The organism is Gluconobacter cerinus (genome assembly GCF_002723935.1).
Classification (GTDB): Bacteria; Pseudomonadota; Alphaproteobacteria; order Acetobacterales; family Acetobacteraceae; genus Gluconobacter; species Gluconobacter cerinus.
The window spans coordinates 633738-690280 of record NZ_BEWM01000001.1; the positions used below are offsets into that span (position 1 = coordinate 633738).

Consider the following 56543-nt stretch of genomic DNA (forward strand, 5'->3'; position numbering starts at 1 on the left):
GCAGCTCTGGATCCGAAAACGGGTGCAAAGCACGTCTATCCGCTTGCCAACGTCAATGACGCTTCCATTAGCCCGGACGGTAAATGGCTGTATGCCGTGCGGTTCGGGGTCGCGGTAACAGGCGATCATATGCGGGCCTATCGTGGAGGAGCACTCTCGCAACTCTGGCGGTTTGATCTTCAGTCCGGAGCCGAGGCCGAACGTATTGGCACACGCACAGCCAACCTGCTTCGCCCCATGCCGTGGCGGGATCGTCTGATCGTTATTTCCGACGAAAACGGACGTTACAACCTCTGGAGCATCGCAGCAGACGGAACAGATGCCCGACAGCTGACCCATTTTACAGATTACAGCATTCTGGAAGCGTCACTCTCAGGCGATCATGTTGTGTTCCGCAAAGGGGCAGACCTCTTTTCGCTGGATTTGACCTCTGGCGAGAGCCACCAGATCCCTGTCAATTTGGTCTCGGACAATGCACCTCGTGCACCGTACTGGCTGGATCGACCAACCCGCTTCACCACGTCGGAGACCATTTCTCCCAAAGGCGATGCTGCTATCTTCACGATGCGCGGCCACACGGTCGTGGCAGCAGCTTCCCCACGGCGTCTGATCGTCCTGCCCACCCCAGACAATGTCCGCCTGCGCCTCGCCCGCGTGACGCCGGATGGCAAATCCGTCATTGCGTTCAGTGATGCTGGCGGAGAATCTGCGCTGTGGCGTTTTGCGGCAGATGGCAGCGGCAAGGGAGAAGCACTCAGCCAGCCATCCTCAACCGAGCCTGTTGCTCTCGAAATTTCACCAGACGGAAAATACGCCGCGCATACGGATTTGCTGGGGCGCCTATGGTTGCTCAACCTTTCGAGCAAAGCTGAGAAGCTCGTTGATGATGCCACTCAGGACGGCACGAACGTTTTCGATTCCCTTTCATGGGCGGCAGACGGAAAGGCCCTAGCCTTCGTACGCACGCGCGGCTCCAATCTGCGACGTCAGATTGCCCTGTATTCTCCGGAAACAGGACGGACGGAGTGGGTGACGAGCGACCGTTACGAATCCTATAGCCCAACCTTCTCCCCAGATGGGAAATGGCTGTGGTTCCTGTCTGATCGTACATTCTCGCTGGCTAACGGCTCTCCCTGGGGAGACCGCAATCTGGGACCGGCGTTTCCACATCGTACAGGCATCTATGCCCTCGCACTCCAGGCCGGAGAACGCTTTCCTTTCCAGGCCCCAACCGAGCTGGATCATGATGACAGCAAGGAAAAGAGCGACAAGAAAGATGAGAAGAAGGACACTCCCAAGAAGCCTCTTCCCGCGTTTGAATGGAACGGATTGGCAGATCGTCTCTATCAGGTTCCCGTCCCTGCTGCGGATTATCACGGGCTGGCAGCCGCCAGCGATTATCTGTTCACCGTGGATGGTACGGACGATGACGCCAACCCTCTGAAATCCATCCATATCGACAATAACGAGCACAAGATCGAAACCTTCTCGCCCAAGGTTGAAGATTTCAGCCTCTCGGCAGACGGCAAAACGATCATGACCGTAGCCCCTCGCGCGAAGCAGGCACCCGAAGTTCTTCTGCTACCAGTCGGGGCCAAGAAGCCTGATGATGTTGCAGGGAAAGCGGTCAGCTTTGACGGACTACGACTGCGCATCGACCCTGCTCAGGAATGGTCAGACGAATTTGTCGATGCCTGGCGCCTTCACCGTGATCATTATTATGACCGCGATCTGCATGGCGTAGACTGGAAAGCCGTCAGAGCCCATTTCGCGCCATTTGTGGATCGACTTGGAGACCGTGCGGATCTGGATGATCTGCTTGGCCAGATGGTTGCTGAAATTGGCGCCATGCACTCCCAGCTCCGGCCGGCACAAAGCCTCGAAGACCCGGCTGCAAACCTGATTGCCGGACTGGGTGCACAGATTACCCGCGAAGCAAAAGGCTTCCGCATCACACATATCTATAGAGGAGACCGCGATCTACCGGATCAGCAGTCTCCATTGGCTGCTCCGGGCGTTGATGCGCAGGACGGAGATCTGATTGTTGCCGTGAACGGACAATCCGCAGCCGACGAGCCCGACCTCTCTACGCTTCTGGCCAATCAGGCTGGAAAACAGGTTCTTCTGACTCTTCTGCGCAATGGCAAAGAACACAAAACAGTCGTGACAGCCGTAAGCTGGCGCAAGCAGAAGTCCTTGCGCGCACGGGACTGGGAAGTCAGCCGTGCTGATCTTGTGGATCGTGCCAGCCATGGACGCATTGGTTATCTGCATCTGCAAGCCATGGTCGGCGATGACATGGAGGCGTTCGCCCGCGAGTTCTATGCCAATATCGACAAGGATGGACTCATTGTTGACGTCCGCGGCAATAATGGCGGCAACATTGACAGCTGGGTTCTGACGCAGCTCATGCGCCGGTCCTGGATGTTCTGGAGCCGCTATGGCAACGCTCCGGCCATTGACATGCAACAGGCGTTCCAGGGCCATCTCATCGTGATTTCAGATGAAATGACCTACTCGGACGGTGAGACCTTCTCTCAAGGTATCAAGTCTCTCCACATCGCCCCGCTCCTTGGGGAACGCACAGCAGGCGCCGGTGTCTGGCTTTCGGACGGTGACCGTCTGATTGACAACGGCAATGCTCGGACAGCCGAGAATCCCTATTTCGATATGAACGGCCACTGGCTGGTCGAGAACAAGGGTGTCTCACCGGATATCGAGATCGAGAACATGCCGGTCGCCACCTTCAAGGGGCAGGATCAACAGCTTGATGCGGCGGTTTCGTATCTGAAGACGCAGATGGCGGATCATCCGCGCCCTGCGCTCAAAGCTGAACCTTTCCCGATTCAGCAGCCTGCTTCACCGCAATAAGGCAAAATAGTCCAAGGCCTCTGCACATATCTGCAGAGGCCTTTTTTATTCAGAGCATCATATCCATGACTTGATCCCGCCGGGCAAAACGGTGCATCAGCGCCGCCACACAATGCCCGGCAATCAGAACCCCCAAAATCCAGGCAGAAAACTGATGCATGACACCCAGGATCGGCGCGAACAGCGCAGTTTTCTGAATGAGCGCCGGCAGGTGCACCGTCCATAGCACCTGGACTGGCGCCCCATGAGCAGAGGCCATCAGCCATCCCGTGAGAGGCGTGGTCAACATCAGAAGATAAAGACATCCCTGAAGCACGCGCGCCGCAATGCGCTGCTCTTCCAGAATAGTGTCAGGTAACGCTGGCGGCCGATGCGTTGCGCGCCAGGCCATTCTGAGAACAACCAAGATCACAACTGTCGATGCGATCTCCTTATGAATGGAAAGCAGTTCCCCCTTCAAAGGAGAAGCCCCACGCGGTAGCAGGCGCCCCGCATAGAATCCAATCATCCAGACCGGGATAATGATAGCCGCCATGCCCCAATGAAACAGGCGGGCCAGAAGAGAGTAACGTTGGGGCACGGGGCATCCATTTTCAGAAAAGGAAGAGCTTTGTGCTTCCTTTACCCTGTTTTCCGAAGCAATGAATTTTCATTCAGTGACAGAGAAGGATAGGAAGACCGGATATTCCTCCACAGGACCAGACCGTGATCCATTCCCTCTATCGTCGCATCACCGACCTTGCCGCCTCACCCAAAGCCGTATGGTGGCTTATCATTATCGCCATGGCAGAAGCGTCGGTCTTCCCGATCCCAGTTGACCTGATGCTCGTTCCCATGATCCTGACGCGACAGGACAGAGCCTGGTTTCTCGCAACAGTCTGCACTGTCTCCAGCGTGATAGGTGGCGTGATCGGATGGCTGCTCGGCGCTTTCCTAATGAAGCATATCGGTATGCCCATCGCCCATTTCTATCATGCAGATGGGCGCATTCTGGCATTGGAAGACCTGTTCCGCCGATATGGCATATGGATCATTCTGGGCAAGGGACTCACGCCTCTCCCCTACAAATTCGTCACACTGGCAGCCGGCGCGGCACACTTCCCGCTGCTGCCGTTCATCGCAGCCAGCATCACAACGCGCGGCGCACGCTTCTTCCTGGAAGCCGCACTCCTCAAGGCCTTTGGCGAACCTGTGCGCGAGTTCATCGAAAAGCGCCTGACGGTGATCCTGCTGATTCTTCTTGTGGTGATCGTTGCGGGCGTCGCGCTTGTTGAGCTCTTCTAGAGAAATAGTCACATCAGATGATGCGTTTATGGCATAAAAAATAACATAAATACTATTTAAATATAACAGAATCATGTTATCGTCCGCGAGATCGTACTCACACGGTTATCGGTGACGGCTTTCCAGCAGGCCTGCCTGCTCCGTTCTCCTCACGTCAGAATGTCCTGCGCGGATGACATGAGGAGAAAGGAACTGCCGGCCTCCGAACGACAACCCGAACGCATATTCCCGCTGTCAAAGGAGCTCGCCATGTTTAGAAAACAGCCTATCTTTATCGCTAAACGTTTTAATATCCTGCCTCCGGCATCACGCTCGGCAGGTGTGTTCAGTGGTATCGAAGCACAGTTTCTTGGACTGGCCTCCCCCGGGATCGTCACACTGCTTGGCCCTCTGGAAAGCACCGATCTGTCATCGTTGCCGTGTGAAGACACTCCATCCTCCCTTTCCTTCAGGAAGGCATGACATTCATGAGTGCCACAGAGCTTTCTCCACCCTATCGATCAGCCGTCACCAAATCCCGCATCCTCTGGGGCATGCCGGTGATGTTGCTGTGGGGTTATATCGCTGTTGCCCTGTACATGACGGGCGACGGCATCGAAGTTGCGTTTCTTGCAAAATACGTCACGCAGATTGGCTTTACGCCCAAACAGGCAGGAATGCTCTTCACCATTTACGGTGCAACAGCCGCCATTTCGAGCTGGCTGTCTGGCGTGCTGGCCGAAGTTTATGGCGCACGCCGCATCATGGCGATCGGCACCATCTGGTGGGCACTGTGCCACGTCGCGTTCCTCGGGCTCGGCCTCGGACAGCACTCCTTCCCGATGATGATGCTGTTCTATGGTCTGCGCGGCTTTGCATACCCGCTGTTCTTTTATGCGTTCTTCTTCTGGATCGTCCAGAAAACCCCGGATCATCGTCTGGCCTCTGCCATCGGCTGGGTCTGGTCGATGTTCACGCTGGGTTACGGCATCATCGCGTCCTTCCTGCCAAGCTGGACCATCCCCGCTTTCGGCTTCATGCCGACCCTGTGGATGTCTTTAGCCTGGGTTCTGGCTGGCGGCGCACTGGCTTGCCTGACCATCCGCGAAGACCCTTCTGAGGCCAAGCCACTGGCAGCCAAGGTGTCCGTCAAGGAACAGCTGATCGAGATCAGTCGCAGCCTGACGCTGATTGTTGAGAACCGTGATATTGCATTGGCACTCATCACGCGCGTCATCTGCAATCTGTCTCTCTTCGGCTTTCCGGTCATCATGCCGCTCTTCTACACGTCTCCGGAAGTTGGCTTCACCATGCCGCAATGGCTGCGGATCTATGGTGCGTTCTTCCTGGTTCAGCCTGTGACCAACGTGGTCTGGGGCCTTATTGGAGACCGGATCGGCTGGCTGCGTCAGATGCGCTGGTTCGGCTTTGTCGGCTGCGCAATGGCAAGCCTTGCCTTCTATTTCATCCCGCACCTGATGCCCGGCAACATGTTCACCGCAATTATCGGTGCCTTGTTCCTGGCTTTAACGCTCAATGCATTTGTGCCCATGGGAGCAATTTTCCCCGCCATTGCGCCCGATCACAAAGGTGCTGCGGTTTCCGTGCAGAACCTTGGCGGTGGCCTGAGCAACTTCTTGGGCCCGGCACTGGCAACACTGTTTGTTACTGGCTACGGCACGCAGGGCGTCGTTTACATCTACGCGGCACTGTATCTGCTTGCCGCAGTCATCACCTGCTTCATCCGCTTGCAACAGCCAAAGGGAGCTTCCGCCATGGAAGTTTACTCTTCCGCCAAAGCGTCTGCGGTTCATGAAGAAATGGAAGATCTGGGCATCCAGACCCAGAAAAGCTAAGCCCCAAAAACAAAAAAGCCCGGCACTCAGGCCGGGCGATTTTCTGAAGAGACCTCGCATCAAAATGCTGATGCGAGGTTTTTTTTATTCTTAGTTCAGCGCCATCTGCTCATGAGCCAGAGCCTGCTCCGCGCCAAACGATGGCCACTCGGAATGCGTCAGCGCTTTCAGAGACGGCGAAGAGAGCCCCATCTTATGCGCATACAGCCACGTATAAGTCAGGGCGCGATGCACATAGTCACGCGTTTCCGTGTTGGGCAGCGTTTCCATAAAGAACAGCGGATCATGCAGATCGGCCGTCTGCGCACTTTCCCAACGGGCAATAGCGCCAGGGCCTGCGTTGTAAGACGCCAGAACCCGTACAAGATCCCCGCCCTCAGGGCGCGCCGACAAAGATGTATGGCTCGACTGGGAAGCCAGATACAGCACGTAAAGCTGACCGATTTCCAGATTGGATGACGGGTTGTGGAGGCGATTTACCATGTCAGGCGGTACCGGAATAACAGCCATCCCATGGGCATCATATGTCTGGTGATGCAGTGTGATGAAGCTCGCCGTGATCGGCCGGATCTGCATCAGCCCATGCGCACCTGCCCCGGATGTAGCGGCAGCATCGAAATTCGATTCAACGCGCGTGAGGGCATAAACCAGAGCCGGGTTCATCCGAAAGCCATGGTTGGGCTTGAGACGAGGCATCGGCAGATCCGCACCAGCCGCTTGTGGGCGGCTCTCCCCGTTCATGATGAGCGACGCGAGCTGTTCGGACAGATCTTCAAATCCGGCAGTCTGGGCAACCAACTGCAAGGACCGGGACCGCGCACTGTCAGGCGCCACGTCCGTCCACATCCGCCGCATCAGCGCCTCGGCGCGTGCACGCTCGCCAATCTGAAGCAGGGCAAACAACTGTCGGCCCTGTGGGAGCGCACTGATGGCCTCGACGTCAATTTCCCCAAGAACCGGAACAGGATCATGAAGCGTGACTTCCGTTACGCTGTCTGGCAGGCGGGCATGACCCTTACGTCCAAGCTCCAGTGTCTGAGCGGCGAGCATCCCATAAAATGTTTCGTGATGGTTCGCGGCACGATGGAGCCAGGACACGTATGCCGCCATTGCGTGACGGCGAATTTCTGCACGCGCAGCCCAGAACGCTGCGGCAGCATGAAGCTCAGGCGATGTAACTGGAGCATTTGCCGCCGATTCAAACAGCTCATATGCCGCATCAAGATGCCCCTGACGCCAGGCGGCCAGACCAGCGACATAAGCGGGAAGACCAACCTGATGGCCCCCTCGCTCGAAGCCGGCGCAACCATGACGCAGCGCGCTCTGAGCATCTCCCTGTGAAAGCAGCCCCAGAGAAATTTCTCCGTAAAGCTGCCCTGCATAGGCAGGGGTCATGCCGGGCGTAATATCCACAAGGTGCAGTGCGCTGGCTGCGCCCTTCACGCCCTGCATCACCCGCTCCTGAACCGTACGATCCAGGAGAGGATTACGCGTGAAGGCATGCGCCAATGGGTCTGCAGGGGAACTATTAGGCAGGTGAACGGTTTCAGGACGATCTTCAGGCGCCAGAGACCTCGCAAAAGTCTGGAGCTGAACGGAGCCTGCCGGAGCAGTCCTTACCAAAAGCCCCTGAATTGCAGGGGCGTCCGGTTGGGTTGAATAGTTTTTCAACCAGTCACGGAGCTGGTCCGCTCCTGGATGAGCACCAGGCGCAAGATAGCGATCTGCCAGAACATCGCCCAGCAGGACGCGATCCGTAAGCAAACGCGTCTGCTCCATGGCTTCTTGCAGGTCACCACGACGCTGCGCCTGCAGGATCAGACGATATCGACTAGCCATAGTGGCCGTCAGAGGGTGTGGCAGCGATACAATGCCGTCCCCACCGAGGCTGGGACGGGCTTCTGCAAACGCTGTTTCATCGCCAGCATGGTCTGGCTGAGGCGGCAGAGTCTGCACACCGTCAGCACGCACCGGGGAGAAAGTTCCACCGGTCAGAATCAGCACACTCACAAGCAACGCTCGCGCCGTGCCACCTGAGATGAAAGGGGTAATCCTTCGCATAGCCGCCGGGTGCTACCCGGTTTCTGGCACGCTGGCAAGTTTTGGTTAACCAGAACAGAGCCTCGGACTAAGCGATGATATCGTCACACACTGGAACAATCCAGTGGCAAACACCTGTTTTCGAGTAGTTTTTTGCGTTTTCGCGAAGTTTTTTACAGGCTTAAATCAGGACTTATTTAGTTCTGTATTTTCCGCACTCAATCGCTCCATCAAAACCAGAAGATCCTGCCACGCATTCCGGCGTGCAGCAGGGCTGGCAGCGAGTTGTAACGGGTGTCGCATAGGCAGCAGAGCAACCGGTGCATCCAGCTCGGGAATCCGAATTTCCGTCCATTTTCCACGCAGCCGATTCAGCATGGCCTGATCCCCCAGAAGCAGCCGCAGAGGCGTCACTCCCATCGTCACCAGAAACGGTGGCCGGCACAGGGCGATCGTTTTCAACAGCAACGGACGACAGGACCGCATCTCCTGATCCGTTACACCGCGCCCTCCCGGCGGCCGCCATGGAACCGCTGGTGCCATTGAGAGCACCGAGCGTTCCAGCCCGGCAGTGGCCAGCATTCGATCCAGAAGCTCACCGGCACGCCCCGCAAAAAGTTCTCCAGAGCGATCTTCATCCGCGTCCGGCGTCTCTCCGATCAGCATGAAGCGAGCAGCCTCGACAAAAACGGGCTTGAGCCGATGCGTTGCCGTCCGCGCCAGAAACAGATCATCAAGCGTTTCGCTCGCCCGAATCAAGGCAGGCAGATCACGTGCCTGTTCCAGCCCCGGCGAGACAGGTGCAGGCGATGGCACTTCCCTGGGTAACGCTGGTAGGCCGTGTAAGGTGTCCACTCGGGCAGGCAGACTCCGAGGCACATCAGAGAGGCGGTCAATCGTCTCTTCCGAAAGAACCTCATCCACACCCCAGTCATATTGCAGCTGTAGCGCGGCAAGCAGTTCTGCTCGGCTCGGAACAGGCTGGGGTGTCATGAAAAATCCGTTCAGGTTGGCGTATGACCACATGCGGTCTAGAATTGACCCATTATGCAGATCACGCGCGGCTGGCCCAGATCAATTCCGGTTTTTTCGCACTCGCTTCGCGCGGGTCTCTCGGCACTTCTGCTGGCGGGAACCCTCATGCCCTCAGCATTTGCTGCCCCTCCTCCGGAAACACTGCCCGCTATTGATCCTGGGAAATCCCTGACCGGATGGCTGCTGGCGTCGAGCGTCATGATGCAACGCGGAGAGATCGACGCTGCCTATAACGCGCTTTCACATGTCCTGACGTTATCTTCCCGCGATCTGAAGCTGCGCGAAGATGCTCTGCGCTACGCTGCCATGACCGGACATGAAGATGAGGCTGTGACGTTCGCCAAAACGCTTCCCGCCAGCGATATTGCCACCCTCGTCCTTGCCCAGAACGCGGTTACTCGGAAATCCTGGACGGAAATGCGCCAGACCCTGAGCCGCAACAATCATCGAGGCCCTCTGGTCTCTGTTGCAACGCCAGTTCTTCTGGCATGGGCGCAGGCAGACGAAGGCCATGTCGAGCAGGCACTCTCCATCCTCAACGCCGCTGCGACCTTCGCCCCTACACGCCGCCTGTACCAGTTCCATGCCGCGCTGATTGCAGAGCGACTGCCTTCTCAACATCAGGCCGAACTTCTCTATCAGAAGACTGGCAACAGCCCCGATGATCCGCTGACGCTCCAGATTCTTTATGCCCAGATTTATGGTGGCTGGCTGGAAAGTCAGGGCCAGCATAAGGCGGCACTGGATGCCGTAGCTGCGCTAGGAGTGAGCTCCCCTCTCGCCTCCATGATCATTGGGCCGCTTCAGCATAACCTGAAAAAACGACCACCCCTTTCTCCATCACAGGGTGCGGCAATTCTGAACCTGCAACTTGCCCTGATGATCACGGACGTTATTCAGCAGGAAGGCATTCCTCACGATCCGGCCATCATCGCATTGCAACAGGCCCTCTACCTTGATCCCACCCTGACGGTTGCACGCATTTTCCTTGCCGACACCTTCCGTGACGGCAATCAGATCTCGAAGGGCCTCGAGACACTCAATTCGGTTTCCAGCACGGACTCTCTGGCAGCGCTGGCTGCCCAGGAGCGCGTCAATCTGGCCAGCCGCTCCCACGATCTTCCACTTCAGGCCGATGCGCTTCATCGCGCGCTGACCCTGCTTCCGGGTAACCCGCAATTTCTGGTTCAACTGGCTGAAGTTCAGGATCAGATGGGCCATCATGCCGAGGCGATCGATCTTTATACGAAAGCTCTCAAGGCCTCTCCTCCTCGAAAGGAGATTGCCTGGCCAATACTTCTCGGACGCGCCATGGCTGCCCAGGAAAACGGAGACTGGGCCATGATGCAGGAAGATATGCACCATGCGCTGGAACTCGCCCCTGACCAGCCAGAAGTTCTCAACTTCGTCGGTTATGCCAGTATCGAACACGATATTGACCAAGACCACGCCTTACAGTTGCTTAAGCGCGCGGTGGAACTCCAGCCTAACGACCCATCTATTCAGGACAGCTACGCCTGGGCCCTTCTTAAGGCCAAAGGCGACCTGAAAACTGCACTACCCATTCTTATTCAAGCTGCGGAGCATGCCTCGAGTGATGCTGAAATCGGCTATCATCTGGGCGTTGCCTATTGGTATCTCGGTCGCCACACGGAAGCCCAGGATCAATGGAACCAGTCTCTGGATGACAATCCGCAGCCTCAGGATCGCACTCTGATTCTGAATGCCCTCCAGCAGGGCGGCCCACATCTCAAATCATTCGAACAGAACAAATGACCCGTCTTCAAGATACCGCCCACGCCAAGATCAATCTCTATCTGCATGTCACGGGGCGGCGGCCTGACGGGTATCATCTGCTCGACAGTCTCGCAGTCTTCGCCGGGGCAGCCGACACGATCAGTGTGGGAGAAAAGTGCGATCGGTTTTCTCTGTCTATACAAGGACGATTTGGCAAAGGCCTTGAAGCCGACGACAGCAATCTCGTCCTCAAGGCAGCTCGAGCGCTTCAGGCAAAAAGCGGCTCTCATGACGCATACCGGCTGACGCTGAAAAAGGATCTACCTGTCGCATCAGGTATTGGCGGCGGCTCAGCGGATGCCGCGTGCACGCTGCGCATCCTGTCAGGCGTCTGGAACGCAACAGAATCCGATCTTTGCGCACTTGCAGAACCTCTTGGGGCCGACGTTCCCGTCTGCGTTCGTCAGCAGGCGACACGCATGGAAGGAATTGGGGAAATTCTGACCCCAGCACCAGAAATGCCGAACGGCGGAATTCTGCTGATTAATCCAGGTGTTGGTGTGTCAACGCCCGATATCTTCCGCAGCTTTGCCGCAATGGGGGGTATCGTCCAGCGTACAAAACCGGTGCTCCCCAGCCAATGGTCGTCAATGCGGGACCTTGTGGATCTATTACGGCAAACGGCGAATGACCTTCAGGCGCCTGCGATTGCTCATGCCCCGATTATTTCTGACGTTCTCACTGCGATTCAAAGCCAGTCGGATTGCCTTCTGTCGCGTATGAGCGGATCAGGCGCTACCTGCTTTGGCCTCTTCCCGACCCCACAAAAAGCGCACGAAGCCGAAGAAGCTCTTACCCAAACTGCTACACGCTTGGGTTGGTGGACATGGAGTGGTCCATTCCATCAGAATTCTCCCGTTGGAACCCCCTGAAAAGAGGCGCTCGAGATGACTAACAACCCGCGCATGCAGGTAACCCGCTCAGAAGACGGGCAAAAGATCATTCTCTCCTTTTTGGATGGAAGCGGTCTGACCGGTGACATTTCTCTGGACGAAGCCCAGTTGAACCAGCTGATTACCAGCTTGGGGATGGCACGCACCGCGCTACTGGAAAAGCGCCCGCCAGCGCCGATTGAAGGAGCGCGCTTTGCTCCCGTGTATAAAACAAACTGGGCTTTGCAGATTGATGCGCTGACCGAGGGGTCATTGCTGGCCTTTCAGCACCCTGCATATGGGCCCGTCGGTTTTGTTTTTACGCCTTCAGATGCGGAGCAGCTTCTACGCGGCCTCCAGAAGCATCGGACAATGGTTCACTCCCAACCTGGCGACGCTAGTCAGCCAAGCTGAGGGACACTTAGAATAGTTCTACATCCGCGGCAGCGAACGGAGCGACAGGGTGCCCTTTAAGCATCCCTCGAAGATGCTCCAAGGTCACTTGTTCAATTTCGTGACTAGCAATTGTCACACGCTGTACATCAGACTGCCTCGAAAGACGCAGGCAGAGCGCACTCATTTGCTCAAGCTCCTGCATCAGGACGTCCAGTCCCTGCAGAGAGCCAACCGCGTTTTGGCCGCAACCATCCAGCATGACGGTCTCAACATCTCTGCAGAAAGATGATGCCTGAGCCCACTGCTGTGCCATTCCTTGAAACAAAACAGCGAGTTTGATCTGATCCACGGAGTTACGCTCCACAGATGGGACCGAATACTGCCTCGATCCGTGATTTTAGCGAGCTTGTGGTAAAAGGCTTAGCCAGAAAATTGTTTACTCCGGCTGAAATAGCCTGCTGTACCAGCTCCTTATTGGCCTGCCCCGTCAACATAATGAAACCCGTTTTTCCGATCGTAGACGACGCGCGCACAGCCTTTAACAGCTCCAGACCATCCATATCTGGCATATTGAAATCTGATATGATCAGGTGCGTCGGATTTGCATTCAGATGTTCAAGAGCTTCCAGCCCGTTACGGACGCCAGAAACTTTCACAAAGCCTAACTGAACAAGACTGTTTCTCAACAGAGAACGAATGGATGTCTGGTCATCCACAAGCAGAACAGACATGGAGGAAGCAGAAATCATTGATAAGTCTCCATTTTGTGGGGATCGGCCAGCCGAAGAATAGCAGCGCCTATTTCAGGTAAGGGGAGTTGCGTCTCTACAGCGCCACACTCAAATGCGGCTCTGGGCATGCCATAGATGACTGAAGTCTGTTGATCCTGCCCGATTGTCTTGGCCCCGGCCTCTCGCATGGCCAGTAGCCCTCGCGCACCATCAGCTTCCATCCCGGTTAAAATGACGCCAACAGCTTGGGAGCCAACTGATCTAGCGACAGAGAGAAAAAGCGCATCCACCGAAGGTCTATGGCCATTCACTGTCGGTTGCGGCACCAAATGGCAGACGTAAGAAGCAGTATTTTCATCATAAGCAATTTCCGTGTGCGCTTCGCCTCCAGGCGCAATCAAAATTTGCCCCCGTTCAAGGCGACAAAAATCGGTCACAAGATTAACCTGAGGGCGAGAAATTGAGTTTAAACGCCGAGAAAAATTCTCAGAAAACTGCCGCGGCATGTGCTGCACAATCACAGTGGGTGGGCAATCAACGGGAAAGCTTTGCAAAACCTCGGAAAGAGCCTCTACACCACCTGTAGATGCACCGATTGCCACGATGGCATCGCTTACGTCTTTTTTCACTGAGTGGGTCGCCGTTCGCGATAACGAAGCTTGAACCACAGCTTCTCCAAGCCCCGCAAACGCGTCCTCGCCTTGCAAAGTAGACATTTTAGAAAAGCAGCTTACAGCGCCCATCTGCCGAGCCCGTTCTGTAATTTCCCCATGTGGAGATAAGAGGCTGGAAACCATAACAACCGGCATTGGGCGTAAACGCATGATCTTTTCAAGAAACTGCAGCCCATTCATCCCCGGCATTTCAACATCAAGTGTCAAAACATCTGGCTTCAGTCGGATAATCATATCCCTCGCCTCAAGAGGTGTAGTTGCAGTTCCAACTACCTGAATACGTTTGTCTCGCTTCAATGAAAGCGTTATGAGCGCCCGACTTGTAAGCGAATCATCTACAATCAAAACTGATACAGGTGAATGCCGTAAATAAGGGTCGAAAATTTTATGGTGCACTTGCATCACACAACTTTTTTGTAAGCGTTTATTCCAATAGGGCGGAGACCCAATTCTTCAAAATTAGTTATTCTCTCAGAGTGACCAATATAAATTTCACCCTTGACGTGAAGACGACTAGACAGCCTTCTCCACAAAAGATCAGTAGTTTTTTTATCGAAATAAATTGTGACATTCCTACAAAAAATTGCATGAAATTTCGCTTGAAAAGGCCATTCACCAATAATATTTAGTTTTTTAAATAAAACTAAATCCTTAATATTTCTTGAAAAATAGAATTCCTCCCCAGAAAAATCACAAAATTTATTAAATTTTTCTGAGAAATTTTTTGGAATATTATTTTTGAAATAGATTCCATCTTGAGCTCGCCTTATCATCTCCGGATCAATATCAGTACCTAGAATTTTTATTTTTTTATATGCGAATAATTTACTGCTTCAGCTGCTGTCATTGCAGCAGAATAGGCTTCTTCTCCACTTGAACAGGCGGAAGACCAAATACGAATTCTCTCTTCTCTCATTATTTCCGCATGGAAATCACAGCATAATAATTTATGCAAATAATCAAAGTGATGTTTTTCTCTAAAAAATGACGTAACATTTGTTGTTAAAGCCGATATTATCTTGTCTTTTTCATATTCACCTTCCATAGATTCCATTAATTTAAAATAATCGTTTATATTTTCAGCATTAACCTCCCTGATTCTCCGAGAAATTACTGATTGAATAGTATATTTTTTACTTTGATCAAGATGAATTCCAGATATTTTTTTTGCAATTTTTGCGATAGTTAATAAATCTTTTTTACTTAGAAGTTTATGATTATTAATCATTTATGCATTCTTTTATAAAAAACGACTCATTTATTTTAAATATAGTCCTCTCATCAAAAGAAATAATCCCCTCTAAAATAGAGCAATTTTCATTAAAATTTATTCGTCGCAAGTCCTCCTTATGGTAAGATAATATTTCCAAAACATCATCGACAGAAAAGGAAATTATTTTATTATCTCCCTCTAAAATTATAATAGCTTTTTTTAAAATATTTTCATTACAACTATTAATTTTTTTACCAAAATTTATCAGTGGTATAACTGACCCACGAATATTTATAATACCTTCCACGAACTCTGGAGAATTTGGAATAATGGTTGATTTTATCCAATTTCTTATTTCTTTCACATAAGATATATCTATAGAGTATTCTTGATTATTGGATAAAAAAACCAGACTTTTTGACATCCGTTAAATTCCAATTCCAGATAATTAGTTACAAAAAACTACCGATGCCAGAATCGACATCAATAATTAGCGCTACACTTCCATCGCCAAGAATAGTTGAAGACAAAAATCCGGATAGTTTTTTATAGTTTTTTTCTATTGATTTTATCACAAATTTTGATTGATCTATTAATTCATCCACAACTATAGCATAGTTCGATTTTTTCTCATTTTGCAAAACCAAACATATTGATAGATATTTTTTCTCTTTAATATTTATAGGTATTAATTCATTTCTGTATAAATATTTTAACTCATTTTCTGATATTTTTAATATTTTCTTTTCTTCCAATAAAAAGGCTTCAACAACATAATTTGTTGGAACAATAAATTTTTGATTTCCTGATTTAAATATTAAACCATCAATAATAGAAAGAGTCATGGGCAAGGAAATAGAGAATTTAGTTCCTTTTCCTTCTTCAGAGAAAACCGAAATATTTCCACCTATCTCAGATATAGTCTTCTTTACTACGTCCATCCCCACACCGCGACCAGACAATTCCGAAACAACATCAAGAGTAGAAAAACCTGGGGAAAAAATTAAATTTTGAATTTCTTCTTTTTCAAGATGAATTCCTGGCATGATAATTTTCTTAGAAATTGCCTTTTTATAAATTTTACTACAATTTAATCCGGATCCATCATCTTCTACTTCAATGATAAACCGTCCAGAACGAATAAAAGCTCTTAAGTATAAATTTCCTTCATTGTTTTTTTTACTATTTTTTCTAATATTTGGTTTTTCTAGGCCGTGATCTATGGCATTTCGGATCAAGTGCATTAAGGGCTCAGAAAGTTTTTCCAAGATTGATCGGTCAATCTCTGCTTCCTCACCTTCGATATGAAACACCACATGCTTTCCAGAAAGACGCGCTGCCTCTCTCACAATTCTGTTCATACGCTGAAAAACAGCTTTAATGGGATGCGCACGCATTGCCATTACATTTTCTTGCAACTCTTGGGTAAGCTGATTCAATTCAGAAACTGCGATATCAAGTGACGATCCGGGCAAAACATTACTTGATTGCATCTGAGTCCGTATAGCTCCCTGGTTAATGACCAGCTCGCTTACTAAATCTACGAGTTTATCTACTCTGCATGTATCAATACGAATTGTAGAATGCTCTTTATTTTCGTATTGAGAAACTCTATTCACTAATGCAGGATCGACTAAACCATCATTTGAACTTTCATGCGTCGGAATGGGTAAAGGTTGTAATTCTAAATTATCTTTGGAGAAGGGAGATTCGATAAACTTGCAGCCAAGGTCTCCCCCTGACCACTCAAATATCTCTTCAATATTCTCCCTGGCTTCAGGTGTCCTCAGAATTATTTTCCATTTGAGATAGCATACATCTGCTTCAAAATACGTCAGAGACGGAACTTCAGTAGCATCCAATTCAACCTCAATAATTCCTTTCTTCTGTAAAAATACAAGAAAATTTATTGCATCGTCACCGTTCGAATAAAATGAATATTTCGGATTTATTTCAAAAAAGAACGTATTTTCTTTTTGATCTATGATATCTATTTTGACCGGCTGAAATTTAAATTCATCTATCTCTTCCGGTACCATGGAATTCAATATCAAATTTTGATCTGGATCGATTCCATCATTCAAATAATGGTTGAGATCAGCGTAGGTTTCATTCGAATCAGATAATGAAGTACCAAATCGATAAAATGAAACAATATCAGACAAAAAATCAGTCGCTTTTAAAAAAATTTCGACTGAATTTTGATCAATATCAAGTAGACCTGATCGAAATTTTTCCAGTACCTCCTCAAATAAATGAGCAAGACGTACCAGATTTTCCATTCCGAACGCTGCAGCTCCACCTTTAATAGAGTGAACTGAACGAAATATCGTATTTATTTTCGACAGTTTATCCGGAGACGTCCCGATGCTTCCGAGTTCGTCTTCAAGTACAGATAAGTGTTCCTCGCATTCTTGAAAAAAAACCTGACGAATTTCTTCCAAGCCTTCTTGATCGTTCATGGTAACACTCGCTCAATAGTCTCAAGCAAGCGATCCGCAGTAAATGGCTTTAACAGCCATCCCGTGGCCCCGGATTCACGTCCTTTGTTGCGAACCTCTGAATTTCCTTCGGTCGTCAAAAAAAGAATTGGCACGTATTGCGTCTTAGGTCCGGATCGCAGCTTTTTAACAAGCTCTAAGCCATCCATTCGTGGCATATTCAGATCCGTAATAATAATATTAGGATCAAATAATTTCAGCTTTTCTAGCGCGTCCAATCCATCCTCTGCAGGACAGACATTATATCCAGCTTTCTCCAATATATTTCGCAGAATATTTCGGATCGTTCTAGAATCATCAACAATCATTATATTCATTGATTATTTTCCTTCTCAAGTAGGAAGGTGCCTCCCAACAATTCGAGAGCTTTCTGAAATTCAGCGGACGGATTTTGAATAAAAAAACGGGCTTGGCGCCCATGAGCTGTTTTTTGAGCTGAGAGTAAAATTTCGAAACACCGCCCCCCCAGACGTTTGACAGCGCCACCATCCAAAACAATATCTGTCGCTTGGTCTCTAAGCTGCTGCAAAAAATGCTTTGCAAATGCAGTTCCCATATCTGCCGGGAGACAAAGCACTGTCATCATCGAAACTCCTCCCAGCCGTCATCAGAGGTCTGAAAATCATTCGTTGAAAATAAAGAGGTCACGGGAACGATATTATGATCGACCTGCGCATGAACGGCTCCAAATACGTTCCGATCGCCGACATGAAAATGATGAACAATCTGCACCAATTCTCGCGCTTCTTTGCTGAGGTTATGGCTTGCAGCCGTCGCTTGCTCGACCATCGCTGCATTTTGCTGGGTATTCTGATCCATCTGGTTTACTGCTAGGCTAATTTCAGACAGATCGTTTGCTTGGCTTTGCGCAGCAGTCGCGATTTCTCCAATTAGCACGCTGATCTCACCGACATTTTCAACGATGGTCTTCATGGCAACACCAGTTTCCTGAACAAGGACTGTGCCTTTGCTGACTTGCTGCGTGCTGGACGTAATAAGATTTTTGATATCTTTCGCAGCATTGGCCGATCTCTGAGCGAGAGCTCGCACCTCTGTGGCGACAACAGCAAACCCTCGTCCAGCATCTCCAGCCCGGGCTGCCTCTACGCCAGCGTTTAACGCCAGTAGGTTTGTTTGGAACGTAATATCATCGATAAGCCCCAGAATTTGCCCAATTTGTTTGGATGATTGCTGAATATCAAGCATTGCAGCCATTGCTGCTGCCATGACATCTCGAGAACTCTCAGCGCGCTCACGCGTCTGGGTCACCACAATACTGGCGTGCATTGCCGCGTCTGCGGTTTTCTTGACCGTCTCCGTCACACTTCCAACGGACTGCGTCGTCTCTTCAAGTCGACTGACTTGCTGTTCCGTCCTATGGGCAAGGTCATCGGCGGCAGACGCAATTTCGGCAGATCCAGAAGAAATTGTTCCGACGCTATCATTCAGAGACATCAGGATTCTCTGAAGATCAGTCAGTGTCGCATTGAAATCTTGTCGAAGGCGCTCGTATTTTTCCGGGAAGACCTCCTCCAGTTTCTGGTCAAGGCGACCTGCTTTGAGGTTCTTTAACGCAGCCCCAAGTACGTCTATCATCTCATCGCGCGAGCCAGCTTCGGCCATCGCTTCACTTTGGGAACGATTAGCTTCTTCCTGAGCACTCTTTATGGAAGCCTGCGCTTCGACAGCACGCTTTTGACTTCTCTCCAGATCAGTTTGCAGACCTAGCAAACGTTCATGAACGCCAGCAAGATCAGGAAAAGGGTTACCAGAAGAGAAGACATCCTGAACTGCCAGTTGAGATAAGCCGTACGACAGACGCTTGGCTGGAAGAAACACTTTCCAAAAGATCAGAATGTCGGAGAGAATTATGCCCAGAAAAACTAGAGCATCTGGCGCAAGGCAATTTAAAATTCCGTAGCCAGACATTTCGCGTACGCGCCAGTACGCTGCTCCAAACAGCAGCATCATAGGAAACGCCAGAATTACGCACAGCAGCGGCAATGTGATGCCACTGCTCTCAGGGCGTACAGGCTCGCGCGAAAAGAACATTCCAGATCACCCTGTCAAAACAGAACCTGCCCCAAGTCCGCACGGCGCGAGAGGCATGAAGGGCTGTTCTACAAGTGACTGATTTATACTCCGTTAACAGCGCTGACAGAGCATTCAGGGACTACGGCTGCGAGGCTGTACTCTGGCCCGCGTCTGCAGCAGGAATATCTTTATCATGTTGAGCGTAAAGATAATCATCCCGAGAGATCCAAACCCGGTAATGCTTCAGGAAGTCACTACCCAGAAGAACATCGCTTTCTGAAAGATCATCAACAACATCCAGTCTGATGTTTCTGAAAACAATGTCCCCAATTTCCAGCGTAGAAAAGAAATGTCGGTAGATTTTTATAGGGTCTCGCGTGACCCCATATCCAGGCATGACGGGATCATTATTCAGCATAGCCTGAGTGACCCCTGCCCTTCGTGCTGCACTCATTGTCACCAGAGTTGAGGAAGCACCTGTATCCAGGATCGCCTCGGCTGGTTTGCCATTAATCTTGATCTGGAGCCTCGTTTTCAATCCATCTGTCGAAGAGTGGGTAACGGGAATTTTGTGGACTGTTCCGTCCCACCCTGGTGTCGGAAACGAACAGTCTTCCGTGCGAACCAACTGGACAACATGATCAGGCACATCGACGATGGTATCGTAGTTTGCCAGAAATTCCTGCCCGAACAGCCCAACGACAGGCAGACCATCAGCATGCCCCCCAAACTTCCCACCGGCAATGACCGCAAAATTCTTGGCGCTGGATGGCCCCATTTCCAGGCTCTTGATGCGAACAGCCTGAACGAGTTCGCTGCCGCCTACACCCGTCATGGTACCGACCGGCCCCATGACTTCCAGTCCAAACGGCGAGATATAGGCACTCCCGATTACAGAAGTCGTAGCCCCGGTATCGACTATAAGAGCCGCCGGATGCCCATTTATGCCGGCTCGGACAATCGGCGATCCAGAGTCATTGATGATGGGCATGACGCCACTGATATACAGCTTGCAATTATGAGGCCCGGTAGGCGCGCAAGCCGATAGAACCCCTGAAAGGAGTCCAACGGCTCCCAATCGCTTCAACACCCGCATTACCGCACGTACCCAATCAAACGTTTCAAACAGTTACACTGTCCGCAGGTCACGTTTTTCCTGCAAGTCATTTTTTTTGTTCGAAAAAAGCATTTTTTTAAAAAACGCTCTTGCCACCCCCAGAGCACGCTGCTAAATCACCGCCACCGACCGAGAGGAAGCCAACACGGCCCCGAACGGACGGTCCAAAGATCGCCTAAAGCGATTTGCGGGTGTAGCTCAGTTGGTTAGAGCGCCGGCCTGTCACGCCGGAGGTCGCGGGTTCGAGCCCCGTCACTCGCGCCACTCTCCTTAAAGAGTGGCCACTAAATTCCCCCCCCAAAAAATCTACAGTGAAAACGGGATTTTCCGTCTTTTAGTTTTTCAGTAATTAGCGTTACATTTGGCTACAAAGAGCCTTTAATTTCGTAAGAAATTCTTAACCTCCCAAGCAGAAACTCTAAGCATCCTCTCATCTTCTCAGGATGCACTTATGTCTTCCATTTCTGCTCTTGGTACCGCTTCCAATATGTCGGCGCTCTATGCCACAGCAACCGGCCAGAGCTCGAACGCGTCATCCTTTTCTTCTTCCGCCGAAGAGACAACCACAACGACAAACGCTGATGGCACTGTCACCACCACAGTTACAGATTCGTCCGGCAATATTATTTCTGAAAGCACAACAAGCAGCACGTCTGGAGCCACTGACAAAAGCAGGAGCCTGGATACGATGGCCTGAGCCGACTCACTCAGGCTGTGAGGTAAACCTCCAGAACCTCATCCGGAGGTCCATCCATCCGGATTTTCCCATTTTCCAGCCAGATAACCCGCGTACACCATTTCCGCATAATATCTGGCTGATGGGTTGAAATCACCAAGATGTCCGCGTGCTGAACCATAGCTTCCAACCGTTCCCGTGCCTTGTTCATAAAGGCACCGTCACCGGCCAGGAACCATTCGTCCATGAGCAAGATCTGCGGCGTCATGGCTGTTGCCAAACCGAAAGCCAATCGAACCGTCATTCCTGAGCTATAGGCTTTGACGGGCATATCCATATAACTGCCCAGATCAGCAAATGCCTCGACATCCTGATCCAACTGCGCCGTCTGCTGCTTGGAAAGGCCACCGTGCAGCGCAAACAGGCGGATATTTTCGCGTCCTGTCAGCTCCACGTTCATGCCAAGGCTACTATCCAGCAATGTCCCGATTGAACCTTCCAGGCGAACACGCCCGTGTACTGGCTCGTAAATACCCGCGAGCGAACGAAGAAGCGTCGTTTTGCCGGCACCATTTCGGCCGATCAGACCAAGCCGCTCACCCGGCGCGAGACTGAAGCTGATATCTTGTAAAACGCTAACAATAGTTCTCTCACGGCCATCCTGAACAAGATGTGCTGCCGGAGAACCAGGACGAAGACTGGATAACCTGTCCCCTACATGCCGCTTCAATGAGCGACTTTGGCCATGATACAGTGGAAAATCGATCCGAAGCTGATCAACGACAATACTTGGCATTACATCAGATCCAGTATGGAATACGGGCACGCATACGACAGAACAATGCAGCAGCAGCAGCCCAAAGAAGGATGCCCTGTCCGATAGCGGCATACCAAAGAACAGGTCTGACCTCGTACCCCATGAGTGGGCCACGCATGACTTCAATAATGGGGTAAAAGGGATCGAGCAGCAGATATTGGCGCCCGGCATAGATCAGATCGGGCTTCCAGATCACAGGCGTGACGAAAAAGAAGATCTGCAGTAGTGACGCCATGATCGGTGCAATATCCCGAAAGCGTGCCCCCAGCATACCAATCAGCAAAATGATCGAAAAACTGTCCAGAAGCCAGAGCGGGACGCTCAGAAGCAGGCTCCAGCTCTGCTTGGGCCAGATATGATAGATGCCAAACACAACGGCAATCACGACCACGTTGTGAAGCAGCATCAGCACGTTACGGACAATCAGTCGAATGACCGGCAGCGTGGCGGGAATTCTTCTGGCATGGAATAGCGACGTACTCTGAGTAAAAGCCGTTGCCGCATCATTAATGACGCCGCTGACATACCCCCACAATACAATCGAAAGCGACAGGAACGGCAGGTAATGCGGCAGATCCATATGGAAAAGATAGCCGTAGACCACCCCCATGGCTGCCGTCATGATTGCGGTCGAAAGTGTCAGCCAGAATGGCCCCAGCACTGACCCGCGATATCGGAGCTTGATGTCCAGCCAGCCAAGCGCAACAGCCAGTGGCAGCAGCCGAAAGCCGGCCTTCAGGTCATCCAATGCGGCCCGGATACGGCCGAATCCCTTCTGCGGAGCCAGATCGAGTATGGGAGTACGGGAGTTGCTGTCTTCCATGGGCTTCTCCCTACCATGAAAGACGTTTCTGCCCACCCCTGCGGGCCGTCGAAACGACTGTCCGCAGATAAAAGAATGTTTTCCCTTGCATCTGGCCGCGTCCTCGCCGAAATGCTGCGGTCATGTCTTATGCTGTGAAGGAAATGTTCGTCACCCTCCAGGGAGAGGGTGCGCAGACGGGTCGCGCCTCGGTATTCTGCCGGTTTGCCGGGTGCAACTTGTGGTCAGGCCGAGAGCAGGACCGTGAAACGGCAGCCTGCCGCTTCTGCGACACGGACTTTATTGGAACCGACGGTGAAGGAGGCGGCCGCTTTCAGGACGCTGCCACTCTGGCGGATACGATCGAACAATGTTGGCAAAGCGTCGCTGATGCTTCGGGCCGCCGTTATGTTGTGTTCACGGGAGGAGAGCCACTTCTCCAACTGGATGCGGAACTGATTGCTGCCGTTAAGGCCCGGGGGTTTGAGATTGCCGTTGAAACCAACGGAACAATCGCCGCACCGGACGGGATCGACTGGATCTGTGTCAGCCCCAAACCGGGTGGCGCCCTGGTCCAGAAAAATGGCTCGGAACTGAAGCTCGTATATCCCCAGATCGAGCTTCCGCCCGAACTGTTCGACACGCTGTCCTTCCAGCACTTCTGGTTGCAGCCAATGGATGGACCTAACCGCCTGGAGAACACGCAGGCTGCTGTTACGTATTGTCTGGCTCATCCGCGCTGGCGCCTTTCCCTGCAAACTCACAAGATGATCGGAATTCCATGAGCAACGCCGCCCTTGTCCTGTTTTCTGGCGGCCAGGATTCAGCAACCTGCCTCGCCTGGGCTCTGTCCCGTTTCGATCGTGTTGAGACCGTAGGTTACGCTTACGGACAACGACATCTTGTCGAGCTTGAGTGCCGTGACACCCTGCGCGCGCAGATGGCCGCCCGTTCTGCAGAATGGAGAGCAAGGCTGGGCGAAGATCATACCATTGATCTGGCATCCCTTGGCGCCCTGTCCGAGACCGCTCTGACCCGAGAAGCCGAAATTGGCTTCAACGAAAGTGGTCTGCCCAATACCTTTGTGCCAGGTCGCAACCTGATCTTCCTGACATTCGCAGCCGCGTTGGCTTATCGTCGCAACGTCAAGCATATCGTTACGGGCGTCTGTGAAACCGATTATTCAGGCTACCCGGACTGCCGCGACGATACGATCAAAGCACTACAGGTTGCCCTGAACCTGGGCATGGACCAGCGCTTCGTGCTGCACACGCCCCTGATGTGGATCGACAAAGCTCAAACCTGGGATCTGACGGAAGAACTCGGCGGAAAAGCGCTCGTAGATCTTATCAATCAGGAGAGCCACTCCTGCTATATGGGAGATCGCACACATCAGCACGCCTGGGGTTATGGCTGCGGCACATGCCCGGCCTGCCAGCTCCGTGCTGAAGGATGGCGCCGTTATTGCGAGAGCAAAGCATGACCGCAGAACTCGTCTTTACGCGCCGTTTCTGCATGGGCCACAGGCTTATTACTGGCACCAGTGAAAAGTGTGCGGTTCCCCATGGGCATAATGAATATGTGAAGGTGACACTCCGGCCGGTTGAAGAGAAATGGCTGGATGGTCACCAGAACATGATCCTCCCATTCGCAGAGGCCAAAACCCGCTGGCATGACTTCGTGGATAACAGTCTCGACCATGCTTTGCAGCTATCGGAGCGAGACCCGCTGCTGGCATGGTTCCGGGATCACGAGCCTGAACGCGCACGCAGGATCGTCGTCACGCCAGGCGACCCCACGACCGAAGTCATGACCGCGCTTCTGCTTGCCAAGCTGACAGCCATTCTGGCCGATCAGGGCGGAAAGCTTCGCGTTCATGAAATTGAGCTTGAAGAAACCCCGACCAACACGGTCAAGCTCAGCGGAGATCCCTCATTCTATCTTCCGCAAGTCGAGCGCGCTGCCCACGCCTGCTGGTGGAACCGGGCAGACATGAGCATATCGGATCTTTAAAGCCTGTCAGCTTCGCAGAAGAGACAGGATCTCCATGCGGGCTGCATGGTCATGCTTCCAGGTTCCCCGGGCAATCATTGTAACCGTAGTGGAACCAGGCGAGCGTACACCGCGCATACTCATGCACATATGCTCGGCTTCAATCACAACGAGAACAGCTTCTGGCGCCAGTACATCCTCCATGGCCTGCGCGACCTGATCGGTCAGGCGCTCCTGCAACTGGGGACGTCGAGCAAAACCTTCCACAACGCGCGCCAGCTTACTAAGGCCCGTCAAACGCCCGCCTGCCGGCAGATAGGCCACATGCGCCTTACCGTGCACCGGAAGAAGGTGATGCTCACACATGGAATGGAAATGGATATCTTTGACGATAACAGCACCATGATGCTGGTCTGCTGAGAACTGCGTCTTCAGATGATCGCGCGGGTCTTCATACAGACCTTCGAACACTTCCAGATACATCTTCGCCACGCGCTGAGGCGTGTCATGTAAGCCCTCGCGTTCCGGATTTTCCCCGATCGCTTCCAGAATTGTACGAACTGCACCCGCAATCCGCTCTTGCGCATCGGCAGGCCGAGACAAGCCTTCGAGCGGGCGCAGATCTTCATTGCTGGCTTTTGCAGCCGTGGCGTTCCGGTCAGTCATGTCGGGTTTCAGGCTCCTTCGTTCCCCGAAGCGGCACGATCCGGGTCACGCCGGGTCACATCTCCGCTGGTTCGAGGCAGGACTGCTAGCGCGTCCGCCACCCGACGTCCACCAATCACACGCTCTGCCGCTATTTCCGCCAGAGGTTCGAGAACAAACGCCCGCTCAAACAGATGGCGATGCGGCAGCGTCAAAATGCGGTCAGAAATACTGCATTCATCATAATGAAGAAGATCAATATCGATGGCCCGCGCGCCCCAGCGGAGACCCGGCTGCCGACCCAACTCCCGTTCAATCCGCTTACAAATCGCCAGCACTGCATGAGGACGCAGCGTTGTCTGACCCGTTACACACAGATTGACGAATCCCGGCTGCTCGATCCCACCCCACGGTGCACTATCGTACAGGGAGGAGACGTTCAGAAGCTGCAAGCCACTCTCCAGAGACAGACAATCTGTTGCGGTTGCCAGAATTGCCTCACGATCCCCCAGGTTGGCGCCCAGCGAGAACGCAACCTCATGAACCCGCTGGCGCTCAACTGTCGTCGCGGTTTCCGATACGGGATAGGGCACGGGTGCAGACGGCTTACGTACGGTCACAAGCACCTGCTCAACACGCTCCAGACGCCTCAAAACCTCATCAGCAATCCGTCCCGCCAGGGCCTCTATCAGGCCCATGGGCTTTCCGGTCACGATGTCAGAAGCGATATCGCACAAAGTGCCGTAGCAGACGGCCTGAAGGTAGTCGTCTGTTTCGATAGCCCCTGAGAGATCTGCACGAATCTCGATATCAATGATGAAGCGTTGCCCGATCCGGTTCTCTTCCGGCAACACGCCATGATAGCCGAACAGACAAAGATCCCGGACAAAGACGGCAGTCAGCGGGGCGGTAATCATTTACAGTCCTTCAGGATCTGGCGCATTGCCAGCGCATCTGCATGCTCCCGAACGTCATGAACACGCAGAATATCAGCGCCAGCATCTGCACCGAAAAGATTGGCAGCCAGAGTTCCCGCCAGCCGTTCATCTACAGGACGCCCTAGCAGATATCCAAACATAGACTTCCGGGAGAGCCCCAGAAGGACCGGCAGACCATACTCCTGTTTCAGAATACCAAGAGAGGCCACGGCCTGGACGTTCTGATCCTGTGTTTTGCCAAAACCAATTCCCGGGTCCAGAATCAGGAAGTCTTTCTTTACCCCGGCCTTCTCAGCCAGATTGAGTGAATAATCAAAAAACCGGCGCCAGTCCGCCAGTAGATCCAATTGGTCATCGCAATCATGCCGGTTGTGCATGAGAACCGCCGAGGCTCCCCTGTCTGCCACCACGAACGCCATATCTGGATCGGCCTGAAAGCCCCAGACATCATTGATAACTCGCGCGCCCGCCTGAAGGGCTTTCCGAGCGACCACGGCTTTCGTTGTATCGACCGAGATTGGAACGCCCTCGGGCGCAAGACGGTTAATAATCGGCTCAAGCCGCGCCCATTCCTCATCGGCCGGCACTGAGCGAAAACCGGGTCGCGTTGACTCCGCCCCGATATCCAGAATGTCGGCACCATCAGTGAGCATGGACCGGGCGTGTGCCAGCGCTGTTTCCGGGGCCTGAAAATGACCACCATCAGAAAACGAATCCGGCGTAACATTCAGGATACCCATCAATAAGGGCTGTCTTCCTGAAGGGGAGCCAGAAAGACGTGAAGGGCTACTTTCAGACGGAAACAGAGAGAACAGTTTCGATATACCTTGGTGCGAGAAGAGCCGGAGAATCCCAGCTTCTTCAACTGTAAGAGACCTGCATCGTAGTCCGCCCGCATGTGAACGGACAGTGGCGAAGTTTCCGCCTTGCTACATGGAAGACGATCTTCACGAGAACGCCTCCATGCTCATATGGCACTCAATTACGGCACTAATTGGGATCCGAAATTTACGCTTTTCACATTCCCTGCAACGGCCCTTCCGGCACCTACGAACTTCTCTTAAGAATTCAGGATTTTCTAGCCTGCTCCAGAAAGGCTTCCATCTGCTCTTCATTAAGAGCTCCCGGAGCGACGGCAGCCGAACCGAAAATAAACGTCGGCGTCCCGTCAAGATTGATCGCACGCCCCTGATCCAGATTGGTCGTGATCAGAGCGACAGTCGCAGGCGAGCTCATGTCTGCTTTCAGGCGATCGGCATCCAGACCGTTTGCCTTCGCAAGCTCCGTAATCCGTTCCATGGTCGGCTTGGTGGTATCCGCCATCAGGGCCTGACGCATCACGTCATATTTCCCCTGCGCGCTGGCAGCGAAAATGGCCCGGCTATCCAGCACGCTGCCGCTTCCCAGAACTGGAATAACCTTTTCAACCAGACGGACATCCGGATGACGGGCCAGAAAACGATCAACTTCCGGCATCATGGCCCGGCAATATGAGCAGCGCGGATCAAAGAATTCCACCACGGTAATTTTTCCGTGCGGATTACCGCGAACAGCATAGTCAGGAGCCGTCTGCAGGTCATGCAGATGCGTTTTTACAGCCTCAAGAGCCGAATCCTGCTTCTGCTGCTCCGCTTTCTCTCGCAGGGAGCGGATGGCATCCGTCAGAATGGAAGGATCTTCTTTCAGAGCCTGCCGAAGGATCTGAACCACTTCGGCACGCTGTGCAGGCGTAAAGTTTTCTGAGGGGCTTCCCGAAGCGGCCATCGCAGCATTCCCGTAGGAAGAAAGCGCAGCAAAAACGGCGAAAACCGTTGCGGACAGGCGATGTTTCACAGAAGGCTCCGGATTGCAGAAGACGCGGCACCGTAACTGTCCGCGGCCATTAATGAAAGACTGTCACAAAGAGAAGCGCCCAAGACCTCTCCCACAACAGAGGGATTACCGTTATGACTGAGCAAACTGAATGTGAGGTCTCTTCCGAATGGGGAGCATCTCACTTGCCGGACCCGAGACCAGATAGTGGAGAAACGCCAGGTGGCGCACCGTCGAAACCAGATTTCCCTCCGCGGCTCCCGTAAGGCAGGCCGCGTGTCGTTCCACCTTCTGGCTTCGGTAGCCTCAGGGCTCCTGCTGACCGCCTGCTCAAGCATTCCTGGCTTCACGTCCCTCGTGGGCACAGCTCCCGCCCCGGCTCTCACAGGCAGCATCGGCACAGTGGTCGCTGACGAACCACAGGCAGCACTTGTTGGCCACGATGTTCTGGCACGCAAAGGCAATGCTGCAGACGCCGCAGTGGCCACAGCCATCGCCCTTGGTGTGACCCTTCCCTCCCGCGCGTCTCTGGGCGGTGGAGGCGCATGCCTCATATCCCAGCCCGGCGCCCCTGCGCAGAGCATCAGTTTCCTCCCCGCTGCTGGTAGCAGTGCAGGTGGCAATCGCCCGGCATCCACGCCTGCCACGCTTCGCGGCCTGTTCCTGATCCATCACCATTATGGCTCGGTTGAATTCAACGACCTGATCGCCCCCTCGATGAACCTTGCCAGCAACGGCATCACCGTGAGCCGGGCTCTTGCCTCTGATCTGGCGGTCGTACGTACTGCCCTTCTGGCTGACGAAAATGCACGGGCGATCTTCGGTCGTGGCGAAGCTGGAACCCTGACTTCTGGCGATACTCTGATCCAGCCTCGTCTGGCTGGCTTTCTGGAGCGGGTTCGGTCAGCAGGCGTTGGCGATTTGTATAATGGTGCCTTGGCTGACGTTTACAGCACAGCCGCTCAAAAAGCTGGTGGGGGCCTCAACACCAGCGATCTACGTAAAACGCTGCCGGTCGAGACGGTTGCTCTCACCACACAAGCCAACGGCATCAGCGCTTCGTTCCTTGCGCCACCCGCTGATGGCGGCCTTGGCGCAGCCATTCGCTATACAACCGGTTCATCTGCCCAGGGCGCTGTCAGCGCCTGGCGCGCTGCGAGCGCAACGGATGTCGCTGCCGCACAGGCAGCTCTGGATAACGGCAAGACAGGAGGTAGCGCTCTTCCCGCACTTCCCGCCTCCACATCCTTTGTCGTCACGGACCGTAATGGCATGGCCGTTGCCTGCAGCCTGAGCGAGAACAACCTGTTTGGAACAGGTCGTATCGCTGGCAGCACGGGCATCGTGCTTGGTGCATCTCCCGCCGCGACACCTCGCCCCCTCCTCGCAGCGGCAATTCTAAGAGACCGCCGCGGATTGAAGGCTGCGATTGCGGCGTCTGGTCAGAATGACGCTGCGGATGCTGTGGGCGATGCGGCACGAGCTGCAACTCAGGGGGCAGAAATTGCCCATTCCGGCGCAGGTCGCGTCAACGCAGTAACGTGCACTGACGGCAATAACTGCCACGGAAACACCGATCCGCGCGGCGCAGGCCTTGCCGCCGGAACAACGAACTGATTACCCGGTAAAGCTTCTTACAAGGCTCCCCGCCACCAGTGACCAGCCATCGACGATCACAAAGAAGATCAGTTTGAAGGGCAAAGACACTGTGCTGGGGGGGAGCATCATCATGCCAAGGCTCATCAAGACACTCGAAACAACGAGATCGATGACGAGGAATGGCAGATACAGCAGAAATCCCATTTCAAAACCGCGCCGCAGCTCTCCAATCATGAAAGCCGGCACAAGAACACGCCACGGTGTGTCCTCAATTTTTTGAGGCGGCTTTTCATGGGCAATGTCCAGAAAGGTTGAAATGTCTGCAGGCCGTGCCGTAGCGGCCATGAAATCATGAAAAGGCTGCGCAGACCGGCTTAACCCTTCCATCTCACCAACCTGCCCCGCCATCATGGGAGCAACGCCTGTATCCCAGGATTTCTGAAGCGTAGGCTGCATCACAAATAACGTCAGAAAAAGCGCCAACCCGATCAGAACGGTATTCGGCGGCGTGCCCTGCGCGCCGAGTGCGCTTCTCAGCAGCGACAACACAATCACGATCCGCGTAAAGGCTGTCACCATCACCAGAAGACTGGGGGCAAGCGACAAAACGGTGATGAGGGCACTGAGCTGCACCAGCCTGCTGGTCGTTCCAGCCCCGCCGGACTGCCCCAGATCAATACTGACGGCCTGAGCATATGCCAGATGCGGACACAAAAGACAGAGCAGGAGCGCAAACAGGAGAAGGCAGGACTTCACGAAGCCTCCTCCAGCGCTGCAGCAAAACTGGCTCTGTCACCATGCCATTCCAGCAGCACATCCTGACTGCCACCAGTCAAAACCAGAACTTCGCGGCTACCGTACCGTATGACTGAAAGTCGCCGGGTGCGATCCAAGGCCATCTGTCCCACAAGAGACAGCCCCGCACCGGACTTTCCATGCCCTCCCTGACGAGAGCGGACGGCCTTCAGCAAAGGCTTCAGACCGACAAGAAGCACTATTATGAACATTAACGCCGAACAGGCAGTCAAACCGTCATGGAGGGTCATGGCACCGTATTTCCTTCACTTTGGAAAAGAGTGCCGGACAAAGATTAATAGACGCCTAATAGCGGCTGGAATTCTGCTCATCACGCCCCCGATTATCATCGGAGGCCGGAGAATCATGGATGCTATCAACCATTCATTAAGCACTTTCCGCCATGATCAACTCTATCGGGCCGAAACAGGGTTCTGCATGGAGGGAAACTGCAGCAATGCGCAACACGGACACCACAGCGACCAGTGGCACAAACCTGTTTGCCCTTGGTCAGGACCGTCTGAACTGGCTTCAGGCGCGTCAGCAGGTTCTTGCAGGTAACATCGCCAATGCAGATACCCCTGATTACACACCCAAGGATGTCTCCCCTTTTGAAGCGGCATTAAGCCAGTTCGAGATCACGCCCACGGCGACGCAGCCTCAACATATCGGCTCATCAGCCTCCGTCACGCATGTGCAAGACGTTGAAACCGAGCAGTCTCTGGATGGCAACCAGGTTTCCCTCGATCAGCAGATGGAACAGGTGGCAGACGTGAGCGACCAGCAGCATCTCGCAGTCAATATCTACGGAAAATACATGAGCATGTTTCAGACAGTTCTCGGCAAATAAGGGGAGTTGACCCATGAACCTCTCCAACACCATCGGCATTTCTGCCAGCGGGATGGATGCTCAGGCCCAGCGCCTGCGGATTGTGGCCGAAAACCTTGCCAACCAAGACACGACAGGCTCCACACCCGGCGCGGATCCCTACCGACGAAAAACCATCACTTTCGCAGAACACGTGGACAACGATACTGATCGTTCCACAGTCGATGTGCAGGAAATCGGCCGGGACATGTCTGACTTCCAGACGAAGTATGACCCGTCTCATCCAGCGGCCAATGCACAGGGCTATGTGAAAATTTCCAACGTGGATTCAATGGTGGAGATGATGGACATGCGCGAAGCCGAACGCTCGTACGAAGCCAACCTCAACACCATGCAAAGCACCCGTACCATGCTGTCCCGCACACTGGACCTGTTGAAATAACTCATGATCACGTCCCTTTCCCAAGCGCATAGCGCATACGCCCAAAGCCTTCAGAGCCGCTTTCAGACAGGAGTGACGGACGACGTTCCTGATGGCACGGCTACCTCGAGCGATTTCGGCTCTGTCATGTCGCAGGCGGTCAGCAGCGTCATCAACACTGGCCATGATGCAGAAGCACAGTCTGCTGCCGGACTGCATGGCGGCGGGGACATGACTCAGATCGTCACAGCCGTATCCAACGCCCAGCTCGCGCTTCAAACATCCACGGTTCTTCGAGACCGAATGGTGCAGGCGTACCAGGACGTTATGAAAATGACGATCTGACCAATGCAGGCAATCGATCTGGGCGCGATTCTGGAGCAGACCTTCATTGTCGCCCTCAAACTGAGCGCTCCGGCTCTCCTCACTGCGCTGGCCGTTGGTCTGTTGGTGTCACTCTTTCAAGCCGTCACGCAGCTGAATGAGAGCACATTGTCCTTTGTCCCCAAAGTGATCGCCATCGGTGTTGTCATGATGATGGCAGGCTCCTTCATGACCGCAACCCTGCTGACGTTCACGCGACATCTGTTTGATCAGCTCATTCTCGTCGGAACAACGTGACATCGTTTCCTTTTCCAACGGATCTGTCCGGACAAGCTCTTACAGAATGGGCCTTGGCGTTTGTGCTGGTTCTTTGCCGAACGGGTGCAACGGTCATGGTGATGCCAGGACTGGGGGAACAGTCACTCCCTATGATGATCAGAGCAGGAATTGCCCTGACGCTTACCTTCCTGATCCTTCCCTTGGTCCTCCCTTTGCTGAACACTTCGCAGCTCGACACGCTCGGCCCGATAGCACTCGCAGGAATGATATCTGTGGAGCTTTTCGCTGGCCTTCTGATCGGATGGATTGCACGCCTGATTACGATGGCGCTCCCTATTGCTGGTCAGATGATCGCCATGTTCATCGGCATTTCCAGCGTACTCCAACCAGACCCCGACCTTGGCTCCAGTAGCTCAGCGCCCGCACGCTTCATGAATCTGCTCGCACCTCTGATCCTGTTGATCACCGGTGCCTACCTTTTGCCAATTCACGCAGTGATTGGCAGCTACAGCCTCATTCCGCCGGGAGGGGCGCTCACGAACCATGCTGCAGTTCCACACTGGCCCATTCTGGGAGACGCGGCGCGCAGTATTATTCAGATGACGGGTAAGGCATTTTCCCTTGGGCTAGAGCTTAGCGCTCCATTTCTGATCCTGTCGCTCGTCTGGGAAATGATGCTCGGGATCATGACGAGGCTGCTCCCGAATCTGCAGATTTATAATGCCGCGAACCCCTTACAAATGTTGGGGGGAATTGCGCTGCTGGGGTTAACACTCCAGGCCATGCTGGCAGTCTGGCAAGGACAGGCTTTTGATGTGCTCCGCGCACTGCCGGGGCTTTAGCGCATGGCAGACGCAGAAGACAGAACAGAAGCCCCTTCGCAACAAAGGCTCCAGAAAGCCCGAGACGACGGACAAATCGTTCTTTCTCGAGAAGCCATGAGCTTTACTGTCCTGCTCGGTGGCCTCCTGGGTATTTTCGCGCTTCTGCCGTTTTTGGTGCCCAACTTTGTGCACAGCATGAAAAATCTCATGGACAATGCCGGCACCATTTCGATGGTACAGGGCGGCCTTCTTTCCACAACACAACACACCATCACCGCAGGGCTTGCACTCGCCCTTTCCGTAGCAGGGCTCATCATGGCACTCACGCTAGGTGTGGGCTTCCTGCAAACCGGCTTTCTGATTCATCCCGGATCATTACTCCCCAAGATGTCCCGTGTTTCTCCTATGGGAGGTCTTAAGAGGATTTTGGGCGGCGGGACCTTGCCTGATACATGCAAAGCGCTCGTCAAACTGCTTATTTTCGTCGCCGTACTCTGGCACTTGGCGAAAGGCATTATCCCTGACGCCCGGAGTATGACAGGCCTCAACGCAAGCGCCATTCTGACGACTGTTATTCGTCTGGGGCTCAGTGGCGCCACAGGCATGATTTTGGCTCAACTTGTGATTGCTGGAGGCGACATCTTCTGGATGCGCTTTCGGCACACAGCCAAACTCAAAATGAGCCGGGAAGAGCTCAAGGAAGAATACCGAAACACTGAAGGTGATCCGCACGTTAAAGGAAAACTGAAAGCCATGCGCGCCAAGGTAGCCAGGCAGCGCATGATGGACGCCGTAAAAACCGCTACGGTCATTGTGACCAATCCAACGCACTATGCCGTCGCACTTGTTTATGAAAAGGGGGCATCAAGTGCCCCTAAGGTCGTTGCCAAAGGTGTTGACGAGGTAGCCGCGCGCATTCGCGAACTAGGACAGGACCATCGCGTACCCATCGTAGCGAATCCTCCTTTGGCCCGCGCTCTTTATCCCTTGCCTCTCGAAAGTGAAATTCCGGCAGAGCATTTCAAGGTCGTGGCCGCAGTCATCGCTTATGTATGGAAACTCAGAAGGCCAGCCGGCAACCATTCTCCGATCAGATAAAAAGAATCTTCTTTTTTCTAATGCTACCCCCTTGGCGAAGCCTCTTGTTCTCATGATATGATGACCAGAACATTTGTGAACACGACACCTCAGAACACGATGAAATTCTCTCCGGTGAGAGGTGCCCTCCTATGCGGAGGGCCTGGCAAGGTCTATCGTGTTCCTACCCACCAGCCATGAACGATTACGAGGATTGAATGGACAAGACCAAGGCGCTTGAAGGCGCTCTCAGCCAGATCGAGCGTGCGTTCGGCAAAGGGTCGATCATGCGGATGGGCCAGCGCCCGAAAGAGCAGGCTGACGTCATTTCAACCGGTTCCCTGGGGCTTGATATCGCTCTCGGAATTGGCGGCATGCCCCGCGGCCGCGTTGTCGAAATTTATGGTCCGGAAAGCTCCGGCAAAACCACGCTGGCACTGCATGTTCTGGCTGAAGCACAGAAAAAGGGCGGTACGGTTGCCTTTATCGATGCGGAACATGCGCTTGACCCTGGATATGCCAAGAAGCTCGGCGTTAACGTCGATGACCTTCTGCTGAGCCAACCGGATGCCGGTGAGCAGGCGCTGGAAATCGTCGATACGCTGGTTCGTTCCGGCGCAATTGATGTTCTGGTTGTGGACTCAGTGGCCGCGCTGGTTCCGCGAGCAGAACTCGAAGGCGATATGGGCGACAGCCACGTCGGCCTTCATGCCCGCCTCATGAGCCAGGCCCTGCGCAAGCTGACCGGAACCGTCTCACGATCGAACACACTGGTCATCTTCCTGAACCAGATCCGCATGAAAATCGGTGTGATGTTCGGCAACCCGGAGACCACAACCGGCGGTAACGCGCTGAAGTTCTATGCTTCCGTTCGTCTTGATATCCGGCGTATCGGCTCCATCAAGGACAAGGATGAAGTCGTTGGAAACCAGACGCGCGTCAAAGTGGTCAAGAACAAGATGGCCCCGCCGTTCCGTCAGGTCGAGTTCGACATCATGTACGGCGAAGGCATCAGCAAGGTCGGTGAACTTCTTGATCTGGGCGTGAAAGCGAACATCGTCGAGAAATCCGGCGCATGGTTCTCTTTCGATAGCCAGCGCATTGGTCAGGGACGTGAAAACGCCAAGCAGTTCCTGCGAGACCATCCTGAAATGGCGCAGGAAATCGAGCGTCGCGTACGTTCTGAAGCCGGGGTCGTGGCAGAAGCCATGATGACAGGCCCAGAGAGTGATGACGACGCATCAACTGAAGACTGACTTCAGCAAAAAGAGGCTCCGACAAGGGGCCTCTTTTTTTGTCCGTCGGAAGACAGCAAAGCCAATACCAGATTGAAGAAACGCTTTCTTGCCCTGTCTTCAGCCCAAAGCATTACAAGACATAGACCTGATAGCTATGGGCTTTTCGGCAGACTACAAACCTGAGACAGGGCACAAAAAAAGGATCAGGCGAACCTGATCCTTTTAGTTTTCCGAAGTCCCAAAAATTATTTCAGGCAGCAGACTTCGCAGGACATAGCTTGCTACGCAGGCATGTCCATGTCTTTGCTCCCTTGATAATCGCTCTCGCAATAGCCGGGGTGGTTGTCGGCCGAAGCAACCGCGGATCATAGCCCGCAAAGCGGCGGTCATTCTCATCAAGGCAGAGCTGCATCAGGTCAGGAACATTGACGTCCATATTCGTCATGTCCTTGGCCCCGGTGACCGTGAAATTATTGTCCTGCGTGTGCTCTTCACCGCTCTCGTCGATGCTGCGCGCCAAGCCCATGCGCTCATACGCCAGGAAGATCCAGACGCCGATAACACGCGCTTCAAACCATGGGCGCTTCCAGAACGGCATTGTTGCCCGATGCCAGGCCAGCCAGTTCGCAAACAGCAGAATGTGGCGGCATTCTTCCTGCATCACAGGCTCAAATGTCTCGATCAGTTCCGGCGGGAAAAGCCCCGCGCGCTCAGCCAAGGCAAACAGGCCAAAGGCGAAGAAACTGTCCACACATTCAGAGAAGCCCGTCACCAGGTAAGCCCATTCCGTGTCTTTCGGCTCCACATAGGGAGGCTCAGGCGCCATCGGAATTTTGTAGGCTTCAACCAGCTTGGTCAGAACTTCCTTATGGCGATTTTCTTCCCAGGCATTGCGGGACAGAGCGTCCTTCATGTCCGGGTCATCAATCATCGCCGCATAGGCGGCCATACGGAGGCGTGCCTTGCCTTCGGTCTGAACAGCAATATCCCAGATTGGCAGGGACGTAATGCGATGCAGCGTTTCCGGATCAAGTTCCGGCCAGTCAATGACCGAAGGCTTGTATGGATTGAATGTGTCGCGGAACATCTGCGCGACAGCCTTCTTGTGCTCTTCCGTTCCCGGCTTGAGAGGCCCCTTGATTGGGCTGCTCCAGTGGCGCGCTTCATAATCGACGCGCTCAAGCGTCTTCTCCGACGGTGCGTCGGGAAGGTGGGAATAGATTTCGGCCAGGCTTTTCATGATAGTCTTCGCGGCGTGCCCTGCGGCACGCCGTGCCCCTTGGAGCTTGTAGTTTTACTTCAGGTCGGTTGCGGAGTGGATGATACGGTGAACAAGCCCGTAGTCGATCGCTTCCTTCGCGGACATCCAGTAGTTGCGGTCCGTGTCCTTGGCGACCTTCTCGTAGGTCTGTCCCGTTTCCTTGGCGAAAATCCGGTTCAGACGCTCACGCATCTTGATGATCTCACGAGCTTCAATGTCGATATCCGTTGCCGGACCGCGCACACCGCCCATCGGCTGATGAAGCAGGAACCGCGTATTCGGCAGGCAAACGCGACGCTCCGGGCGGCCCGCTGCATAAATCAGCGCACCAGCGGAGGCGACCCAGCCAGTACCAATCATATTGATGGGCGCAATCGAATCCACGAAGCGGATCATGTCATGGATGGTGTCGCCACTCTCCACATGTCCACCCGGGGAATTCACATAGACGTCGATCGGCTTGTCGGACGAACCGGCCAGCGCCAGCAGGCGCCCCGTCACGTCACGGGCGATCTTGTCGTTGATCCCACCAAAGATCAGAACCTTGCGCTGGTCGAACAGGCGGCTTTCGAGTTCGCTGATCGGGCTGTTCAGCGTCTTGTTGTCGTCTTCCGGGGCCTCTGGGGCATCGGGCTCGTCGTCCAGACGGGTAAGGGTCATTCTGGTGATGTCCATGTCGTTTCCAGATCCATCGTGCGTCTTCATCCCCCTATCCTGCTCTTCGTTTGCCTTCATGCCAAGTCCGGGAAAGACGAAGTCTCGCCATCCCGATCACGAACGGCTAGTCTCCGCCCTGTTCAGAGATTTGGCGAAGGCAGGAACGGCACAGTGGGTTCAGGGAACATGACGCATCCCGGGAAAGCGGTAACGCGCAGAAATGCGGGAAAGATCCCGTTCATGCTGCTGCTGGCCACTCCCCTCTTTGCCGGCTGCCAGCATCAGGACCCTGTCGATACGACCGCCGGGTGGTGGCATAGCTTCGAAGGCGGAGAAATTGCCAAGCTGCGTCCGCCTCCGCCGGGCCAGAACGAGCCCTACCCGCATGTAGGCCGCACCCCCACGAAACTACCGGAGATGCCGTCCCCGGAAGCTCGCATCAACCTCACGATGCAGCTTGAGGCTCAGCGCAATCTTGCCCAGCGTGAAACCGCAGCACGCGGCACGTTGCCGGTAGCGCCACCACCACCTCCCCGGACAGCCCCTTCCGCCGTTAATCCAACGGGCACGGACTCAGACGAACAAAACAGCCTGACCATGACCTCTGCGGGGCAGCCCGCTCAGGATGCTGCCGCAACAGATACGGCGACGAGCGCGCCCGCACCGGCGAAAACTGTAAAGCCTGACCAGCAGAAGCAGCCAGAAGCAGAGCTTCCTCCCGTTATCGCCAAATCGATCCCGCCAACGCCTTCGGGAGAATATCCGCAGATTGGCGCATTACCGCCACCGCCGCCTCAGTTCCCTGGCTTTGACATTCCGATGGACGCCAATCTGAGCGGCCCACTTCGCCCGGATATTGACAGCTCCACGCCCGAAGGAACGCTAATCCGCTTTCAGCCTTCCACAGATCATGTAGTGGGCGACCCGTCTGGAGATTACCAGCGCCTGCTATCCCATCGCGGCAAACAGAAAGTAACGATTCTTGGCTTTGGGGCAGCCATGAGTGCGGATGCAGGGCTTTCCGCCGCAGATCAGGCGAGAGAAATCTCTCTGGGTCTCCTGCGTGCCCGGAACGTAGCTGATGCTCTTGTCAAAAGAGGTGTTCCAACATCTGACATCAGCATTCATGCGGAAGCCATTGGGGACGGTGTACGCGTACGGATTGGGGGCTGACCCCTTCCCTGCGCCATGCCCCCGTAAAGGACTGTTCCTCTTACGGAAAAACCTGTCTATCGTGCCTCCTCCCTTAATCTTCTCACCCTGAGCTGGTCATGACCGAAGAGTTCCACCGCATCCGCCGCCTGCCGCCCTACGTGTTCGCTGAAGTGAACAAGGCCAAGGCTGCCGCGCGAGCGGCCGGTGAGGACATCATTGATCTTGGCATGGGCAATCCGGACAGTGCTCCGCCGGCTCATGTCGTGCAGAAGCTGGTCGAAACCGTGGGTGATCCGCGCGCGCATGGCTATTCTGTGAGCCGCGGTATTCCCGGTCTGCGCCGCGCCATGGCGAACTATTATGAGCGCCGCTTCAACGTCTCCGTCGACCCGGAAACAGAAGTCATTGCAACGCTGGGGTCCAAGGAAGGTCTGGCCAATCTGGCCGCCGCCATCACCAGCCCCGGTGACACGATCCTTGTGCCGAACCCCTCCTACCCTATCCATCAGTTCGGGTTCATCATCGCAGGCGCGTCCGTCCGCTCCATTCCGGCCACACCGGATGAGGACATGCTGCGCGCACTGGACCGCGCCGTGCGTCACTCCGTTCCGAAGCCGACCGCGCTGATCGTCAACTTCCCGTCCAACCCGACGGCATTCGTCGCCAATCTCGATTTCTACAAGGAAATCGTGGCCTTCGCGCGCCGGGAAAACATCTGGATCCTGTCGGACCTCGCCTATAGCGAGATCTATTTCAATGCGGACGAACCGCCGCCATCTTTGCTCGCCGTACCAGGCGCGAAGGACGTGGCCGTGGAGTTCACTTCCATGTCCAAGACGTATTCCATGGCAGGCTGGCGCATGGGGTTTGCCGTTGGCAACCCGAAGCTGATTCAGGCCCTGACGCGTATCAAGTCCTATCTGGACTACGGCGCTTTCACGCCGATTCAGGTGGCCTCGGTTGCGGCTTTGAATGGCCCACAGGATTACGTGTCGGACATCCGCGCCATGTACAAAGATCGCCGGGACGTTCTGCTGCGTGGCCTGAGCGCTGCGGGATGGGACGTTCCTGCCCCCGCTGGATCCATGTTCGCATGGGCCCCTATTCCCCCCGCTTTCGCTGACATGGGGAGCGTGGAATTCTCCAAGCTCCTGCTGAAAGAAGCTGGCGTGGCCGTCGCACCCGGCCTGGGCTTTGGCGAATATGGCGAAGGGTTCGTCCGGATCGGACTTGTTGAAAATACTCAGCGGCTGCGTCAGGCGACGCGGGCCATCAAGAGCTTCATGAGCCGGCACGGTGCCGGCGCATCGACCGCTGACCTTCTTGGAGCTGCACAATCGTGAAACCACTGCGGATCGGACTGGCCGGACTTGGGACTGTCGGTGTCGGCGTCATTCGTCTCCTGCGGGAGAACGCTGAAACGATTACCGCCCGCGCTGGCCGCCCGATCGAAGTTGTGGCGGTGACAGCGCGCAGCAAAAGCAAGGATCGCGGCGTCGATCTGTCTGCCACCCGCTGGCATGACGACGCCGTATCCGTTGCTCAGGACCCGGAGATCGACGTTGTTGTCGAACTGATTGGCGGCTCTGAAGGCCCGGCGCGTGACATGGTAGAAACGGCACTCACGCGTGGTTTGCCTGTTGTGACCGCCAACAAGGCTCTGGTCGCCCTGCATGGTTCCGCACTGACACGTCTTTCAGCCGAAAATAATGCGCCTCTCCTGTTCGAAGCCGCTGTTGCTGGCGGCATCCCTGCCATCAAACTTGTGCGTGAAGGTTTGGCTGCAGATCGTCTCCACAGCGTGGGTGGCATCCTGAACGGCACCTGCAACTATATCCTCACGGAAATGCGCACGACTGGCCGGGATTTCGGAGATGTTCTGACCGAAGCTCAGGCCAAAGGCTATGCGGAGGCTGAGCCTTCCACGGATGTGGACGGATGGGACACGGCTCACAAGCTGGCCATCCTTGCCGGCATCGCGTTTCAGCCCATCGCATTCGACACTCTTCCTGTCCACGGTATCCGAGATGTGACAGCAGCGGATCTGACGTTCGCCAACGAACTGGGATACCGTATCAAACTGCTCGGCATGGCTCGTGCCAGCAAAGACAGCGGGATCGAGGCGTGGGTTCGCCCATGTCTGGTCCCCGCCAAGGCAGCCATCGCCGCCGTGGAAGGGGTATTCAATGCCGTCACCACACAAGGCCCGTTCAGTGGTCCTATCACCATTTCCGGCCGGGGAGCGGGCGAAGGCCCGACAGCCAGCGCCGTGGTGGCAGACCTGATCGATCTGGCCCGTGGTGCAGACCTTCCGGTCTGGGGCGTTCGAAACACACCAGCCCCCGTTGCCTGCACCAGCCTCGGGGAACTGAAGAGCGCCTTCTATATTCGTCTGGATGTGGAAGATCGCTCGGGTGTCATGGCTGATCTGACATCGGTTCTCCGGGACCATGATGTTTCCGTGCACTTTGTCTCGCAACATGATGCTGCAGCGGGACGTGCATATCTGGCCCTGGTGACTCATCAGGCCCCAGAAAAGGCTATTTCTGCAGCTATCACAGCACTTTCCGCGCTCCCTGTTGTTAAGGGAGCTCCCCTGGTGCTCAAGATCGAGGATTCTCTCCAGTGATCGATCCTACAAATGTTCTTCCCTACCGCGTAACTGACCGCAACCTGGCGCTGGAGCTTGTCCGCGTCACGGAAGCGGCCGCTATTGCCTCTGACCGCTGGACAGGCCGCGGCCTGAAGAACGACGCCGATGGTGCGGCTGTTCAGGCCATGCGCGCCGCCTTTGATACGGTCGCCATTGATGGCGTCGTCACCATTGGCGAAGGCGAGATGGACGAAGCACCGATGCTTTACATCGGTGAGAAGGTTGGCTCCGGCGGCCCAGCCATGGACATCGCGGTCGATCCGCTTGAGGGCACGAACCTGTGCGCCAAGAGCCTGCCGAATGCCATTACGGTGGTCGCCCTCGCCGAGCGCGGCAAGTTCCTGCACGCCCCGGACATCTACATGGAAAAGATTGTCGTCGGCCCAGACCTGCCGGACGATGTCGTCAATCTGGACTCTTCCATCGAAGAAAACCTGCGCAACCTTGCGAAGGCCAAGAACCGCGACGTGTCCGACCTCGTGCTCTGTACGCTGGACCGTGAACGCCACGAAGAACTGATTGCCCGTGCCCGTCAGGCTGGTGCCCGCGTTCAGCTTCTCAGCGATGGTGACGTTGCTGCGGCGATCGCAACCTGCATCGATGGCGGCGGCGTAGATCTTTATGCAGGTTCCGGCGGTGCTCCCGAGGGTGTTCTGGCAGCAGCTGCAATCCGATGCATGAATGGTCAGATGCAGGGCCGCCTTCTGTTTGAAGACGATGCACAGCGTGAACGCGCCCGCGAAATGGCTGACGGAAAAGACCCAACCCGCCTTCTTGGTCTGCACGACATGGCCGCCGGTCACGTTTTGTTTAGCGCTACAGGCGTCACCACCGGCTCTCTGCTGAGGGGTGTGGAACGGATCAGCCCAACCCGCGCCAAGACGCATTCGATCGTTATGCGTTCAAAATCTGGCACAGTTCGCTATATTGAGAGCCATCACGACTTCAGCCTGAAGACAAATCGACCATCCTGAATGGAGTAGCATGTTAGAAGACGATACGGGCCTGGTACTCGGCGTATCCCGCAGCGCAGGCAACCGTCGGTGGATCTGGCGCGATCCACGTCTGGCAGAGGCGGATAACCGACTTGCCCTTGGAATGGCTCAAAGAGCAGCCATTCCGGAACTTCTGGCCCGTATCCTGACTGCCCGTGGTGTCACAGCCACGGAAGCAGCCTCCTTTCTGGACCCACGTCTGCGGGATCTCATGCCCGACCCTTCCTGCCTGCAGGATATGGACAAAGCTGCGGACAGACTTGCTCAAGCCGTCCGCAAGCATGAACATATCGGCCTCTTTGGCGACTACGATGTGGATGGAGCCTGCGGCACAGCGCTCATCTGTGACACCCTCCGGGAACTTGGCTGTACCGTCAGCACACACATCCCAGACCGCATGACCGAGGGCTACGGCCCCAACACACCAGCACTCAAAAAACTGATTTCCGAAGGCGCAACCCTGCTCGTCTGCATCGATTGCGGCACTGCTGCGATCGACATTCTGAACGGCTTTCACGGCCAAACGGACGTCATTGTCCTTGATCATCACAAGCCGGATGGCTCGATCCTGCCCAATGGCATTGTCGTTAACCCGAACCGCCTCGACTGCACCTCTGGTCTTGGCGCAATCTGCGCAACGGCCGTCGCTTTCCTGACCATGGTCGCCACCATACGTCTTCTTCGGCGAGACGGCTGGTTTACGGATGGACGCGTTGCCCCTGACCTTCTTAAGCGTCTGGATCTCGCGGCTCTTGCCACGATCTGTGACGTCATGCCTCTCACCGGGCTGAACCGTGCACTTGTCATGCAGGGTTTGCGCGTCATGGCGCGGGGAGAGCGCTTGGGACTAGCCACACTGTCTTCTGTGGCAGGCGTGAAGGAAGAAGCCAGTGCGATGGCTTGTGGCTTCGCTCTGGGTCCACGCATTAACGCGGGAGGCCGTATTGCCAAGGCCAATCTTGGTTTGCGACTTCTGCTCTCCGAAGACGTCGTGGAAGCTCGCGCTCTTGCGGATGAGCTGGATAACGTGAACCGGCAACGTCAGAGCGTCGAAGCCGGCATTCTTGCTCAGGCGATGGAGCAGGCTGAACAGCAGATTGAAGCCAATCATGCGGTGATCTTTCTGCATGGTGAAACCTGGCACCCAGGTGTTGTGGGCATTGTTGCGGGGCGACTGAAAGAACGTTTCAATCGTCCGGCTTTGGTGGGCGCTCTCGCGGACGGAATTATCAAAGGATCTGCCCGCTCTGTTCCTGGACTGGATATCGGTGCTGCAATCATCGCTGCCAGACAGTCCGGGCTTCTTCTGACGGGTGGTGGTCATGCCATGGCTGCCGGCTTCTCGCTGGAAGCCGGTAATGCTGCCACATTCCATGAACTACTGGACAACACGCTTTCCGAAGCCCGCGCTCTTCCGGTTCAGGACGCATTACGGATCGATGGCCTCACCACACTCAGAGGAGCCTCGCTTGAAGTCGCTGCTCAGCTTGCGCGGTTGGCTCCTTTCGGACCCGGCAATGAAGAGCCCGTTCTGGCAATCAGCAATGTGCGATGCGTCAAGACTGATCGCATTGGCAAGGACGGAAACACCCTGCGCGTGATGTTCCAGGGGGAAGACGGCGGGACACGCCTTAAGGCACTTGTCTTCCGTGCGGGAGACAAACCATTTGTCCCGTTGCTGGAAGATCGGACGATGCCGCTGTTGCATCTGGCAGGGCATTTGAGGGTGGAAACCTGGCAGGAACGACAAAATCTAACTTTTTTCATTTCTGACGTTTCAAGTGCTTGACGGCACAAATGAACCCCCTTATACACCCGCTCACGCCTCCAGTCCCGTTCGTCTAGAGGCCTAGGACACTGCCCTTTCACGGCGGCAACACGGGTTCGAATCCCGTACGGGACACCAAGCTTTTCAAAAGCTTACAGGCACATTTCTCAAAATGAAATGACGCAGATATCCAGCTTTGATCGTACTCTGTACGGTCTCAGAGCTGGAATTTTCTGTTTGTGCCCAGCGTTTTGAATGAAGCTGAATGTTCAGACATTCCAATCTTATACATCCCCCAAATTTTGCTCCGGCTCTGGATTTTCCATGAGTCTGAAACCTTTTTTAACTCTTGAGATCACGATTCCGTGTCATAGATCAGACATCTTTTGACATGGAGAACGTAGTTGTCCCGTTTCCCTCTGCGCATGGCCTGCAGCACTGTTTTTTCTATCCGCGGGCTCCTGATGATGAGCACAGCGTTCGGTCTGCTCGCAGTACATTCACAGGCACACGCAGATGACGATGTGATGTCTCGCATGCAAAAGGAAATGCACCGCCTTCAGGAAGCGCAGGCACATGTTCAGCAGGAGCAGGAAGAGATCAATCGCGATCTTGTCATGCTGCGCTCAGAGATGGCCAAGCATCATCACACGGCTCAGCCCGCAGACAAGACAACGACGAACACGACAATGGTCGCTCGCGGCACGCCTTCGAGGTCTGCCATTCATGGAGTTGCACCTCACGCGCCACAACTCCATTCGTCCCAGCACCCAACAGAACTTGCTTCAGAAGCAACATTCGCATCCAACGCCAACTCGCCTGAAGGACACGCTTCCCGCGCTCTACCCTCATCAGACTCAAGAGACCGTGTTGCACGAGATCGTCGCGACCACGGGGTGACTGAGTCTGGCGCCGGATCTGAGCTGGCCGTGGTCGGGAAACGGACAGAAGATGTCATGGTGCGCTTCGCTGAAAATGGTGTCGGCCCACATCCGCGTGAAACGATCGGCGCTCAGGCCGCTGGTGCCGTTGGCGATCATGGCGTGTTTCACCTTGGCCCTGTCACACTCATGCTGGGTGGCTTTGTGGACATGGCGGCCGTTCTTGAGAACCGCCATGTCGCGTCTGGCACATTCAATTATTGGCAGGACATGCCGTATCCGAATGAACCGCGGTATCACACCAACAATTTTGAAGGGAGCGCCCGCTATAGCCGCCTCTCTCTCCTGGCACGCGGCAACATTAATTCCGAAGCGACCATTTCAGGCTTCTTTGAATCCGATTTTGGCGCCGGTGCAGTGACGACGGATCCATATGAAAGCAACAGCTATGCGTTCCGGATGCGTCAGGCCTATCTGGCCTATGATGATAACAAAGCTGGCTGGCATTTCCTCGGCGGTCAGGCCTGGAGCCTTCTGACACCCGGCCGTATTGGTATCGTGGCCCGTCAGGAGAGCCTTCCGGAAACCATTGAAGCCTCCATGCTGGCGGGTCAGACATGGGCTCGCCAGTGGCAGGTGCGCGTCGTGAAGGATTTCATGGACCACCGCCTCTGGGCAGGTTTTTCCATCGAAAATCCTGCAACCCTGTATGACACCACCGGCTTCGCGAACACCAACGGCACGGTGTCCCTTCCAAACGGCAACACGGCCACGATTGGCGAAAACGGCGTTGGCCTGACGAATGACACGGCAAACTTCTCAAACGAAATCGCGCCAGACCTGATTGGCAAACTGGCTTACGATCCCAGTTGGGGCCATTACGAAGTCGAAGGCATCCTGCATTTCCCGCATGATCGCGTGACCATCAATCATACAGGCCACAACAACACCGCCATTGCGGGTGGCGCAGGGGGATCGCTGATCCTGCCAATCATTTCAGGCAAGCTGGAATTCCGCGCAGCCGGTCTCGCGGGATGGGGCATCAACCGCTACGGCTCCGTATTGCTTCCGGACGCGACACTGAATGCCAAGGGCGACCCGGAGCCCCTCTTCGGTCTTCAGGCACAGGCAGGCCTGATTGCACATCCCAACCCGCATATTGATGTGTATGGATATTTTGGCACACAGCGCGTGGGACATGCCTATTTCAACAGTGAAGGGTCGTCTTACGGCTACGGCAACCCGCTTTACTCAAATGCGGGCTGCCTCCAGGAGCTTTCGTCCCTCACCTGCTCCGCCAATACACGCGGCGTTTCAGAGGCGACGATCGGTGCCTGGTGGCGGTTCTTCAAAGGTCGCTTTGGCACTGTTGAAGGCGGCACTCAGCTCGCTTATGCACGGCGGGACATCTGGAAAGGCATTGGCGGCGATCCGCATACCAGTATGAGCCAGATCTTCTTCGACTTCCGCTATCTGCCCTTCCAGTAAAAGGCGCCTGCCCAAAAAGCCGCATGTTCAACACACGCGGCTTTTTCCATTTTCAGCCCTTCGTCCAGTAACCAGACGCCTTGATCCACTGCGGCGAAATTCCACGCTCGTTTTCCAGAACACTCCGGATAGCCCGGGCAACGGATGCTTCCGCAGCCACCCAGATAAATGTCTGCGGCACGATCTGAATGGTCTTCAGGGCGCGCAGGAACGGCTCGGCCTGATGCGCCTGTTCCGCTGGACGATAAACCCAGACAGGCGTGTGAGATGCCTGAGTTTCGAATTGTTGTTCTTCTGCCGCGTCCGTCACTGCGGCCAGTGTGGTGACAGGCGTTCCAGCATCCAGTTCCTCAACACGTCTGCCAATAGCCGGAAGTGCGGTTTCATCCCCGATCAGAAGCCAGTGGCGAATATCACCCGTAATGACGCGCGATCCTTTGGGACCACCAATGGCCAGATGATCACCGGGCTTGGCACTACGAGCCCAGTCCGCCGCCGGTCCGCCATCATGGTCCACAAAATCCAGCACCAGCGTACCGGCAGCGCGGTCAAATACGCGCGGCGTGTAATCCCGACGGGCCATTTCGCCGTCATTCTGCGGGACAAATATCTTGATGTGATCATCCGGTGACAGGCTGGGAAAATCTCGAAGGCTCTCATCCTGAAGCGTGATGCGGATCATGCGTGGCGTCACACGCCCGACGTCCACAACAGTCAAGTCACGGCGTTTCAGCTCATGCATGACACGACGGATTTCCGGGGGAGCAATGGCTGTGGTGTCAGTAACGGTCATCTTCTCATCCTTGAATTACCCCTGAGTAACGGGTCTGAGGACTGCATGACGACAGACGCACAGGCCCGGCACAGCGCAGGGGGCTGTTCGGTTCTGTGCGTTGATTGACGTTAACGCTTACGGAAACTGGAGACGTCCAGCCTCGATGTCATCTCCAGCCACGATCTGACTGGAGCATTCCTTCAGCTTTTCCCCTTTACTGGTCCTCGACGGAAAATTCGATAGGAACAGTGAGAGAAACTGTCGCCCCTGCAATCTCCTCCGGCGGCGGCGGGAACGGTTCTGCACGCCGGACAACCGCCAGGGTTTCTTCATCCAGCAGTGCAAAACCACCACTTTTCCGGATTTTTGCAGACAAAACATGCCCACGCCGATCCATGACAAAGAACAGAATGGGCGTGCCTTCCTGATGCTGCGCCAGAGCTTCTGCCGGATAACGCTTGAAGCGTTCGAGACGCGCCAGAATATCGCCCTGCCAGGTCACGGGCGCGTTGCTGGAGTGACTCGCGTGAGAGGCAGACGCCGCGCTGCTGCTCTGGGAAGGCGTACTATCGGCAGCAGGCGGAGCGGTCATCTTATCAGCAACAGGAGCCTGCATCGGGACCGGTTTCACCGGCTGAGGCAGGCTCTTTGCTGTTTTCTTGTGAACCTTGACCTTCTCCACCTTTGGAACAGGCACGGGCGGATGCGGTGCCGGAGACGGCGGGGCATCCACCTGCTGAGGCGTATCCGGCTGCGGTTCCGGCGGCGTGACCATCTGCTGCGGCCCGGGATCAACCTCCTGCGGGGGAGCCGGTGCAGGTGTCGGCATGGGGGACATGTCAATCGCGATGGCAGGCGGGGGAGCTGCACTTGGTGCCGCAACCTGTGGCGGCGCATGCGTCACGGCCCACCAGAGTGCCACACCTGTCAGAACAGTCATGGCGGCACCAGACAGGCCCCAGACACGGACACTCCGCTGGTCTTCGGTCTGCTGATACGACTGATACCAGTCCCGGAAGGTCGTGGGGAGAGACGCGGGTGAAGAACTCACGGCCCTTCCCCAGCCTCCTGCCCCTGAAGCGTGACAAGCGCGACCTTAAGGAAACCAGCCTTCCGAAGCTGCCCCATCACATCCATCAGCGTTCCATAATCGACGGTTTTGTCCGCCCGCAGAAAAATGCGCTCTTCCTTGTTTCCCTTACTGGCTTTGCCGAGTGCATCAACGAGCTGATCCGAACTGACGGCATCTTCGCCCAGAGCCAGCGTATGGTCAGCCTTGACGGTCAGGAACACCGGTTCATCTGGGCGGGGAGCAGGCGTTTCAGTAGAAGATGGCAAATCAACCGGGATGTTGACCGTCGTCAGAGGTGCAGCAACCATGAAGATCACGAGCAGAACGAGCATGACGTCGATAAACGGCGTCACGTTGATTTCGTGAGCTTCCAGCACCGCCTCATCGGCATGACGAATATGAATAGCCATGCCTGCGATTACTCCGCGGCAGCCATGAAGCGGACGACATTGCCGCTTGCTGCAAGCGCCGTGCGGGCCAGATCACGGGAGACCAGACGCATCACAAGTGACGTCAGATCCGCGACGCAGGCGCGACAAGCCGCGGTCTGGCGGGCCAGATGGTTGTAAATCACAACGGCAGGGATAGCCGCGACCAGACCAAGCGCCGTGGCCAGCAGGGCCTCTGCGATACCAGGAGCAACAACGGCAAGGCTGGTCGCATGAGCAGCGGCAATGCCCGTGAAGGAGGACATGATGCCCCATACCGTTCCGAACAAGCCAATGAAGGGAGATGTCGCGCCAATCGTGGCGAGCACGCCGGTCCCTCTCATCAGGCGACGGCCTTCAGCAGCTTCCAGACGCTCAAGATGCAGGACAATCCGCTCCTTGATGCCGTCACGATCGGCAGGAATATCTTCCGAGCGGCGGCGCTCCGCTTCTGCGGCCAGCACCATGGCATGAGCGATACCCGCACCATCGCGCGTCCATTCTTCTCCCAGATGCAGTGTGTCTGCGTCTTCCAGCGCCGTTTCTGATTTTTTGAGCTGCGCCCGCAAGCGAACCAGCTCAACAGTTTTGGCAATGAAGATCGTCCATGTGACGACGGATGCCGCCGCCAGAAGCGTCATGACGCAGCGGACAACCGGCCCGGCGCCAAGAAACATCTGCCAGGGGGAGAAGGTAAGAGACATTACTGTGCCTGTCGGGGCGACACGCTGCGCCCTCCTGTCTCGGGGTTGAAACACGATGTCCTTGCAACAAACCGACAGTCGCCGCGCACAATCCGGGCAACACGTGCCACATGGATTGCACTAGTCTGCAAAGAGCTTTAAAGAACGATAATGAGAGTCATTCTTAATTACAAGCAAGATTCTCAGCCGCTTTGAAAAAAGCCCCAAGACCCGTCTTAGGAAGTCCACACCCATGCTGATCCACATTCCGAATGTCCTGTCTCCTGAAGAGGTACGCTATTGCCGCGACCAACTTGAGGCGGCGCAGTGGACAGATGGGCGTGTTACAGCGGGGGAGCAGTCTGCAAAGGCAAAGTTAAACCTTCAGATTCCGCAGGATTCAGATGTGTGCCGTGAGCTTGGAGAAATTATTCTGAGAGCTTTAGGGCGCAACCCAACTTTTAATAGCGCGGCCCTGCCCCTGCGGGTTTATCCACCACTTTTCAACCGATACGATACCGGAATGCATTTCAACGCACATGTTGATAATGCCATCCGCCCTATTCCAGGCGCTGGTTTCCGCATCCGGACGGACGTTTCCTCCACACTATTTCTGTCTTCCCCAGAAGATTACGACGGTGGAGAACTCGTCATTCAGGACACGTACGGCAATCAGAACGTCAAACTCCCCGCGGGCGACATGGTGGTCTATCCGTCTACCAGCCTGCACAGCGTTAACCGCATTACGCGCGGTAGCCGTTGGGCATCGTTCTTCTGGTCACAATCCATGATCCGCGACGATACAAAACGCGCTCTTATGTACGATTTTGACCGCTCCATCATCGAGACCCGTAAGGCGCTTCCCGATGATCACCCAGCAGTTCTGGGTCTGACCTCCACCTACCACAACCTTCTGCGGCAATGGGCTGAGCTTTAAGCTGGATTGCCCCGTTTCCTGAACGGGGCAATCCAGCGTTTATCAATGCTCGTGATGGTCGTGTTCTGATGGGCCATGCTGATGTCCATGGCCACCACTCTGAAACGCCATGGCCAGAACGTCATTCGTATTCTTGCCATTCGCTTCAGCAATCTGCGCAATTGACTGGTCTTCAGATGTCACCGTCAGGCCATGTGCAGAGAGCTTATGGGCTAGCATTCCCCCGTCCATATGCGCGAGTGGAGCGACCTGAGACAGGGGAGCCTGCGTCACCAAAGGTACCAGCATGAAAGCAACCTGCTTGTTGCCAGCATGGCCTGAGGACGATTGCGGCAAAAAGAAATAGGCTGTTGAAGCCAGTGCCACCAGAAGCGGAATGTAGAGTGTTCCGCGCCGAGCGTAATTGACGAGTGATGTCCAGTTCTTGATCAGATGCAGCGCGAACGGCACGAGCAGGACCATGCTCAGCCATTCATGCATCGGATGGAAAGCGCCGGGGCCCCAGTGGAAGAAAAGTGCCACCCCGGTAATGGCCGAAATCAGGAAAAATCCTGTCGTCAGTGGGGTTCCGTAACGGTTCATGAAAGTTCTGAACATTGAGCTTTCCAGAAAAGGACACACACGCCCTGTTAGAGAATGAAAAATTCAGCCGGGCAGAAAACGGCTGACTTCCAGCCCGGTCCCGACGGAGAGCGGAACACTCAAGATCCCCGGCTGTGAGCGAACGAATTCCTGGTAGCGCCGAGCGTCTTCACCGCCCGGAATAACCATATTATCCGCGACCAGAACGGCGCCTGACCGCAGATGCGGTATCAGGGCTTCAAGGCACGGCACATAGAGATTCTTCCAGAGATCTAGGAGGACGAAATCAATGCCGTCCTTCAACTCTGAAATCATCTCAACCGCATCCCCGATACGATACTCAATGTGCTCTTCCACACCGGCACGCGCAGCCATGTCTCTGGCGAAGGCAACCTTCTCCCGCTCCAGTTCCATGGTGATGACACGACCGCCCGTCCGGCGTGCCGCTTCCGCCAACCACAGGGTGGAATATCCAAAAGACGTTCCCAGTTCGAGGATCGTCGGCGCCTTGAGGTTGCGCGCCAGAATGTTGATCAGTTGCCCGGTCTGCGGACCTACCGCCATGAAACGCTCGGACGCGGGGCGGGAAATCCCGTCCGCATGCTCCTGCCGTTCTTTCAGGATCCGCTCATAATAGAGATCCAGAACAGCATTCAGTTTATCATCCATGAGTATGCTCCAGTACGGCCAGCTTGCCGTCGCGCACCGTGTAATCCTTCTGATTATCCGGCCCGATCAGGGAGTTGGCGTAACTGTCAAACGTCATTGGCAGGGCGACAGATGTCTTCACAGGATGGTAATTCGCAGCGGAATTCACATCGCCATGCCCCGTATAGCGGGCGATAAACGGGTAAGGATAAACCGGTCGACTGGCAGTGGGTGTACCATTGGGCCGGGCATATGGTTGACTGGGCATCGCCGCTGCATGGATCTGACCGCCCCCGGCTTTCCCTGTGCTTCCCGCCTTTCCCATGGGTATATCGGAGTGTGAGATTTTTTCCGTCAGGATCGCGCTTGGTGCAGTCCCGGTTTCCGTCCACGCCATCAGCGGAGACAGGAAGTCCACCTGCGGGAAGCCGTCACCATTTCCACAATGCCCGACACCCGGCAGCAGATAGAAACGCAGGAAACGGTCCGTCAGGGTACGTCCCATTTCCTTCTGCACACCCTGATAATAGGCAATCGTGTTGACGGGGGAAATCGACTGATCGGCCAGTCCATGCCAGAGGATCAGATGGCCGCCCCGGCGCTGAAACGGATGAAGATTCGTATTCTCGGCATTATAGAGCGGTGCCAGTTCGTTCATGACGTCGAACGTCGCATGATCGAACTGGAACTGCGTCAGATCCGTGGCCTTTTCGTTCACCTCTGGTGAAATGACATAGGCAATGGCAGACGCGGCAATTCCATTGCTCATACTCTCGCCCGTTGGGGACGAAGGCAGCGCCCACTGCGTTTCAGAACCGGGGAATGGCCCGTGCAGAATATAGGACCGTCCGGAAGCGTCCGTTGCACCACTATAGATCCGGAGGGCTGCCTGTGTTTCCTCTGCTGTCAGGCAATGGGACGTGTTGGCCTGACCGGCCGGACACCGCACCCAAGCAGGATCGAAATGACAGGCTCTCGGCTCTTCCAGAATACCGTCCGCAACTCCCGATAATGTCGGGCAGTGCTTAACAACCGCGTCGTGCAGGACAGAAACGCGATCCTGTAGCAGAGTGTTCGTGCCATCAGCACGCTGGTTCCCGCGGACATTCCACGCATGGTAGAATGAGTTCTGCACGGTGAAGAGTGCGGCCGGAGCGCCCGCAGAAATGCCGTCAAAATCATCTGGGAAACGCTGCGCCTCCATAAGCGCTTCGCGTCCGCCATCCGAACAGCCTACAAAATAGGAATACTTCGGAGCCTGCCCGTAAAACGCTTTCGTCAGTGCTTTGGCGGCGAGTGTTGTCAGATGATTGGCACGATATGCAAAATCGATCCGCTTCTGCGGGTCTTTGCCGAAGAAGCCCTGTTGTAATCCCATCATGGGACCAGTGTGACCCAGATCATCACCGGCCATAACAAATTCACCATTCAGAGCAGGAGCGCAGGCGCCAGCATTGCTGACACCGACGCGCGTCATGCCACACAGGCCACCGCAACCGCCCAGCAGAAACCGCTGCGTCCAGTGTTCCATGGGCAGGTCAACTTCGAAGGAAATGCTTGGCGCGATCTGCCCGGTAACCTTACAGAACTTACCTGTTGGCGTTTCCAGAACGACCGCAACCTGATGATCAACAGACGCGCCGACAAACGGTGCCAGATCCGTTTTTCCAAGTATTTCACACGATATGACAGGAGCAACCGGAGGCAAGCCTGCAATGGAAGCAGCCTTTGCAGACTGCACGATCCCCAGAGCGAGCATGATCGGAAATATCGCGGCCAGCAGGCTCCATATCGGACGTCGACAGTATTGGAAAACAGACCTCAAGACGCACGTCTCCATGAACAAGGTTTAAATAGCTCGATCATATGACATCGCTTGCCCGTCCCGCGCTGCGACAGAAGTGTATGAATTTGTAAGCCCAATGCAGACGCCGCTACTCCGCACATAATCTTTCGCCGGACGAAAGCTGATCGAATGTGGTGGAGACAATGCGGGGCGGCTCTTTCTGTACAAGCTGCCGGATGGCCTGTGCTTTCACGGCATGCAAAGCAGGATTTTCACAAAGCCCAATCAGACCAATAATAGCCTGGGAAACATCCGGGAAACCGGATTGCAAAGCCCTCTGGAAACAGGATACCGCAACAGGGACATCCTGCTGTGCCAGCGCAAGACGTGCGAGATTAAGGTCTGCCCAGCAGTCCCCCCCTTCCGATGCGGCCTGAAAGAAAACTTTCGCACCTTCCGGATCAGGCACCCCGCTGATGCCGTCTTCGTGCAAGAGCCCCAACATGTTGAGAGCTTTCACATTGCCTTTTTCGGCAGACGATACATAGAGCCGGTAGGCGCGCGCGCGGTTCTTTGGAACTCCGTCTCCCAGCAACAGAAGATCCGCCAGATTGAACATGGCCCACGTTTCTCCGCGGGCGGCGGCTGTCTCAAAATATGCGGCGGCCTGAGCAGGGTTACGCGGGACGCCCCACCCTCTTTCATACGCGCGACCAAGCATATTCACTGCTACCGGATGACCACTCCGTGCAGCCGCTTCAAAATATGGAAAAGCCTCGGCCAGCCATCCCCTGTCCACATGCATTTGACCCAAAAGTAATTGAGCCTGTACCTGCGGAGGGCAACTCACAACTGTCATTTCGTTTTCAAAATCTGGACCAACGGGCTGTCCGCACGACGCCATGATATTTCACCGATACTCACCATAAAAACCCTCCCGGCCAATGACCGGAAGGGCTGCAAACAGTTCTGTCTGAAGCTCGCCTCAGAAATTGAGGCCAAAGCTTCCCATGAACGTCCGCCCTGACATCGGAACAGCGCGGCTTGAGCTGAACGCTGAACCATAATTCAGATGGTTGGTCAGATTATTGGCATTAAACTGCACATGATAACGGCCGTAGTCGTAGGACACGATGCCGTTCAGAGAGAAGTTGTAAGGCATGCGTGCCGTATTGGCCTCGTTAGCCCAGTAGCCGGAGCTGTACTGTGCACCGCCGCCAGCCTTCAGCGTACCCTGCCCTGCTCTCAGCACCAGATGCGACAGGTTGTAGGTGCTCCAGACCGAGAACGTATTGTGCGGAAGCTGAGGCGCCTGATTGCCATACATCGTAGCGCTGTTCGTCACTTTGCCGCCCATATATGCGTAGGTGGCATAGATATCCCAGGCCTGCGTGATCTTGCCGGTCGCACTCAGTTCGACACCGCGGATCCGGCGGCCTGTTCCAGCATCCTGAAAACCCGTGATGATGCTGCCATCGTCATCATACGTGTAAGAGTTGTTCTGGTTGATCTGAAACAGAGCTCCCGTCACACCAAGGCGCTTGTTGAAGAAATCCAGCTTGCTTCCAACTTCAAACAGATCACTGCGCTGCGGCTTCAGATCACGACCGTTGACCGCAACATCGCCGACGCTGGCCTGATTGGTGATCTGGGAAGACACATCCGTTCCGACAGGCTTGTAAGAGCGAGAAAACGTGAAATAGACGGTCGCATCTTTGGTGATGTCATACATGATGCTGGCAGACGGACTGAACTTGTTGGAGCTCTGCGCCTGTGTGCCAGAAGAGGCAGCCGCAGCACTCCAGTACGTGCTTTTATAGCTATCCCAGCGGAACGTTCCGAAAATGGACAGTTTCTTGGTGAGGTGAATTTTATCAGCCAGAAACAGGCCAAGATCCCGGAAATCTGCGGTCCGATGCCCGCTGGATGGCCAGGTGATATATGTGCCCGGCGAAGAGTAGTACGGGTTCCGGATGGTCTGGTTGTTCGTCCGGTTCACATACGTGCCCATAATCCGATCGTCTTTGGTGTAGTTGATATCCACACCAGCCCGCAGATCATGCTTCAGGAACCACGTGTCAAATTTCGAACGCGTCATCATAACGTTCTGAATGCCCCAACCATCCTGCTGGTAAGCAGCACCGCCGCCTGCGCCGTAGGCCAGAGACGGATTTCCCCCGGCAAGAAAACTGGAAGCACACGTGCCAGAACAGGCACTGGGGTTAGTCGCTGCGTAATCACGATGATAATGGCTGAAACGCGTGTCGTTGCTGAGTGTCAGCCACTTCGCAATTTCAGTTGCGAATTTCGACGTAACCATGTGGATATTGGAATTATCCCGGTCAAAATTGCGCGTATATGTCGTGTTTCGGTTCAATCCATGTTCAGTAATTGGCGTGTACGTATTGCCGATCTGGATCATCGGCACACCGTAATCTGGTGTTCCGCGGCTTCCGAGCCACTGATAGTTCAGGTGATAGGTGGTTTTCGTTCCTAATCCGAAACCAAGATCAGCCGCCACGCCATAACGGTCTGACCGAACATTATTCCGGTCTGTCACGTCCTGCTTGTTGTACATGCCGTTCACGCGAAGAGCAGTATGTTTGCCAAGCTGGTAATTGACGTCTGCGGAACCGCGATACTGCATCCCGCTTCCGATGGACTGATCCAGGGCGTAATGATTTCCAAGATGCGCCTTTTTCAGCGTCTGGTTAATCACACCGCCCACGTTACCCGCACCGAAATACTCGCCACTCGGGCCTTTGACCACTTCAACACTTTCTGTGTTGAACGTGTCACGCACATAGGTGCCGAAATCCCGCAAACCATCTTCGTAAATGTCGCCGCGGGCCTGCTGGCCACGAATACGGAACTGATCGCCATTCAGGCCGCCATTCCCCTCACCGGTAGACATGGTGATGCCCGGAACATTGGCCAGGGCCTGATCCAGCGTGAACAGACGCTGCTGTTCGATCAACGCCTTGGGAACAACGCTGATGATCTGAGGCGTCTCCCGCACGGTATCCGGCATACGCCCGATATCGAGTGTGGTGTTGTTCGTATTGGTCTGTTCCGGCGCAGCCGTGTCGGTCTGTCCGTGAACCTTGACAGCAGGAAGACTGACGGAAGCCGCATCGTTGGCAGCCCCGGCATCCTGGGCGTCTGCTTCTCCGGTTTCCGTCACGCCCAGCCCGGCCCCCAGAGCCAGAAGAGCCAGTTTCTGCCATTTGACGGTGGAGGATTGACCTGCCTCGGTGGAAATCAGGCTATCTGTCAGAGATCGCGGGCTGAGATGTTCGTTTTTCG

59 protein-coding genes and 2 tRNA genes (2 of these 61 cut by a window edge) are annotated in these 56543 nt (G+C 54.7%); 28 read left to right on the forward strand and 33 right to left on the reverse strand.

What is annotated here, in order from left to right; all coding sequences use genetic code 11:
• Positions 1–2871, forward strand: the 3' portion of a protein-coding gene (locus tag GCE01_RS02915; protein WP_099210792.1) for a S41 family peptidase. Its footprint begins 435 nt before the window's first position; the window shows 2871 of its 3306 coding nt (coding positions 436–3306); its start codon lies beyond the left edge, outside the window; the stop codon is at positions 2869–2871.
• A 49-nt stretch (positions 2872–2920) separates the two neighbouring features.
• Here the strand turns inward: GCE01_RS02915 and GCE01_RS02920 are convergent, their stop codons facing one another.
• The gene (locus tag GCE01_RS02920) at positions 2921–3451 is read right to left on the reverse strand and encodes a cytochrome b (RefSeq protein WP_099210794.1); all 531 of its coding nucleotides are present in this window, start codon (positions 3449–3451) and stop codon (positions 2921–2923) included.
• A gap of 125 nt (positions 3452–3576) precedes the next feature.
• Between GCE01_RS02920 and GCE01_RS02925 the strand changes: the two genes are divergently transcribed.
• The 3 genes from GCE01_RS02925 to GCE01_RS02935 all read left to right on the forward strand — a co-directional run bounded on the left by GCE01_RS02925 (position 3577) and on the right by GCE01_RS02935 (position 5990).
• Positions 3577–4155, forward strand: a complete 579-nt coding sequence (locus GCE01_RS02925) for a YqaA family protein (RefSeq protein ID WP_046900041.1) — start codon at positions 3577–3579, stop codon at positions 4153–4155.
• A 249-nt stretch (positions 4156–4404) separates the two neighbouring features.
• Positions 4405–4617, forward strand: coding sequence for a hypothetical protein (locus GCE01_RS02930; protein ID WP_099210796.1), 213 nt, complete (start codon positions 4405–4407; stop codon positions 4615–4617).
• 5 nt (positions 4618–4622) lie between these two features.
• Positions 4623–5990, forward strand: coding sequence for an MFS transporter (locus tag GCE01_RS02935; RefSeq protein WP_211516763.1), 1368 nt, complete (start codon positions 4623–4625; stop codon positions 5988–5990).
• A 90-nt stretch (positions 5991–6080) separates the two neighbouring features.
• Here GCE01_RS02935 and GCE01_RS02940 read toward each other — a convergent pair whose 3' ends face one another.
• Both GCE01_RS02940 and GCE01_RS02945 read right to left on the reverse strand, forming a co-directional pair.
• Positions 6081–8051, reverse strand: coding sequence for a transglycosylase SLT domain-containing protein (locus tag GCE01_RS02940; protein ID WP_244591055.1), 1971 nt, complete (start codon positions 8049–8051; stop codon positions 6081–6083).
• A gap of 165 nt (positions 8052–8216) precedes the next feature.
• A complete protein-coding gene (locus GCE01_RS02945) occupies positions 8217–9023 on the reverse strand; it encodes a uracil-DNA glycosylase (RefSeq protein WP_174694772.1) in 807 nt (268 codons plus the stop codon).
• Between the two features lie 147 nt (positions 9024–9170).
• On the opposite strand from GCE01_RS02945, the gene GCE01_RS02950 reads away from it, so the two are divergent.
• The 3 genes from GCE01_RS02950 to GCE01_RS02960 are packed head-to-tail and all read left to right on the forward strand — an operon-like array spanning position 9171 to position 12148.
• Positions 9171–10841: a tetratricopeptide repeat protein gene (locus GCE01_RS02950; protein WP_244591056.1), complete on the forward strand. Its 1671-nt coding sequence runs from the start codon at positions 9171–9173 to the stop codon at positions 10839–10841.
• Complete coding sequence (locus GCE01_RS02955) at positions 10838–11734, forward strand: 4-(cytidine 5'-diphospho)-2-C-methyl-D-erythritol kinase (protein ID WP_099210802.1); 897 nt, start codon at positions 10838–10840, stop codon at positions 11732–11734. Before GCE01_RS02950 ends, GCE01_RS02955 begins: the two co-directional genes overlap by 4 nt.
• A 33-nt stretch (positions 11735–11767) precedes the next feature.
• Complete coding sequence (locus tag GCE01_RS02960) at positions 11768–12148, forward strand: hypothetical protein (RefSeq protein ID WP_046900046.1); 381 nt, start codon at positions 11768–11770, stop codon at positions 12146–12148.
• Between the two features lie 7 nt (positions 12149–12155).
• On the opposite strand, the gene GCE01_RS02965 is transcribed toward GCE01_RS02960, so the two are convergent.
• From GCE01_RS02965 to GCE01_RS03010, 11 genes are all read right to left on the reverse strand, one after another.
• On the reverse strand, positions 12156–12479 hold the full coding sequence (locus GCE01_RS02965; RefSeq protein ID WP_099210805.1) for a hypothetical protein: 324 nt from the start codon (positions 12477–12479) through the stop codon (positions 12156–12158).
• Between the two features lie 4 nt (positions 12480–12483).
• On the reverse strand, positions 12484–12879 hold the full coding sequence (locus GCE01_RS02970; RefSeq protein ID WP_046900048.1) for a response regulator: 396 nt from the start codon (positions 12877–12879) through the stop codon (positions 12484–12486).
• Complete coding sequence (locus tag GCE01_RS02975; protein WP_099210807.1) at positions 12876–13937, reverse strand: protein-glutamate methylesterase/protein-glutamine glutaminase; 1062 nt, start codon at positions 13935–13937, stop codon at positions 12876–12878. Before GCE01_RS02975 ends, GCE01_RS02970 begins: the two co-directional genes overlap by 4 nt.
• Positions 13937–14308 carry a CheR family methyltransferase gene (locus tag GCE01_RS17335; protein WP_277352344.1) on the reverse strand — a complete coding sequence of 124 codons (372 nt, stop codon included), beginning with the start codon at positions 14306–14308 and terminating at the stop codon, positions 13937–13939. The genes GCE01_RS02975 and GCE01_RS17335 overlap by 1 nt, the downstream gene beginning before the upstream one ends.
• Positions 14309–14337: 29 nt before the next feature.
• Positions 14338–14763 (reverse strand): CheR family methyltransferase, encoded by a 426-nt coding sequence (locus GCE01_RS17340; RefSeq protein ID WP_277352345.1) that lies wholly within the window; start codon positions 14761–14763, stop codon positions 14338–14340.
• Positions 14756–15172 (reverse strand): chemotaxis protein CheW, encoded by a 417-nt coding sequence (locus GCE01_RS02985; RefSeq protein ID WP_099210809.1) that lies wholly within the window; start codon positions 15170–15172, stop codon positions 14756–14758. The genes GCE01_RS17340 and GCE01_RS02985 overlap by 8 nt, the downstream gene beginning before the upstream one ends.
• Before the next feature lie 28 nt (positions 15173–15200).
• Entirely contained in the window at positions 15201–17210 is a 2010-nt protein-coding gene (locus GCE01_RS02990; protein WP_099210811.1) for a chemotaxis protein CheA, read from the reverse strand.
• Positions 17207–17566: a response regulator gene (locus GCE01_RS02995; protein WP_099210813.1), complete on the reverse strand. Its 360-nt coding sequence runs from the start codon at positions 17564–17566 to the stop codon at positions 17207–17209. The genes GCE01_RS02990 and GCE01_RS02995 overlap by 4 nt, the downstream gene beginning before the upstream one ends.
• On the reverse strand, positions 17563–17835 hold the full coding sequence (locus GCE01_RS03000) for an STAS domain-containing protein (protein ID WP_244591057.1): 273 nt from the start codon (positions 17833–17835) through the stop codon (positions 17563–17565). Before GCE01_RS03000 ends, GCE01_RS02995 begins: the two co-directional genes overlap by 4 nt.
• On the reverse strand, positions 17832–19301 hold the full coding sequence (locus GCE01_RS03005; RefSeq protein WP_244591058.1) for a methyl-accepting chemotaxis protein: 1470 nt from the start codon (positions 19299–19301) through the stop codon (positions 17832–17834). Before GCE01_RS03005 ends, GCE01_RS03000 begins: the two co-directional genes overlap by 4 nt.
• 121 nt (positions 19302–19422) lie before the next feature.
• On the reverse strand, positions 19423–20274 hold the full coding sequence (locus tag GCE01_RS03010) for a retroviral-like aspartic protease family protein (protein ID WP_244591059.1): 852 nt from the start codon (positions 20272–20274) through the stop codon (positions 19423–19425).
• Positions 20275–20587: 313 nt separating this feature from the next.
• On the opposite strand from GCE01_RS03010, the gene GCE01_RS03015 reads away from it, so the two are divergent.
• Positions 20588–20664 (forward strand) — tRNA-Asp (locus GCE01_RS03015).
• A 187-nt stretch (positions 20665–20851) separates the two neighbouring features.
• Complete coding sequence (locus GCE01_RS03020; protein WP_099210817.1) at positions 20852–21097, forward strand: hypothetical protein; 246 nt, start codon at positions 20852–20854, stop codon at positions 21095–21097.
• A 10-nt stretch (positions 21098–21107) separates the two neighbouring features.
• On the opposite strand, the gene GCE01_RS03025 is transcribed toward GCE01_RS03020, so the two are convergent.
• Both GCE01_RS03025 and GCE01_RS03030 read right to left on the reverse strand, forming a co-directional pair.
• Complete coding sequence (locus GCE01_RS03025; RefSeq protein WP_064273718.1) at positions 21108–21872, reverse strand: ABC transporter ATP-binding protein; 765 nt, start codon at positions 21870–21872, stop codon at positions 21108–21110.
• A 4-nt stretch (positions 21873–21876) separates the two neighbouring features.
• The gene (locus GCE01_RS03030) at positions 21877–22716 is read right to left on the reverse strand and encodes an ABC transporter permease (protein WP_046900057.1); all 840 of its coding nucleotides are present in this window, start codon (positions 22714–22716) and stop codon (positions 21877–21879) included.
• Between the two features lie 122 nt (positions 22717–22838).
• Here GCE01_RS03030 and queE point away from each other — a divergent pair, with 122 nt between their 5' ends.
• The 3 genes from queE to GCE01_RS03045 are packed head-to-tail and all read left to right on the forward strand — an operon-like array spanning position 22839 to position 24708.
• Positions 22839–23480, forward strand: coding sequence for a 7-carboxy-7-deazaguanine synthase (queE, locus tag GCE01_RS03035; protein ID WP_099210819.1), 642 nt, complete (start codon positions 22839–22841; stop codon positions 23478–23480).
• Positions 23477–24178 carry a 7-cyano-7-deazaguanine synthase QueC gene (gene queC, locus GCE01_RS03040; protein ID WP_099210821.1) on the forward strand — a complete coding sequence of 234 codons (702 nt, stop codon included), beginning with the start codon at positions 23477–23479 and terminating at the stop codon, positions 24176–24178. The genes queE and queC overlap by 4 nt, the downstream gene beginning before the upstream one ends.
• Positions 24175–24708 carry a 6-pyruvoyl trahydropterin synthase family protein gene (locus tag GCE01_RS03045; protein ID WP_099210823.1) on the forward strand — a complete coding sequence of 178 codons (534 nt, stop codon included), beginning with the start codon at positions 24175–24177 and terminating at the stop codon, positions 24706–24708. Before queC ends, GCE01_RS03045 begins: the two co-directional genes overlap by 4 nt.
• A gap of 6 nt (positions 24709–24714) precedes the next feature.
• On the opposite strand, the gene folE is transcribed toward GCE01_RS03045, so the two are convergent.
• The 4 genes from folE to GCE01_RS03065 form a co-directional block, all read right to left on the reverse strand.
• Positions 24715–25353: a GTP cyclohydrolase I FolE gene (gene folE / locus GCE01_RS03050; RefSeq protein ID WP_046900061.1), complete on the reverse strand. Its 639-nt coding sequence runs from the start codon at positions 25351–25353 to the stop codon at positions 24715–24717.
• A gap of 8 nt (positions 25354–25361) precedes the next feature.
• Positions 25362–26249: a 2-amino-4-hydroxy-6-hydroxymethyldihydropteridine diphosphokinase gene (folK, locus tag GCE01_RS03055; protein ID WP_099210825.1), complete on the reverse strand. Its 888-nt coding sequence runs from the start codon at positions 26247–26249 to the stop codon at positions 25362–25364.
• The gene (gene folP, locus GCE01_RS03060; RefSeq protein WP_099210827.1) at positions 26246–27010 is read right to left on the reverse strand and encodes a dihydropteroate synthase; all 765 of its coding nucleotides are present in this window, start codon (positions 27008–27010) and stop codon (positions 26246–26248) included. The genes folK and folP overlap by 4 nt, the downstream gene beginning before the upstream one ends.
• A 328-nt stretch (positions 27011–27338) precedes the next feature.
• Positions 27339–28103 (reverse strand): DsbA family protein, encoded by a 765-nt coding sequence (locus GCE01_RS03065; RefSeq protein WP_167386101.1) that lies wholly within the window; start codon positions 28101–28103, stop codon positions 27339–27341.
• Between the two features lie 201 nt (positions 28104–28304).
• Here GCE01_RS03065 and GCE01_RS03070 point away from each other — a divergent pair, with 201 nt between their 5' ends.
• Positions 28305–29699, forward strand: a complete 1395-nt coding sequence (locus tag GCE01_RS03070) for a gamma-glutamyltransferase (RefSeq protein WP_174694773.1) — start codon at positions 28305–28307, stop codon at positions 29697–29699.
• Here the strand turns inward: GCE01_RS03070 and fliP are convergent, their stop codons facing one another.
• Both fliP and GCE01_RS03080 read right to left on the reverse strand, forming a co-directional pair.
• A complete protein-coding gene (fliP, locus tag GCE01_RS03075) occupies positions 29700–30437 on the reverse strand; it encodes a flagellar type III secretion system pore protein FliP (RefSeq protein WP_046900066.1) in 738 nt (245 codons plus the stop codon).
• Positions 30434–30727: a flagellar biosynthetic protein FliO gene (locus GCE01_RS03080; RefSeq protein WP_099210831.1), complete on the reverse strand. Its 294-nt coding sequence runs from the start codon at positions 30725–30727 to the stop codon at positions 30434–30436. Before GCE01_RS03080 ends, fliP begins: the two co-directional genes overlap by 4 nt.
• Before the next feature lie 206 nt (positions 30728–30933).
• Here GCE01_RS03080 and flgB point away from each other — a divergent pair, with 206 nt between their 5' ends.
• The 7 genes from flgB (at position 30934) to recA (ending at position 35486) form a co-directional block, all read left to right on the forward strand.
• Positions 30934–31326 carry a flagellar basal body rod protein FlgB gene (gene flgB, locus GCE01_RS03085; protein WP_046900068.1) on the forward strand — a complete coding sequence of 131 codons (393 nt, stop codon included), beginning with the start codon at positions 30934–30936 and terminating at the stop codon, positions 31324–31326.
• Between the two features lie 13 nt (positions 31327–31339).
• The gene (gene flgC / locus GCE01_RS03090; RefSeq protein ID WP_046900069.1) at positions 31340–31747 is read left to right on the forward strand and encodes a flagellar basal body rod protein FlgC; all 408 of its coding nucleotides are present in this window, start codon (positions 31340–31342) and stop codon (positions 31745–31747) included.
• 3 nt (positions 31748–31750) lie between these two features.
• Entirely contained in the window at positions 31751–32071 is a 321-nt protein-coding gene (locus tag GCE01_RS03095) for a flagellar hook-basal body complex protein FliE (RefSeq protein WP_099210833.1), read from the forward strand.
• Positions 32072–32074: 3 nt separating this feature from the next.
• Positions 32075–32347: a flagellar biosynthetic protein FliQ gene (locus GCE01_RS03100; RefSeq protein WP_046900071.1), complete on the forward strand. Its 273-nt coding sequence runs from the start codon at positions 32075–32077 to the stop codon at positions 32345–32347.
• Complete coding sequence (locus tag GCE01_RS03105) at positions 32344–33171, forward strand: flagellar biosynthetic protein FliR (protein ID WP_099210835.1); 828 nt, start codon at positions 32344–32346, stop codon at positions 33169–33171. Before GCE01_RS03100 ends, GCE01_RS03105 begins: the two co-directional genes overlap by 4 nt.
• 3 nt (positions 33172–33174) lie before the next feature.
• Positions 33175–34251: an EscU/YscU/HrcU family type III secretion system export apparatus switch protein gene (locus GCE01_RS03110; RefSeq protein ID WP_099210837.1), complete on the forward strand. Its 1077-nt coding sequence runs from the start codon at positions 33175–33177 to the stop codon at positions 34249–34251.
• A 197-nt stretch (positions 34252–34448) separates the two neighbouring features.
• Entirely contained in the window at positions 34449–35486 is a 1038-nt protein-coding gene (recA, locus tag GCE01_RS03115; protein ID WP_046900074.1) for a recombinase RecA, read from the forward strand.
• A gap of 232 nt (positions 35487–35718) precedes the next feature.
• Here the strand turns inward: recA and GCE01_RS03120 are convergent, their stop codons facing one another.
• Complete coding sequence (locus GCE01_RS03120; protein ID WP_046900075.1) at positions 35719–36708, reverse strand: ferritin family protein; 990 nt, start codon at positions 36706–36708, stop codon at positions 35719–35721.
• 54 nt (positions 36709–36762) lie between these two features.
• The gene (locus GCE01_RS03125) at positions 36763–37404 is read right to left on the reverse strand and encodes an ATP-dependent Clp protease proteolytic subunit (protein ID WP_046900896.1); all 642 of its coding nucleotides are present in this window, start codon (positions 37402–37404) and stop codon (positions 36763–36765) included.
• A gap of 18 nt (positions 37405–37422) precedes the next feature.
• Here GCE01_RS03125 and GCE01_RS03130 point away from each other — a divergent pair, with 18 nt between their 5' ends.
• The 7 genes from GCE01_RS03130 (at position 37423) to GCE01_RS03160 (ending at position 46326) form a co-directional block, all read left to right on the forward strand.
• Positions 37423–38559, forward strand: coding sequence for a hypothetical protein (locus GCE01_RS03130; RefSeq protein WP_244591060.1), 1137 nt, complete (start codon positions 37423–37425; stop codon positions 38557–38559).
• Between the two features lie 98 nt (positions 38560–38657).
• Entirely contained in the window at positions 38658–39884 is a 1227-nt protein-coding gene (locus GCE01_RS03135) for an LL-diaminopimelate aminotransferase (protein ID WP_063904432.1), read from the forward strand.
• On the forward strand, positions 39881–41170 hold the full coding sequence (locus tag GCE01_RS03140; protein ID WP_099210843.1) for a homoserine dehydrogenase: 1290 nt from the start codon (positions 39881–39883) through the stop codon (positions 41168–41170). The genes GCE01_RS03135 and GCE01_RS03140 overlap by 4 nt, the downstream gene beginning before the upstream one ends.
• Positions 41167–42168 (forward strand): class II fructose-bisphosphatase, encoded by a 1002-nt coding sequence (gene glpX / locus GCE01_RS03145; protein WP_099210845.1) that lies wholly within the window; start codon positions 41167–41169, stop codon positions 42166–42168. Before GCE01_RS03140 ends, glpX begins: the two co-directional genes overlap by 4 nt.
• A gap of 10 nt (positions 42169–42178) precedes the next feature.
• Entirely contained in the window at positions 42179–43978 is a 1800-nt protein-coding gene (gene recJ / locus GCE01_RS03150; RefSeq protein ID WP_099210847.1) for a single-stranded-DNA-specific exonuclease RecJ, read from the forward strand.
• Between the two features lie 41 nt (positions 43979–44019).
• Positions 44020–44095 (forward strand) — tRNA-Glu (locus tag GCE01_RS03155).
• Between the two features lie 266 nt (positions 44096–44361).
• Positions 44362–46326: a hypothetical protein gene (locus GCE01_RS03160; protein ID WP_373321862.1), complete on the forward strand. Its 1965-nt coding sequence runs from the start codon at positions 44362–44364 to the stop codon at positions 46324–46326.
• A 52-nt stretch (positions 46327–46378) separates the two neighbouring features.
• On the opposite strand, the gene GCE01_RS03165 is transcribed toward GCE01_RS03160, so the two are convergent.
• From GCE01_RS03165 to exbB, 4 genes are all read right to left on the reverse strand, one after another.
• Positions 46379–47119: a siderophore-interacting protein gene (locus tag GCE01_RS03165; protein ID WP_099210851.1), complete on the reverse strand. Its 741-nt coding sequence runs from the start codon at positions 47117–47119 to the stop codon at positions 46379–46381.
• 196 nt (positions 47120–47315) lie between these two features.
• Positions 47316–48152: an energy transducer TonB gene (locus tag GCE01_RS03170; protein WP_099210853.1), complete on the reverse strand. Its 837-nt coding sequence runs from the start codon at positions 48150–48152 to the stop codon at positions 47316–47318.
• Positions 48149–48583 (reverse strand): TonB system transport protein ExbD, encoded by a 435-nt coding sequence (gene exbD, locus GCE01_RS03175; RefSeq protein ID WP_099210855.1) that lies wholly within the window; start codon positions 48581–48583, stop codon positions 48149–48151. Before exbD ends, GCE01_RS03170 begins: the two co-directional genes overlap by 4 nt.
• Positions 48584–48591: 8 nt before the next feature.
• Entirely contained in the window at positions 48592–49305 is a 714-nt protein-coding gene (exbB, locus tag GCE01_RS03180) for a tonB-system energizer ExbB (protein ID WP_099210857.1), read from the reverse strand.
• Positions 49306–49537: 232 nt separating this feature from the next.
• Here exbB and GCE01_RS03185 point away from each other — a divergent pair, with 232 nt between their 5' ends.
• The gene (locus GCE01_RS03185) at positions 49538–50221 is read left to right on the forward strand and encodes a Fe2+-dependent dioxygenase (protein WP_099210859.1); all 684 of its coding nucleotides are present in this window, start codon (positions 49538–49540) and stop codon (positions 50219–50221) included.
• Positions 50222–50263: 42 nt separating this feature from the next.
• Here GCE01_RS03185 and GCE01_RS03190 read toward each other — a convergent pair whose 3' ends face one another.
• The 5 genes from GCE01_RS03190 to GCE01_RS03210 form a co-directional block, all read right to left on the reverse strand.
• Complete coding sequence (locus tag GCE01_RS03190) at positions 50264–50818, reverse strand: DUF4405 domain-containing protein (RefSeq protein ID WP_174694775.1); 555 nt, start codon at positions 50816–50818, stop codon at positions 50264–50266.
• A gap of 48 nt (positions 50819–50866) precedes the next feature.
• Entirely contained in the window at positions 50867–51472 is a 606-nt protein-coding gene (locus GCE01_RS03195; protein WP_099210861.1) for an O-methyltransferase, read from the reverse strand.
• Entirely contained in the window at positions 51465–53276 is a 1812-nt protein-coding gene (locus GCE01_RS03200; RefSeq protein ID WP_244591061.1) for a tannase/feruloyl esterase family alpha/beta hydrolase, read from the reverse strand. Before GCE01_RS03200 ends, GCE01_RS03195 begins: the two co-directional genes overlap by 8 nt.
• 109 nt (positions 53277–53385) lie before the next feature.
• The gene (locus GCE01_RS03205; protein ID WP_099210865.1) at positions 53386–54141 is read right to left on the reverse strand and encodes a tetratricopeptide repeat protein; all 756 of its coding nucleotides are present in this window, start codon (positions 54139–54141) and stop codon (positions 53386–53388) included.
• Between the two features lie 81 nt (positions 54142–54222).
• Positions 54223–56543, reverse strand: the 3' portion of a protein-coding gene (locus GCE01_RS03210) for a TonB-dependent receptor (RefSeq protein WP_174694776.1). Its footprint extends 7 nt past the window's final position; the window shows 2321 of its 2328 coding nt (coding positions 8–2328); its start codon lies off the right edge, out of view — the gene reads right to left on this strand; it ends in the stop codon at positions 54223–54225.

What these genes read in the sequence shown, in the direction of transcription:
- GCE01_RS02990 (WP_099210811.1), bottom strand. Translation starts at nt 17,210, where the DNA reads ATGAACGATCAAGAAGGCTTGGAAGAAATTCGTCAGGTTTTTTTTCAA.
- flgB (WP_046900068.1), top strand. Translation starts at nt 30,934, where the DNA reads ATGCGCAACACGGACACCACAGCGACCAGTGGCACAAACCTGTTTGCC.
- GCE01_RS02940 (WP_244591055.1), bottom strand. Translation starts at nt 8,051, where the DNA reads ATGCGAAGGATTACCCCTTTCATCTCAGGTGGCACGGCGCGAGCGTTG.
- queC (WP_099210821.1), top strand. Translation starts at nt 23,477, where the DNA reads ATGAGCAACGCCGCCCTTGTCCTGTTTTCTGGCGGCCAGGATTCAGCA.
- exbB (WP_099210857.1), bottom strand. Translation starts at nt 49,305, where the DNA reads ATGTCTCTTACCTTCTCCCCCTGGCAGATGTTTCTTGGCGCCGGGCCG.
- folP (WP_099210827.1), bottom strand. Translation starts at nt 27,010, where the DNA reads ATGGGTATCCTGAATGTTACGCCGGATTCGTTTTCTGATGGTGGTCAT.
- exbD (WP_099210855.1), bottom strand. Translation starts at nt 48,583, where the DNA reads ATGGCTATTCATATTCGTCATGCCGATGAGGCGGTGCTGGAAGCTCAC.
- GCE01_RS02945 (WP_174694772.1), bottom strand. Translation starts at nt 9,023, where the DNA reads ATGACACCCCAGCCTGTTCCGAGCCGAGCAGAACTGCTTGCCGCGCTA.
- GCE01_RS03020 (WP_099210817.1), top strand. Translation starts at nt 20,852, where the DNA reads ATGTCTTCCATTTCTGCTCTTGGTACCGCTTCCAATATGTCGGCGCTC.
- GCE01_RS03080 (WP_099210831.1), bottom strand. Translation starts at nt 30,727, where the DNA reads ATGACCCTCCATGACGGTTTGACTGCCTGTTCGGCGTTAATGTTCATA.
- GCE01_RS02975 (WP_099210807.1), bottom strand. Translation starts at nt 13,937, where the DNA reads ATGCAAGTGCACCATAAAATTTTCGACCCTTATTTACGGCATTCACCT.
- GCE01_RS03005 (WP_244591058.1), bottom strand. Translation starts at nt 19,301, where the DNA reads ATGTTCTTTTCGCGCGAGCCTGTACGCCCTGAGAGCAGTGGCATCACA.
- GCE01_RS03010 (WP_244591059.1), bottom strand. Translation starts at nt 20,274, where the DNA reads ATGCCCATCATCAATGACTCTGGATCGCCGATTGTCCGAGCCGGCATA.
- recJ (WP_099210847.1), top strand. Translation starts at nt 42,179, where the DNA reads ATGTTAGAAGACGATACGGGCCTGGTACTCGGCGTATCCCGCAGCGCA.
- flgC (WP_046900069.1), top strand. Translation starts at nt 31,340, where the DNA reads ATGAACCTCTCCAACACCATCGGCATTTCTGCCAGCGGGATGGATGCT.
- GCE01_RS03185 (WP_099210859.1), top strand. Translation starts at nt 49,538, where the DNA reads ATGCTGATCCACATTCCGAATGTCCTGTCTCCTGAAGAGGTACGCTAT.
- GCE01_RS03125 (WP_046900896.1), bottom strand. Translation starts at nt 37,404, where the DNA reads ATGGACATCACCAGAATGACCCTTACCCGTCTGGACGACGAGCCCGAT.
- GCE01_RS03120 (WP_046900075.1), bottom strand. Translation starts at nt 36,708, where the DNA reads ATGAAAAGCCTGGCCGAAATCTATTCCCACCTTCCCGACGCACCGTCG.
- GCE01_RS17335 (WP_277352344.1), bottom strand. Translation starts at nt 14,308, where the DNA reads ATGATAAGGCGAGCTCAAGATGGAATCTATTTCAAAAATAATATTCCA.
- GCE01_RS03000 (WP_244591057.1), bottom strand. Translation starts at nt 17,835, where the DNA reads ATGATGACAGTGCTTTGTCTCCCGGCAGATATGGGAACTGCATTTGCA.
- GCE01_RS03045 (WP_099210823.1), top strand. Translation starts at nt 24,175, where the DNA reads ATGACCGCAGAACTCGTCTTTACGCGCCGTTTCTGCATGGGCCACAGG.
- GCE01_RS03135 (WP_063904432.1), top strand. Translation starts at nt 38,658, where the DNA reads ATGACCGAAGAGTTCCACCGCATCCGCCGCCTGCCGCCCTACGTGTTC.
- GCE01_RS03095 (WP_099210833.1), top strand. Translation starts at nt 31,751, where the DNA reads ATGATCACGTCCCTTTCCCAAGCGCATAGCGCATACGCCCAAAGCCTT.
- GCE01_RS02985 (WP_099210809.1), bottom strand. Translation starts at nt 15,172, where the DNA reads ATGTCAAAAAGTCTGGTTTTTTTATCCAATAATCAAGAATACTCTATA.
- GCE01_RS02955 (WP_099210802.1), top strand. Translation starts at nt 10,838, where the DNA reads ATGACCCGTCTTCAAGATACCGCCCACGCCAAGATCAATCTCTATCTG.
- GCE01_RS03025 (WP_064273718.1), bottom strand. Translation starts at nt 21,872, where the DNA reads ATGCCAAGTATTGTCGTTGATCAGCTTCGGATCGATTTTCCACTGTAT.
- GCE01_RS03110 (WP_099210837.1), top strand. Translation starts at nt 33,175, where the DNA reads ATGGCAGACGCAGAAGACAGAACAGAAGCCCCTTCGCAACAAAGGCTC.
- queE (WP_099210819.1), top strand. Translation starts at nt 22,839, where the DNA reads ATGTCTTATGCTGTGAAGGAAATGTTCGTCACCCTCCAGGGAGAGGGT.
- GCE01_RS03205 (WP_099210865.1), bottom strand. Translation starts at nt 54,141, where the DNA reads ATGGCGTCGTGCGGACAGCCCGTTGGTCCAGATTTTGAAAACGAAATG.
- GCE01_RS02930 (WP_099210796.1), top strand. Translation starts at nt 4,405, where the DNA reads ATGTTTAGAAAACAGCCTATCTTTATCGCTAAACGTTTTAATATCCTG.
- GCE01_RS03030 (WP_046900057.1), bottom strand. Translation starts at nt 22,716, where the DNA reads ATGGAAGACAGCAACTCCCGTACTCCCATACTCGATCTGGCTCCGCAG.
- folK (WP_099210825.1), bottom strand. Translation starts at nt 26,249, where the DNA reads ATGATTACCGCCCCGCTGACTGCCGTCTTTGTCCGGGATCTTTGTCTG.
- GCE01_RS02995 (WP_099210813.1), bottom strand. Translation starts at nt 17,566, where the DNA reads ATGAATATAATGATTGTTGATGATTCTAGAACGATCCGAAATATTCTG.
- GCE01_RS17340 (WP_277352345.1), bottom strand. Translation starts at nt 14,763, where the DNA reads ATGATTAATAATCATAAACTTCTAAGTAAAAAAGATTTATTAACTATC.
- GCE01_RS03190 (WP_174694775.1), bottom strand. Translation starts at nt 50,818, where the DNA reads ATGTTCAGAACTTTCATGAACCGTTACGGAACCCCACTGACGACAGGA.
- GCE01_RS03195 (WP_099210861.1), bottom strand. Translation starts at nt 51,472, where the DNA reads ATGGATGATAAACTGAATGCTGTTCTGGATCTCTATTATGAGCGGATC.
- recA (WP_046900074.1), top strand. Translation starts at nt 34,449, where the DNA reads ATGGACAAGACCAAGGCGCTTGAAGGCGCTCTCAGCCAGATCGAGCGT.
- GCE01_RS02935 (WP_211516763.1), top strand. Translation starts at nt 4,623, where the DNA reads ATGAGTGCCACAGAGCTTTCTCCACCCTATCGATCAGCCGTCACCAAA.
- GCE01_RS03165 (WP_099210851.1), bottom strand. Translation starts at nt 47,119, where the DNA reads ATGACCGTTACTGACACCACAGCCATTGCTCCCCCGGAAATCCGTCGT.
- GCE01_RS02970 (WP_046900048.1), bottom strand. Translation starts at nt 12,879, where the DNA reads ATGATTTCTGCTTCCTCCATGTCTGTTCTGCTTGTGGATGACCAGACA.
- GCE01_RS02960 (WP_046900046.1), top strand. Translation starts at nt 11,768, where the DNA reads ATGCAGGTAACCCGCTCAGAAGACGGGCAAAAGATCATTCTCTCCTTT.
- GCE01_RS02950 (WP_244591056.1), top strand. Translation starts at nt 9,171, where the DNA reads ATGCCCTCAGCATTTGCTGCCCCTCCTCCGGAAACACTGCCCGCTATT.
- GCE01_RS03100 (WP_046900071.1), top strand. Translation starts at nt 32,075, where the DNA reads ATGCAGGCAATCGATCTGGGCGCGATTCTGGAGCAGACCTTCATTGTC.
- folE (WP_046900061.1), bottom strand. Translation starts at nt 25,353, where the DNA reads ATGACTGACCGGAACGCCACGGCTGCAAAAGCCAGCAATGAAGATCTG.